Origin of the sequence: Rivularia sp. UHCC 0363, assembly GCF_034931125.1 — a bacterium.
Lineage (GTDB): Bacteria > Cyanobacteriota > Cyanobacteriia > Cyanobacteriales > Nostocaceae > Rivularia.
In genome coordinates this window covers 1-57,671 of the sequence record NZ_JAYGHM010000036.1, presented here as the reverse complement: position 1 = coordinate 57,671, position 57,671 = coordinate 1, and the positions used below count along the sequence as shown (strand labels likewise).

40 protein-coding genes and 2 pseudogenes (1 of these 42 running past the window's edge) are annotated in these 57,671 nt (G+C 39.5%); 25 read left to right on the top strand and 17 right to left on the bottom strand.

From position 1 onward, the window contains the following. From VB797_RS20185 to VB797_RS20170, 4 genes are all read left to right on the top strand, one after another. Positions 1-62, top strand: partial view of a TatD family hydrolase gene (locus VB797_RS20185; protein WP_323239526.1) — the 3' portion only. 724 nt of this gene lie to the left of the window's left edge; 62 of the gene's 786 nt are visible here — the last part of the coding sequence; its start codon lies off the left edge, out of view; it ends in the stop codon at positions 60-62. A 719-nt stretch (positions 63-781) separates the two neighbouring features. Continuing rightward, positions 782-4,081 carry a DNA-directed RNA polymerase subunit beta gene (rpoB, locus tag VB797_RS20180; RefSeq protein WP_323239525.1) on the top strand — a complete coding sequence of 1,100 codons (3,300 nt, stop codon included), beginning with the start codon at positions 782-784 and terminating at the stop codon, positions 4,079-4,081. A gap of 197 nt (positions 4,082-4,278) precedes the next feature. After that, positions 4,279-6,156: a DNA-directed RNA polymerase subunit gamma gene (locus VB797_RS20175; RefSeq protein WP_323239524.1), complete on the top strand. Its 1,878-nt coding sequence runs from the start codon at positions 4,279-4,281 to the stop codon at positions 6,154-6,156. 133 nt (positions 6,157-6,289) lie between these two features. Beyond that, positions 6,290-10,426, top strand: coding sequence for a DNA-directed RNA polymerase subunit beta'' (locus VB797_RS20170; protein WP_323239523.1), 4,137 nt, complete (start codon positions 6,290-6,292; stop codon positions 10,424-10,426). 233 nt (positions 10,427-10,659) lie between these two features. On the opposite strand, the pseudogene VB797_RS20165 reads toward VB797_RS20170, so the two are convergent. After that, positions 10,660-11,715, bottom strand: a pseudogene (locus VB797_RS20165) (glycoside hydrolase family 5 protein); the annotation flags it as partial. A gap of 662 nt (positions 11,716-12,377) precedes the next feature. Between VB797_RS20165 and VB797_RS20160 the strand changes: the two are divergent. Continuing rightward, positions 12,378-13,157 carry a hypothetical protein gene (locus VB797_RS20160; protein WP_323239522.1) on the top strand — a complete coding sequence of 260 codons (780 nt, stop codon included), beginning with the start codon at positions 12,378-12,380 and terminating at the stop codon, positions 13,155-13,157. 343 nt (positions 13,158-13,500) lie between these two features. Here the strand turns inward: VB797_RS20160 and VB797_RS20155 are convergent, their stop codons facing one another. Beyond that, positions 13,501-14,250 carry a hypothetical protein gene (locus VB797_RS20155; protein ID WP_323239521.1) on the bottom strand — a complete coding sequence of 250 codons (750 nt, stop codon included), beginning with the start codon at positions 14,248-14,250 and terminating at the stop codon, positions 13,501-13,503. Between the two features lie 214 nt (positions 14,251-14,464). Here VB797_RS20155 and VB797_RS20150 point away from each other — a divergent pair, with 214 nt between their 5' ends. The 5 genes from VB797_RS20150 to bcsA all read left to right on the top strand — a co-directional run bounded on the left by VB797_RS20150 (position 14,465) and on the right by bcsA (position 25,323). Then, entirely contained in the window at positions 14,465-16,300 is a 1,836-nt protein-coding gene (locus tag VB797_RS20150) for a carbohydrate porin (RefSeq protein ID WP_323239520.1), read from the top strand. Continuing rightward, positions 16,297-18,669, top strand: coding sequence for a tetratricopeptide repeat protein (locus VB797_RS20145; RefSeq protein WP_323239519.1), 2,373 nt, complete (start codon positions 16,297-16,299; stop codon positions 18,667-18,669). Before VB797_RS20150 ends, VB797_RS20145 begins: the two co-directional genes overlap by 4 nt. 175 nt (positions 18,670-18,844) lie before the next feature. Beyond that, on the top strand, positions 18,845-20,101 hold the full coding sequence (locus VB797_RS20140; protein ID WP_323239518.1) for a glycosyl hydrolase family 8: 1,257 nt from the start codon (positions 18,845-18,847) through the stop codon (positions 20,099-20,101). Between the two features lie 154 nt (positions 20,102-20,255). Then, positions 20,256-22,571 (top strand): cellulose biosynthesis cyclic di-GMP-binding regulatory protein BcsB, encoded by a 2,316-nt coding sequence (locus VB797_RS20135; RefSeq protein WP_323239517.1) that lies wholly within the window; start codon positions 20,256-20,258, stop codon positions 22,569-22,571. Positions 22,572-22,704: 133 nt separating this feature from the next. Continuing rightward, on the top strand, positions 22,705-25,323 hold the full coding sequence (gene bcsA, locus VB797_RS20130) for a UDP-forming cellulose synthase catalytic subunit (RefSeq protein ID WP_323239516.1): 2,619 nt from the start codon (positions 22,705-22,707) through the stop codon (positions 25,321-25,323). 539 nt (positions 25,324-25,862) lie between these two features. Here bcsA and VB797_RS20125 read toward each other — a convergent pair. From VB797_RS20125 to VB797_RS20105, 5 genes are all read right to left on the bottom strand, one after another. Further along, positions 25,863-26,450 carry a CPBP family intramembrane glutamic endopeptidase gene (locus tag VB797_RS20125; protein WP_323239515.1) on the bottom strand — a complete coding sequence of 196 codons (588 nt, stop codon included), beginning with the start codon at positions 26,448-26,450 and terminating at the stop codon, positions 25,863-25,865. A 62-nt stretch (positions 26,451-26,512) separates the two neighbouring features. After that, on the bottom strand, positions 26,513-27,571 hold the full coding sequence (locus tag VB797_RS20120; RefSeq protein WP_323239514.1) for a DUF3326 domain-containing protein: 1,059 nt from the start codon (positions 27,569-27,571) through the stop codon (positions 26,513-26,515). A gap of 29 nt (positions 27,572-27,600) precedes the next feature. Continuing rightward, positions 27,601-28,194, bottom strand: a complete 594-nt coding sequence (locus VB797_RS20115) for a hypothetical protein (RefSeq protein WP_323239513.1) — start codon at positions 28,192-28,194, stop codon at positions 27,601-27,603. Positions 28,195-28,305: 111 nt separating this feature from the next. Then, complete coding sequence (locus VB797_RS20110; protein ID WP_323239512.1) at positions 28,306-28,476, bottom strand: hypothetical protein; 171 nt, start codon at positions 28,474-28,476, stop codon at positions 28,306-28,308. 108 nt (positions 28,477-28,584) lie between these two features. Further along, positions 28,585-28,905: a 2Fe-2S iron-sulfur cluster-binding protein gene (locus tag VB797_RS20105; RefSeq protein WP_323239511.1), complete on the bottom strand. Its 321-nt coding sequence runs from the start codon at positions 28,903-28,905 to the stop codon at positions 28,585-28,587. 484 nt (positions 28,906-29,389) lie between these two features. Here VB797_RS20105 and acnB point away from each other — a divergent pair, with 484 nt between their 5' ends. Continuing rightward, positions 29,390-32,053, top strand: a complete 2,664-nt coding sequence (acnB, locus tag VB797_RS20100; RefSeq protein ID WP_323239510.1) for a bifunctional aconitate hydratase 2/2-methylisocitrate dehydratase — start codon at positions 29,390-29,392, stop codon at positions 32,051-32,053. 59 nt (positions 32,054-32,112) lie between these two features. Here the strand turns inward: acnB and VB797_RS20095 are convergent, their stop codons facing one another. Beyond that, positions 32,113-32,577, bottom strand: coding sequence for a restriction endonuclease (locus VB797_RS20095; RefSeq protein WP_323239509.1), 465 nt, complete (start codon positions 32,575-32,577; stop codon positions 32,113-32,115). Between the two features lie 362 nt (positions 32,578-32,939). On the opposite strand from VB797_RS20095, the pseudogene VB797_RS20090 reads away from it, so the two are divergent. From VB797_RS20090 to VB797_RS20070, 5 genes and pseudogenes are all read left to right on the top strand, one after another. Next, a pseudogene (locus VB797_RS20090) lies at positions 32,940-33,128 on the top strand (hypothetical protein); the annotation flags it as partial. Between the two features lie 234 nt (positions 33,129-33,362). After that, positions 33,363-34,490 carry a phospholipase D-like domain-containing protein gene (locus VB797_RS20085; protein ID WP_323239507.1) on the top strand — a complete coding sequence of 376 codons (1,128 nt, stop codon included), beginning with the start codon at positions 33,363-33,365 and terminating at the stop codon, positions 34,488-34,490. A gap of 278 nt (positions 34,491-34,768) precedes the next feature. Next, positions 34,769-34,999: a type II toxin-antitoxin system HicB family antitoxin gene (locus VB797_RS20080; protein WP_323239506.1), complete on the top strand. Its 231-nt coding sequence runs from the start codon at positions 34,769-34,771 to the stop codon at positions 34,997-34,999. 29 nt (positions 35,000-35,028) lie between these two features. Continuing rightward, positions 35,029-35,232 carry a hypothetical protein gene (locus tag VB797_RS20075; RefSeq protein ID WP_323239505.1) on the top strand — a complete coding sequence of 68 codons (204 nt, stop codon included), beginning with the start codon at positions 35,029-35,031 and terminating at the stop codon, positions 35,230-35,232. Positions 35,233-35,373: 141 nt separating this feature from the next. Then, a complete protein-coding gene (locus VB797_RS20070; protein WP_323239504.1) occupies positions 35,374-35,514 on the top strand; it encodes a hypothetical protein in 141 nt (46 codons plus the stop codon). Positions 35,515-35,633: 119 nt separating this feature from the next. On the opposite strand, the gene VB797_RS20065 is transcribed toward VB797_RS20070, so the two are convergent. Together VB797_RS20065 and VB797_RS20060 are read right to left on the bottom strand one after the other, a co-directional pair. Further along, entirely contained in the window at positions 35,634-36,092 is a 459-nt protein-coding gene (locus tag VB797_RS20065; RefSeq protein WP_323239503.1) for a restriction endonuclease, read from the bottom strand. Between the two features lie 583 nt (positions 36,093-36,675). After that, positions 36,676-37,020, bottom strand: a complete 345-nt coding sequence (locus VB797_RS20060) for a hypothetical protein (protein WP_323239502.1) — start codon at positions 37,018-37,020, stop codon at positions 36,676-36,678. A 322-nt stretch (positions 37,021-37,342) separates the two neighbouring features. Here VB797_RS20060 and VB797_RS20055 point away from each other — a divergent pair, with 322 nt between their 5' ends. Beyond that, positions 37,343-38,245, top strand: a complete 903-nt coding sequence (locus tag VB797_RS20055; RefSeq protein ID WP_323239501.1) for a DMT family transporter — start codon at positions 37,343-37,345, stop codon at positions 38,243-38,245. Positions 38,246-38,277: 32 nt separating this feature from the next. On the opposite strand, the gene VB797_RS20050 is transcribed toward VB797_RS20055, so the two are convergent. The 4 genes from VB797_RS20050 to VB797_RS20035 form a co-directional block, all read right to left on the bottom strand. Further along, on the bottom strand, positions 38,278-39,177 hold the full coding sequence (locus VB797_RS20050) for a 2OG-Fe(II) oxygenase (RefSeq protein ID WP_323239500.1): 900 nt from the start codon (positions 39,175-39,177) through the stop codon (positions 38,278-38,280). A 450-nt stretch (positions 39,178-39,627) separates the two neighbouring features. After that, positions 39,628-40,842: an EAL domain-containing response regulator gene (locus VB797_RS20045; RefSeq protein WP_323239499.1), complete on the bottom strand. Its 1,215-nt coding sequence runs from the start codon at positions 40,840-40,842 to the stop codon at positions 39,628-39,630. 213 nt (positions 40,843-41,055) lie between these two features. Continuing rightward, complete coding sequence (locus tag VB797_RS20040; RefSeq protein WP_323239498.1) at positions 41,056-43,443, bottom strand: PAS domain S-box protein; 2,388 nt, start codon at positions 43,441-43,443, stop codon at positions 41,056-41,058. Between the two features lie 262 nt (positions 43,444-43,705). Continuing rightward, on the bottom strand, positions 43,706-44,806 hold the full coding sequence (locus tag VB797_RS20035; protein ID WP_323239497.1) for a peptidylprolyl isomerase: 1,101 nt from the start codon (positions 44,804-44,806) through the stop codon (positions 43,706-43,708). A gap of 293 nt (positions 44,807-45,099) precedes the next feature. Here VB797_RS20035 and smpB point away from each other — a divergent pair, with 293 nt between their 5' ends. Next, positions 45,100-45,573 (top strand): SsrA-binding protein SmpB, encoded by a 474-nt coding sequence (gene smpB / locus VB797_RS20030; protein WP_323239496.1) that lies wholly within the window; start codon positions 45,100-45,102, stop codon positions 45,571-45,573. Positions 45,574-45,732: 159 nt separating this feature from the next. Here smpB and VB797_RS20025 read toward each other — a convergent pair whose 3' ends face one another. Further along, positions 45,733-46,134, bottom strand: a complete 402-nt coding sequence (locus tag VB797_RS20025; protein WP_323239495.1) for a hypothetical protein — start codon at positions 46,132-46,134, stop codon at positions 45,733-45,735. 116 nt (positions 46,135-46,250) lie between these two features. Between VB797_RS20025 and thiL the strand changes: the two genes are divergently transcribed. Continuing rightward, entirely contained in the window at positions 46,251-47,249 is a 999-nt protein-coding gene (thiL, locus tag VB797_RS20020) for a thiamine-phosphate kinase (protein ID WP_323239494.1), read from the top strand. Positions 47,250-47,422: 173 nt separating this feature from the next. Here the strand turns inward: thiL and VB797_RS20015 are convergent, their stop codons facing one another. Continuing rightward, entirely contained in the window at positions 47,423-48,442 is a 1,020-nt protein-coding gene (locus VB797_RS20015; protein WP_323239493.1) for a type I glyceraldehyde-3-phosphate dehydrogenase, read from the bottom strand. A 1,059-nt stretch (positions 48,443-49,501) separates the two neighbouring features. On the opposite strand from VB797_RS20015, the gene murC reads away from it, so the two are divergent. From murC to VB797_RS19995, 4 genes are all read left to right on the top strand, one after another. After that, entirely contained in the window at positions 49,502-50,920 is a 1,419-nt protein-coding gene (gene murC / locus VB797_RS20010) for a UDP-N-acetylmuramate--L-alanine ligase (protein WP_323239544.1), read from the top strand. A 146-nt stretch (positions 50,921-51,066) separates the two neighbouring features. After that, on the top strand, positions 51,067-52,056 hold the full coding sequence (gene murB / locus VB797_RS20005) for a UDP-N-acetylmuramate dehydrogenase (RefSeq protein ID WP_323239492.1): 990 nt from the start codon (positions 51,067-51,069) through the stop codon (positions 52,054-52,056). Positions 52,057-52,223: 167 nt separating this feature from the next. Next, a complete protein-coding gene (locus VB797_RS20000) occupies positions 52,224-52,571 on the top strand; it encodes a YbaB/EbfC family nucleoid-associated protein (RefSeq protein WP_323239491.1) in 348 nt (115 codons plus the stop codon). Between the two features lie 130 nt (positions 52,572-52,701). After that, the gene (locus tag VB797_RS19995; RefSeq protein ID WP_323239490.1) at positions 52,702-53,178 is read left to right on the top strand and encodes a low molecular weight protein-tyrosine-phosphatase; all 477 of its coding nucleotides are present in this window, start codon (positions 52,702-52,704) and stop codon (positions 53,176-53,178) included. Positions 53,179-53,268: 90 nt separating this feature from the next. Here VB797_RS19995 and VB797_RS19990 read toward each other — a convergent pair whose 3' ends face one another. Further along, a complete protein-coding gene (locus tag VB797_RS19990; RefSeq protein WP_323239489.1) occupies positions 53,269-55,482 on the bottom strand; it encodes a dynamin family protein in 2,214 nt (737 codons plus the stop codon). Positions 55,483-55,975: 493 nt separating this feature from the next. On the opposite strand from VB797_RS19990, the gene VB797_RS19985 reads away from it, so the two are divergent. Both VB797_RS19985 and VB797_RS19980 read left to right on the top strand, forming a co-directional pair. After that, on the top strand, positions 55,976-56,689 hold the full coding sequence (locus VB797_RS19985; RefSeq protein ID WP_323239488.1) for a rhomboid family intramembrane serine protease: 714 nt from the start codon (positions 55,976-55,978) through the stop codon (positions 56,687-56,689). A 187-nt stretch (positions 56,690-56,876) separates the two neighbouring features. Continuing rightward, positions 56,877-57,569 carry a rhomboid family intramembrane serine protease gene (locus tag VB797_RS19980; RefSeq protein ID WP_323239487.1) on the top strand — a complete coding sequence of 231 codons (693 nt, stop codon included), beginning with the start codon at positions 56,877-56,879 and terminating at the stop codon, positions 57,567-57,569. Positions 57,570-57,671: the final 102 nt, after the last annotated feature.

Genomic DNA, 57,671 nt, shown 5'->3' with positions numbered 1-57,671 from the left:
TGTGTGAAATTGCTGCAATTACAACGAGAAATGCCTGCGATTTATTCGGTTTGAAGCTTTGAAGAAACCACTTGAAAAGTGAATCTCTGTATTACTCAAAAATCTGTCTTTAGGAAGAGGATAAATATGATAGAATTAATCCCTTCAACGACGCAGTATTGAGTCATAATGGTTGAGTCGCGTTTGCACAAATGCTCAAAGTAACGATTCACCACTTGGTGCATTTTTATTTATAGCGGATATTATCAATAGATAATGATCGCTTTGATAATTAGTTAGAGTTACACCTAGTTTAGCCATTGAGCCAAATTATTTCATTTATAGAAAATTGTTTAAGGTTCGGAGTTTGGGACTATAACCTGCCTGTTCGCGAAGCCGTTCGAGAAAACCAACGCAGCAATTAATTCCTTTAGTAATAGGATATCATCACATGACATTAGAAATACTGTTGGCATAACGGCGTTAAGCGAAGCTCACTAAAGGTATAGCAGATTGAAACACACTAACTTGTTTGAATTAAAGCCTAATCTTGGAGGGGAAATGAGAAAAGGAAAACAGTTTCTTGTGAAGCGAAAAGCTAGCTTACCCGAACAAGCTCAAACAAATAATTAAGTTTTGGCATATTTTACCTGCTTCTTTGAGAGGATTAATTTTTGAACGAGATGCCATGCATGGATTTAGTTACTTAATTTATCCACACTCAATTGACTACAACAGCAGTGCGATCGCAACTTTCTATACGTCCATACAAGTTTAACCCTCTATAGATTTGAATTTAGGCATGAATTACGACTCAATGACAGAACCGGGCTTCATGTTGCCCGACTTGATTGAAATTCAGCGTTCTAGTTTTCGCTGGTTTTTAGAAGAAGGGTTAGTAGAAGAGCTTAATTCCTTTAGTCCGATTACAGATTACACCGGCAAACTTGAACTGCACTTTTTAGGACAAAAGTACAAGCTTAAAGAGCCTAAGTATGGTGTAGATGAATCGAAGCGACGCGATAGCACCTATGCGGTGCAAATGTACGTACCTACGCGCTTAATAAATAAAGAAACAGGGGAGATAAAAGAGCAAGAAGTATTTATTGGTGATTTGCCTTTGATGACCGAACGCGGCACATTTATCATTAACGGTGCAGAGCGGGTAATTGTCAACCAGATAGTTAGATCCCCAGGGGTTTATTACAAATCCGAAATCGATAAAAATGGTCGTCGTACTTATTCTGCTAGTTTAATTCCCAACCGGGGAGCATGGCTAAAATTTGAAACAGACCGTAACGATTTAGTTTGGGTCAGAATTGATAAAACTCGCAAGCTGTCGGCTCAAGTGCTACTGAAAGCCTTGGGACTCACCGATAACGAAATTTTCGATGCCTTGCGGCACCCGGAATACTTCCAAAAAACCATTGAAAAAGAAGGGCAGTTTTCTGAAGAAGAAGCCCTGATGGAATTGTATCGTAAATTGCGTCCCGGCGAACCACCCACAGTATTGGGCGGACAACAGCTGTTAGATTCACGATTTTTTGATGCCAAACGCTACGATTTAGGTCGCGTTGGTCGCTATAAGCTGAATAAAAAGCTACGCCTGCAAGTTCCGGATACAGTTAGAGTTTTGACCGCTCCAGATATCTTGGCAGCAGTAGATTACCTAATCAACTTAGAATTTGACATCGGTAATATCGATGACATTGACCATCTGGGAAATCGCCGAGTCAGAAGTGTCGGCGAACTACTGCAAAACCAAGTGAGAGTTGGTCTAAACCGTTTGGAGCGGATTATCCGCGAACGTATGACCGTATCCGATGCTGAGTCACTAACTCCGGCTTCTTTGGTTAACCCCAAACCTCTGGTAGCAGCAATCAAAGAATTCTTTGGTTCGTCCCAGCTATCTCAGTTCATGGATCAAACCAATCCTTTAGCAGAACTGACCCACAAACGTAGATTGTCGGCACTTGGACCTGGTGGTTTAACTCGCGAACGAGCCGGTTTTGCGGTGCGAGATATCCATCCAAGTCACTACGGACGGATATGTCCGATTGAAACGCCAGAAGGTCCGAACGCGGGATTAATTGGTTCCTTAGCGACTCACGCGAAGGTAAATTCCTATGGCTTTTTGGAAACACCTTTTCGTCCGGTAGAAAACGGCAAAGTGATGTTTGAGAAGCAAGCACTCTACATGACTGCCGATGAAGAAGACGACCTGCGAGTTGCTCCAGGTGATACGCCCCTTGATGAAAATGGCTACATTGTTGGTACTCAAGTACCAGTACGTTACCGCCAAGACTGGGCTACCACGACTCCCGAACAAGTGGATTATGTGGCGGTTTCTCCAGTACAAATAGTCTCGGTTGCAACAAGTTTGATTCCATTTTTGGAACATGACGACGCGAACCGGGCATTAATGGGGTCGAATATGCAACGGCAAGCGGTACCATTGCTCAAACCAGAACGTCCTTTAGTAGGAACTGGTTTAGAAGCCCAAGCCGCGAGAGACTCCGGGATGGTGATCGTATCCCGCACCGACGGTGACGTTACTTATGTAGATGCCACAGAAATTCGTGTTCGTCCCGCACCCGATGAACCGGAAGAAAAATACAAAATTTCCAAGTATCAACGTTCCAACCAAGACACCTGCTTGAACCAAAAACCTTTGGTAAGGATAGGAGAAAAGGTGATTGCCGGACAGGTACTTGCAGATGGTTCTTCCACTGAAGGTGGGGAATTAGCATTGGGACAAAACATTGTAGTTGCGTATATGCCTTGGGAAGGTTACAACTACGAGGATGCAATTCTCATTAGCGAACGTTTGGTGCAAGACGATGTTTATACTTCAATTCACATTGAAAAATATGAAATTGAAGCAAGACAAACCAAACTAGGACCCGAAGAAATTACCAGAGAAATTCCTAACGTTGGTGAAGACGCGCTGCGAAACTTAGACGAACAAGGAATTATCCGGATTGGTGCTTGGGTAGAAGCTGGAGACATCTTAGTAGGAAAGGTAACACCCAAGGGTGAATCCGACCAGCCACCAGAAGAGAAATTGCTCCGGGCGATTTTCGGTGAAAAAGCTAGAGATGTAAGAGACAACTCCTTGCGAGTACCGAACGGAGAGAAAGGTAGAGTCGTAGATGTACGTATATTCACCCGCGAGCAAGGTGATGAACTACCACCAGGAGCCAACATGGTGGTGCGAGTTTATGTAGCCCAAAAGCGGAAAATTCAAGTTGGCGACAAAATGGCTGGACGGCACGGCAATAAAGGGATTATTTCCAAGATATTACCTTTAGAAGATATGCCTTACTTGCCAGACGGTTCTTGTGTAGATATTGTACTCAATCCTTTGGGCGTACCCAGCCGGATGAACGTAGGACAAGTATTTGAATGCTTGTTAGGTTGGGCTGGTCATACTTTGGGAGTCAGGTTTAAGATTACGCCTTTTGATGAAATGTATGGCGAAGAATCATCGCGGCAAATCGTTCACGGCAAGCTGCAAGAAGCAAGAGACGAAACTGGCAAAGACTGGGTATTTAATCCTGATAACTGCGGGAAAATACAAGTTTACGACGGTCGTACCGGCGAACCTTTTGACCGAGCGGTGACTATAGGCGTAGCTTATATGCTCAAATTAGTCCACTTGGTAGATGATAAAATCCACGCTCGTTCCACCGGACCTTACTCTCTGGTAACACAACAGCCGTTGGGTGGTAAAGCACAGCAGGGCGGACAGCGTTTCGGAGAAATGGAAGTATGGGCATTGGAAGCATTCGGTGCTGCCTATACGTTGCAAGAGTTACTTACTGTCAAATCCGACGATATGCAAGGACGTAACGAAGCTCTTAACGCCATTGTTAAAGGTAAAGCAATCCCTCGTCCGGGAACACCAGAATCATTCAAAGTATTGATGCGAGAACTTCAATCTTTGGGACTAGATATCGCAGTCCATAAAGTAGAAACTCAAAATGATGGTAGTTCGTTGGATGTGGAAGTTGACCTGATGACAGATCAAAACTCTCGTCGTACACCACCTCGTCCCACTTACGAATCTCTCACCCGCGAGACAATACAAGAAGAGCAGTAAAGGTCAAAGGTTAAAGGTTAAAGGTTAAAGGTAATTAGGTAGGAAGTAAGAGGTAATAACGAACGATAAAATTGTGTTTCTGAAATTAATACCTTTAATCACTCCTCAACCTTTGACCTTTAACCTGCTAATTCTTACCTTTGACCTGTTTCTACCTTTGACCTTTGACCTTGAACCTTTGACCTTTAACCTTTTTTATGAGAAATTCTCAAAATAATCAGTTTGATTACGTAAAAATTGGCTTGGCTTCACCCGAACGTATTCGTCAATGGGGAGAAAGGACTTTGCCTAATTCCCAAGTGGTTGGTGAAGTAACCAAACCGGAGACGATTAACTATCGTACTTTGAAGCCAGAAATGGACGGGCTTTTTTGCGAGCGCATTTTTGGTCCTGCGAAAGACTGGGAATGCCATTGTGGGAAATATAAGAGAGTCCGTCATAGAGGTATCGTTTGCGAACGTTGCGGTGTGGAAGTTACCGAATCAAGAGTACGTCGCCACCGCATGGGCTACATCAAACTAGCCGCCCCAGTAGCTCACGTTTGGTATCTCAAAGGTATTCCCAGCTATATTTCCATCCTGTTAGATATGCCTCTGCGGGATGTGGAACAAATAGTTTATTTCAACTCTTATGTAGTTTTGAGTCCTGGTAATGCTGAGTCATTAACATATAAGCAACTGCTCACAGAAGACCAGTGGCTGGAAATTGAAGACCAAATTTACAGCGAAGATTCCCAGTTGGAAGGGGTAGAAGTTGGGATTGGTGCGGAAGCTTTGCTGCGGTTACTCGCGGATATCAATCTAGAACCAGAAGCGGAAACCTTGCGAGAAGATATTCTGGTTGCAAAAGGTCAAAAGCGAGCCAAGTTAATCAAGCGGTTAAGGGTGATAGATAACTTTATCGCTACTGGTTCCAAGCCTGAATGGATGGTAATGACGGTAATCCCCGTGATTCCTCCAGATTTGCGCCCGATGGTACAGCTTGATGGCGGTCGCTTTGCTACGAGCGATTTGAATGACCTTTATCGCCGCGTAATTAACCGTAACAATCGTTTGGCGAGATTGCAAGAAATTCTGGCTCCGGAAATTATCGTCCGTAACGAGAAACGGATGCTGCAAGAAGCAGTAGACGCTTTGATTGATAACGGTCGTCGCGGACGTACTGTAGTTGGTGCTAACAACCGTCCGTTGAAATCTTTGTCGGACATTATTGAAGGTAAACAAGGACGTTTCCGGCAAAACTTGTTGGGTAAACGGGTTGACTATTCCGGAAGAAGCGTAATTGTAGTCGGTCCTAAGCTGCAAATTCACCAGTGCGGTTTGCCTAGGGAAATGGCGATCGAACTATTCCAGCCTTTTGTAATCAACAGATTAATTAGAGGCGGCATGGTGAATAATATCAAAGCCGCCAAGAAATTAATAGCTCGGGCAGACCCTCAAGTTTGGGATGTTTTAGAAGAAGTCATCGAAGGACACCCGGTGATGCTCAACCGTGCGCCGACTTTGCACCGTTTGGGTATTCAAGCTTTTGAACCAATTTTGGTAGAAGGAAGAGCAATTCAACTGCATCCTTTGGTATGTCCGGCATTTAACGCTGACTTTGACGGCGACCAAATGGCGGTTCACGTACCTTTATCCTTGGAATCGCAATCGGAAGCAAGATTGTTGATGTTGGCTTCTAATAACATACTTTCACCTGCTACAGGTAAGCCGATTATTACCCCCAGCCAAGACATGGTATTGGGAGCATATTATTTAACCGCAGAAAATCCTGGAGCCACCAAAGGGCGTGGGGGTTATTATGCTTCTTTAAATGACGTAGTAATGGCTTACGAACAACAGCAAGTAGACCTACACGCTTACGTTTACGTCCGCTATGACGGCGAAATGGAGCAGGATGTAGATGATAGTAAGCCAGTGGAAATCCAAGAAAACGAAGACGGCACCCGTACCTTGCTCTACAAATTCCGTCGCGTTAGAGAAGATGCAGACGGAGAAATGATGTCTCAGTATATATACACAACGCCAGGTCGCGTCATTTACAACATGGCGATTCAGGAAGCTTTAGCGAGCTAAGTTGATTTTGGATTTTGGATTTTAGATTTTTTATCTAAAATCTAGAATCTAGAATTTAAAATCTAAGTCTAAAACTGTCTGAGTCTCTTTAAAAGAATAATCCAAAATCTAAAATCTAAAATCTAAAATCGTAATGAACGAAAAAATGATTTTCCGCAACCGCGTAGTTGATAAAAAGCAACTGAGAAAGCTGATTTCCTGGGGTTTTACTAATTACGGTACAGCTCGGACTGCGGTAATGGCGGATAAGTTAAAGGAGTTGGGTTTCCGTTACGCGACTCGTGCGGGAGTTTCTATTAGTGTTGATGATTTAATGGTGCCTCCTTCTAAGCGATCGCTCTTGGAAGCTGCCGAAGAGGAAATTCGCGCTACCGAGAAACGCTATCAACGCGGTGAAATTACTGAGGTTGAACGTTTCCAAAAGGTAATTGATACTTGGAACGGGACTTCGGAAGCTCTTAAAGACGAGGTGGTGAGTCACTTTAAAAGTACCGACCCCCTCAACTCGGTTTATATGATGGCGTTTAGTGGTGCGAGGGGTAATATTTCCCAGGTACGTCAGCTGGTGGGAATGCGGGGATTGATGGCAGATCCTCAAGGGGAAATCATTGACTTACCAATTAAAACTAACTTCCGCGAAGGTTTGACGGTAACTGAATACATTATTTCGTCCTATGGTGCGCGTAAAGGATTGGTGGATACAGCGCTGCGGACGGCTGATAGTGGTTATTTAACCAGACGTTTGGTGGACGTATCCCAGGACGTGATTATCCGCGAAACCGACTGCGGTACGTCGCGGGGAATTCCTGTCAGTCCGATGAAGGAGGGAGATAAAATATTGATTCCTCTGGGTAATCGGCTTTTGGGAAGGTCGGTTAATGTCGATGTGGTGCATCCCAAAACTGGTGAAATCCTGGCAACTCGCAATACACCGATTACTGAGGAACTCGCCGATGCGATCCAAGAGGCTGGAGTTGAATACGTAGAAGTTCGTTCTCCCCTAACTTGCGAAGCCGCCCGCAGCGTATGCCAGCACTGCTACGGCTGGAGTTTGGCTCATGCCAAAATGGTAGACCTTGGGGAAGCTGTAGGTATTATTGCCGCCCAAAGTATTGGCGAACCTGGAACCCAGCTAACCATGCGTACATTCCACACCGGGGGTGTATTTACCGGGGAAGTCGCGCAACAGGTACGAGCTAAAGCCGACGGGACTGTAAAGTACAAAGGTAAATTCCGCACTAGACCTTACCGCACCCGTCACGGTGAAGAAGCTCTGTTTGTTGAGACCAGCGGGTTGATGACTTTGGAACCCCAAGGCTCTCAAAAAGCAGCGGCGATGGAAATTAGCATCACCAAAGGTTCTACTTTATACGTAGCCAACGGCGCGAAAATCAAGCAGGGTCAACTGCTGGCAGAAGTTGCTTTGGGAGCGAGAACCACCAGGATTAATACTGAGAAAGCGGTCAAAGATGTAGCATCCGATATCGCCGGAGAAGTTAGGTTTGCCGACGTGGTAGCGGAGCAAAAAACCGACCGTCAGGGCAACACTACGACTACGGCAGTCAGGGGTGGTTTGATTTGGATTTTCTCCGGAGAGGTATATAATTTACCACCCGGAGCAGAATTGATAGTTGATAATGGCGATCGCGTTGAAACTAATGGTGTAATTGCCGAGAGCAAGCTAACTTCCCAACATGGTGGTGGAGTGCGGCTACCAGAAGCAACTCCGGGTAAAAGTACCCGTGAGATTGAGATTATTACTGCTTCGATCGTTTTGGATCGAGCTTCTGTGACGGTGCAAAGCTCTCAAGGTCGCAACAACTATTTAATTAGCACCGCAAACAACCAAGTATTTAACTTGAGAGCAACTCCTGGTACTAAGGTACAAAACTCGCAGGTAGTTGCAGAATTAATCGACGATCGCTATCGCACCAATACGGGAGGATTGTTGAAATTCTCTGGGGTAGAGGTACAGAAAAAAGGTAAAGCCAAACTTGGTTATGAAGTGGTGCAGGGAGGTACCTTATTATGGATACCCGAAGAAACCCACGAAGTTAATAAAGATATTTCGTTGCTGATTGTCGAAGATGGTCAATTTGTCAACGCTGGGGATGAAGTCGTTAAAGATATCTTCTGCCAAAACAGCGGCGTTGTGGAAGTGACTCAGAAAAACGATATTTTGCGCGAAGTGGTAGTTAAACCTGGGGAACTACTGATGGTAGATGACCCAGAAACAGTAATGAGTAAAGACGGCAGCTTCGTGCAGGCAGGGGAAGAGTTTTTGGGTACGACCTTTACCGAACTCCGCTACATCGAGTATGTAGAAACCCCAGAGGGTCCGGCAGTGTTGAGCCGTCCGGTAGTTGAGTTTCCCGTACCGACTAATCCCGACGTACCGAGTACCACTTCGGCAAATGAAGAAAGCGGACGTTCGATTCAGCTAAAAGCAGTACAAAGAATATCTTACAAAGACTCCGAACGCATCAAGTCAGTAGAAGGTGTAGAACTGCTGCGGACTCAACTGGTATTGGAGATTGGGGAAGAAGGAGACGAACACGGTACTTCTACTTCTCCTTTAGCGGCGGACATCGAATTAGTAACCGATGAAAACGACCCAGAAATTCAGCGCTTGCAGTTGGTAATTTTGGAATCCTTGGTAATTCGTCGTGATATTGCGGCGGATGCGACCCAAGGTAGTACCCAGACCAATTTGGAAGTGGAAGATGGACTAACCATAGAACCCGGTGCAGTAGTAGCGCGTACCCAAATCCTGTGTAAAGAAGGAGGTACGATCCAAGGTATAAAAGTAGGTACTGATGCACCTCGCCGCTGTTTAATATTGCGGAGCGCTGATATGTTTATCATCAACCTCTCGGAAGCTCCCACCTGTAAAGTCGGTGACTTGCTAGTAGAAGGTGCGGAAATTTCGCCGGGAGTATTCGCCGAACAATCTGGAGAAGTAGTTGAGGTAGGCACTGGGCAAAGCTCGTACGCTCCGCGTGAAGGGGAAGCAAGTATAGTACCAACGGGCGAATCTACACATTACGTTACTTTGCGGATGGGTCGTCCCTACCGGGTTAGTCCTGGAGCGGTGCTGCAAGTTGACGATACCGATTTGGTACAGCGCGGTGATAATTTGGTGTTGTTGGTATTTGAACGCGCCAAAACTGGAGATATTATTCAAGGTTTACCCCGAATTGAAGAACTACTAGAAGCTCGTAAACCCAAAGAAGGCTGTATATTAGCTCGGAGAGCCGGGGAAGTTAAACCAGTCTACGGTGATGGTGATGAGGCGATCGCGCTGAAGATTCTAGAAGCGGGAGGGGTAGTTACCGATTATCCCCTTGGACCGGGACAAAATATGGTGGTTTCTGAAGGACAGATGGTAGCTACCGGACAGCCACTGACAGATGGACCTTCCAATCCTCATGAAATCTTGGAAGTATTTTTCAACCAAGGTTCCGATGAAGGGGTTTATGCTTGTGCGAGCCATGCTTTGCAAAAAGTACAGACTTTCTTAGTGAACGAAGTGCAGTCGGTGTATCAATCCCAGGGTATTGAGATTTCTGACAAACACATTGAAGTAATCGTGCGTCAGATGACCTCGAAAGTGCGGTTAGATGATGGCGGAGATACTACAATGCTGCCTGGGGAGTTGATTGAACTGCGTCAAGTGGAGCAGGTAAACGAAGCGATGTCGATTACGGGTGGTGCAAAGGCACAATATACTCCAGTGTTATTGGGGATTACCAAAGCATCATTGAATACAGATAGCTTTATCTCTGCCGCATCCTTCCAAGAAACAACTCGTGTGTTGACCGAAGCTGCGATCGAAGGGAAGTCCGACTGGCTGAGGGGTTTGAAAGAAAACGTAATCATCGGACGATTGATTCCAGCGGGTACGGGATTCAATGCTTATGAAGAGATGGGTATAGTTGATGACTATGCTGCCGATATGAGCAGCGGCGTACTTGATGAAGTAGATGACCCCTTGGATATGGTGTTAGACGACCGTACAGCCCGTACTTACAATCTGGATTCCCCAACTATGGCGACCGAAGGGTTTGGGATGAGAAGTACTTCGCAATCGATATTAGATGATGATAACGATTTGATTGCCGATAACGAAGATATTAAAGGCTTAACGCCGGTGCAAGTTGATAATGATGATGACGATTTAGATGACGATGGCGACGATAGTATTTTAGGAGAATTTGACGATGATGATGACGATGAGGATGATGATGACGATGATTTGATGGACGACTAAAGGGACACCCCTCATAACTTATGTGGTGGAGTACTACTACTCGACCACATTAATTTTGCGGGGTAAGAAATTCGTATTGGGAGCGTCTCGCTCCCTGATGGTAACGAGCGTTCACGAAGTGTGCGTAAGCGCACACTTCGTGAGTCTGCGCTTACGCACACGCACTACGCTAAGCCCTCAGAACTTATGTGGTGAAGTACTACTACTTCACCACATTAATTTTGATGGGTAAATTTAACCGGAAGTAGTTGAGAAATTAATTTTTGTTTTGCTACATCTACAGTCTTCCAATCATCTAAAAGAATACCTCCCGTATCGTCGCTATTTGGATTCCAACTCCAGAAAGCAAAACTTAAGTTTTTCTTGTCGATGTATTTGACAAATTTATTTAACCAAATAGTTTCTTTTTCGTTATCATTCAAACGTCCGCCAAATTCTCCCACCAAAATTGGAGCGCGTTTCTGACTAGAAATATAGTTAAAACCGATTTGCCAGCGATGGACGAGATTTTGAGGAAACTTCTTGTCCGAAAAATAAGGCATATCATACACCCCAGGTCCATATTCATGGGGAGAATAAACTAATTTGTGGCGAACTGATAAACGTACCGGGTATTTCAGCACACCTTCTAAATTACCTCCTTGCCAATGGTGAGCTAAATATTGTCCGGGAACATTTTTTTCTACTCCTTCAACAACAATTAACCAATTAGGGTTTATCTTGCCAATAGCATTACCAGCACGTTCTGCTGCTAATCGCCAATCAGTAGCTAAATCATCAGTACCCCAGCTAGCTTTACCGTGGGGTTCGTTTTTTAAATCTGCACCAATCACGTTGGCTTGATTCTTATATCTTTGAGCTAACTGCAACCAAGTATTAATCCAATCAGCTTCAGTATACCCATCTCCATACCACAGTTCGGGGATTTGTTTGTCGTTAAGACGATGAGAGTCTAGTAAAATCAACAAATCTTGACGTTGAGCTTCCTCAACGATCGCGTCCATTATTTCTATAGGAGTTTTGCCTTCAAGCTGTTTATTACTACCAATACTGAAATCAATACCGCTGACTTGGGATGAACGGAGTGCTTCTACGGAGTATGGTAAGCGAATCAAGTTGTACCCTAATTGCTTGATTTGCCCCAACATCTCTTGATAATCCCGCTTCCACAAACCGTGAGGAGCATGGGTTTCTGTTTCTATTCCAAACCAGTTGACACCCCTAAGTAATACAGGATTTCCTTGGTTGTCAACAATTTTCGCTCCACGAGTTGAAAGTGGTAGCTGCATAACTGTTGTTGCTTGAGCAAAAGGTTGTTTGTATAGCGTGTTTGAAAAATTACTATTCAAGCACAACATTAAGGTAACGGTAAATATCAGTATTTTCTTATATAAGTTGATTTTTCGTAATTTGTTTTTGCCTGGGTATTCAAAGAGAGCGCGTTTGCAATATCTCCGAAATGACTTTGAAAAAAGATCAATTAAAGATAAAAAAATTAATAGAATACGCATAGTTCCTAAGTCCTTTCATTTAATTACTGTTTCGTCTTGATAGCTAGTAATTTGATTTGCAGCATCAAAAAATAATTATTTAATAAAATTGATAATAAATAAACAAATTAACACTTTAGATAGATTCTTGCCACACTTAATCTACTACCTAAGTATGAGAAACTTTTAAAATAAATTGTTCCAAACAGCATCAAATGTGAGTTTAGTAAGACTTAATCTATCTTGGTACAGCTAGCCAAAAAAAATAGTTTATATAAAATTTATTTACTTTATTTATTTCTTTATCTTAAAAGACTTGTCACTTAGGTATTTAACGAATAGATTGGAAACAAATAGAGCAAACAAATTCTATAACTACTCGATGTGCCGTAAAACGCATTATGTAAAAGTAGTTAAATCAGCATCTGTCGTTTTTTGTTTAAATAACCAAACTTTTAAATATGTCTCTATCTGCATTAACGAAATTTATTCTACCTCCAGTTTTAGCTTCAGCGGCTGTTTTTGCTGCAATGACGGTACCGCTTGCTGCGATTGGTGACAAACAAATTAATATTAAGTTTCAAGAAGAAACACTTTTCTTTGGTAAGCTCAGAGATGTTGCTTTACCTTACGTAGTAGTCTCTACCGGACTTAGTTTGGGGGCTGGAATTGCTGCTGTAGCAGTTTGTGGATGGCGGAATTCTTCTCGTAAATCAGCAGAAATCGAAGAGCAATTATCGCAATTAGAACAGCAATTACAGCAAAAAGAAGAATTACTCAAGGAATTTAAACTTTCAGAATCTCGACTGCAAGTTTCTGGACTCAATAATTTTTTGGATGAGCAATGTTATCCGACTTTGAATCCTCCAAGCATATCTCAGCCAGTTGTAGCGCAAATCCCACCACAAGTAGAAGCACCCGTACTTGAAGAGAAAAGACGAGATACGACTCCAGCTAGTGCTGCATCTGCGTTTGCTTCCGCTCAAAACTTCCTCGGCTATGCTCAATCAAGTAATATCAAAAAAGAACTGGTTAATATATCCCAAGTAAATCAAACTAGCATAACACCAGCAGAGTTTGAGCAACTACAAAGACAGCTTAGAGATATGATGTTGCAAATGCAAGCGATGCAAAACAATTTTCCATCAATATCTCAATCTACAGGTAATGTTAAAACACAAACATCAGATATTAGTATCTACTACGATACTCACGAGCCTCGACAAGTGAAATTTATTTAACAGAAATGACCGCAATTGTCACAAAAGCCAGGTTGGTGGGTGACACTAAAACCTTATTGTTGCGTTAAAAATCAAGCATAGTGTCACAGCACCCTACGAGCAGAAGATGCCTTTTTGCTAAGTCCTGTTTAAGTATGAATGACTCTCGGAATAGATAAGTAATTCCCAATCAAAAAATCTCTTTTTCCTAGCAGTAATTAACCAATTACTGCTATTTTTTTATTATTTAGGACTTATGCAAAGCCCCCCTAATTTATCGGGGGGTTGGGGGGATCTAAAAGTCTAGGATGCTTAATAAATCCTTGCGATTGCGTAAGTCCTATTATTATCTATCAAATTTTAATCAACGTATAAACTCCGAAGTTACCAGAGGAAAACTAGTCTGCTGGGATTTAGTGAGTGGAGGTAAAATAGCTCCGGATTCGGGTTGAGATTGAAGTTGAGATCGATTTCCCCAGCCATCATTAAAATCTTCTGGTTCTAAACGAGGTGGGGTTGTTTTACCTACGGGTAAGGGTATGGAACGGTACTGACTCGCTTGTACGTATTTTTCCCCTTCATTGGTAAATCGTAAAGACTTACCTTCAAGATTTTGATATTGCGGAGTGGATTGTTGAGGATTTTGTGTATCTGAAGATGGTAATTGACCTTCAGGATTGAAAGTCGCAATAAAGCTTACTTCAGTTTCAGGAGCTAATTTTTTGTAATGTCGATCTAATTGCCATACTTCCTGAAAATTTCCGTTAGGTGCAACTTGCCAAAGATTTAAGTCTACTGACCATTTTCCTTGTTTGACTTCTACTATTTGGCGAGCCAGAATTGAACGATTTATATTTCTATCATCGTCGATTATTTCTTCTGTATCTGCTGTAGTTGGTCGCAAATAGCGAACTGCTGTAACGGCAATACGGCTAGATTGGGGTAAATTCGTAGTACCGAGAACCCTGTATAAACCGTTGCTATCTTCTCTTTGTATGCCCTGTATTTCTAACTGTACTTCATTTTGCGATTTGCTCGAACAGCCAGAACTTAGTAATAAAAGCAGACTAGAAGCAATAACGGTGTTGTTTAAACGAAAATGTTGCTGTTTCATAAAATAGATGTTAATAAAAGCAGATTAAATCTGTAATTTCCACATTTTTATTTATTTTGCCCAGATTTAATCGTAAAATTACCACCTTTACAAACTCTTATTGTAAATTTATGAGCTTTGCAAACTACGTATTTTCCCCTCGATGATATGAATTTTTTTTGTTAAGGTGGCGACATTATGCAATGAAATATTTACTTATACATTAACTGGAGTAATGAAGCTTAAAACACTAGAGCGTGAAAAATTTATTTTGATCGAAGAATTTCATAAACACAAATCTTATGCGCTATTTTGCGCTGCTTCAATCTCGGTGTTATGGACTTTGGGTTTTAGCGATCGCGCTCTTGCCCAAATGATATCTTCTCAACAGGCTAATCAACCGACCTATTCAGGTGATTTGCTGCGAGTACCGCAGTCATCGATACCCAGTGGCAAAACAAAACTTCAATTAAAAGAAGTACCACCACCACCGAATGCTGCTAATACTGGTGCTGCACCGACCCGAAAACCAGCTACTTATTTACCGTTCGATAATATCAAGCAATTAGAAAACACTTTTATCCAAGAACAGATAAGTGGTAAAACTAAACGTTTAATCGAGCAATCCGTAGCCATAGGAGCAAAATCTATTGGTGGTCTTCAAACCGGGATTTATGAAGCGAGACAAATCAACGCTCAAGTTCCGTTACCGGCACCTCCGGGTAATAACACTCAGGAATTTGCGACCATTGCTCCTTTACCACCACTTCCAGGCACAAATGTACCGCAATCGAATCGTGCTGATGTACCAACATTCAATCAACTGCTAAATACCAGAACCTCGAACCCCCAAGAATACCTCAATACCACTTCTAAGACGGTACCAACATTTGCACAAATGCTTGATGCTTACCGCAGTTCGCAACCGTCAGTTTCCGTAACTTACGCACCCGTACCAACTTTTAATACACTACTTAATTCCCAAGGGGGAATACGTCCATCAGTTCCATTAACTACAAGTCAGCAGTTAGGAACGACACCGGTACCGCTAACACAAAACAACGAATTAAACCCTTTAAGAACTAGTGCAGCTTTAAAAGAATCTTCTTTAAGGGTCGAAGGTGTGTATGTAACTCAAGGAGGTGATACTTCCGCAAGAGCAAGACTGACTGGAGTATATCCGTTGACACCTCAAGTGTTGTTTGGTGCAACTTTGGATTTGACAAGCGAGGGTAGCTCTTTTGATGATTCCCGACGAGAAGGTTTGAATATCAACGAACTTTATCTCGCAACGTCTATATCGGGATTACCCAATCTGAGATTTGCAGTTGGTCAGTTAGATTTGACATCTTATTTTGACCGTAACAGTTTTGCCAAAGATGGAGCGAGTCAGTTTTTTAATCCAGTATTTCAAACTAACTCAGCTTTAGCAGCTACAGGTATAGCTTCCCATCCGGGATTGCTGGTTAATTGGAGCGTGACGGATAATATTGATGCTAAAGCTGCTGTTTTTTCATCCTCTGATAGCTTGAGCGAATTTGCTTTGGATGGATTTGCTGGAGAAGTTGGGGTTCGTTACGGTAATGCGATTATTCGCGGTACTTATAGCACTGCTAGAGATGCTGGAAACCGCGATACATTTCCAGAAAGCTTTCAAATTGCTCGCGGAAATGGTCAGTTTGGGGTTTTGAAAGACGATCGCGAAGAAGCATACGGTTTAAACGCTGAAGTTTTCATTCCCACTATGAAACTAGGTCTTTTTGGACGCTACGGTCGTTACGAAAATAGAGATTTGGGAGAAGGTGCAGATACATACGTTATCGGAGCGAGTCTCTTAGATTTATTTACTCCCGATGACCGACTGGGATTAGCCTACGGACGCGGTTTATCTAACTCGGAGAAGCGTCAAGGAAAGCAACTAGATGTACTGGAGCTTTATTACGATTTTCAGTTTTTACCCAATCTCAGATTAGGCTTTTCCGTCCAGGGAAGAGACGATTTTAACGAAACAGTTCTTGGTGTAAGAGTTAAATCGAATTTTGATGTCACTCCAAGAGGGATTGGTCGATGAGTCACAGACTAAACTTGCTTTATAAAGCTAATTTATGGCGACTCCAAGTAAAAACACAGAGTAAAACAATTCTCGGTATTACTTTGTTACCTTTTCACTTATTCGTTTTTACTTGTCCGATCGCATTGGCAACTTTGCAAAATATTCCGGTACAGGCTCAGTCATCGGGGGCAACCCAACGGGGTTATAATCTGCTCAAAAAGGGATGGGTGGATGATGCCATTACTGCTTTTGAGCAAGCTTTAAAAAGCAACCCGCAATCTTTACAAGCCAAACTCGGTTTAGCTATTGCTTACAATCGTGCAGGACGTATCGAAGCCGCATTTCAAGCTTATCAACAAGTATTGGCTCAAGACCCCACAAATCAAGCGGCTTTAAAAATTGTGGGGATGATGGGTGCTTATCGTCCGGAGTGGAACAAACCCGGCATAAAAGCTCTCAACACTTTACTTGAGTTAAACCCCGATGACCTGCAAGCTCGTTATCACCGGGCTTTACTGTATTCCTATCAGGGACAGTTTAGTGAGTCGATCGCTGATTTTCAAATTGTGTTAGCGAATAATCCTTCACCAGAAGCAATCATCGGTGCCGCTCAAACTTATAGCTACAGTGGTGATTATCAAAAAGCCAAGGAATTATTCAACCGCTATCAAACGACTGGAAAACCTATAACCGATTACGCTGCGGTTGCTTACGCTCTGACCTTACGTAAAACTGGCAATCCTCAAGGAGCCATCGAAATTTTACTTAGCCAGTTACGTCGTTCTCAAACCCTCGACCAGTTAGGCATACTTACTCGTGCGGAATTGGCTCAAGCTTATGTTGCTAATAAACAAGAAGCCGAAGCTTTAGCCGTATTAGATCCTTTACAGGATAAAGAAGAAGCGATTTTACCCTTAGCGCGATCGCTAAATGAAATTCGTAAGATTACAAACAACGCTACCCTTACGGAAAGAATCACTAATTTATACCGTCAGTCCCTTGCTAATAACCCAAATCCTTCCCCCACCCTGCTGCGGGAAATTGCTGATGTATTCAGTGGTTTACCCCAAGGTGAGGAAACGGCATTACAGCTTTACAAACGTTTAGCTGCTACCTTACCTAACGATAAAAGTTTGGTGTTGCGGCAACTGGCTTTGGAATATAAATTGGCAATGATTACCAAAAGCGATGTGAAACAACGCTTAGCCGCTACACTACAAAATTTACCTACAGACTCAGTAGAACTACAGCAGCTAGCAGTAGCCTTAGCCGATTTAGATGCTCCCGACCCCCAACTTTTACCCCTGTATCAAAATCTTTTGCAAACAGGGGTTAACGTGCCGTTTTTAAATTTTCGGGTAGCTCAGATGTATCTGCAACTCGACAACACAGTTCAAGCGAGGCAAGCTTTAGCCGAATATACGGCAACATCCCAAGGTGCGTCAGACATGACGACACAGTTGCTCGCAGCAGAAATCGAACGACGGGAAGGCAATTTAGAAGCCAGCGCTCAACGGTACTTTGCCATACTTACAAGCAATCCCAAAGCAGATATTGTTGATGGTGCTTTACGTGGTTTAGTAGGTGTGAAGGTGCAGCAAAAGCGTTTTGAAGAAGCTTTAGTCGTATACGAGCAAGTATTAGAACGCAACCCCGAAGATATAACTGCTCAATTGGGACGTACTAGTGTTGCGTATCAAGCCAAACGCATTTCTAAACCAGAAGCAGAAGCGGTTTTAAATAATTGGTTGGCAACTCAAAAAGCAACCAATACTCCACCAGAACTATATAGTTTGGTCGTACAGCTACCGACTGACCCGTCTCGTGAGTCGCTGTATAATTACTTGGTTGAGGTTGATTCTAGTAACATTAGATTACAGCAGCGGTTACTGGAAGTTATCGCCCAACGAGACCCGAACGAAGCCCGCTTGCGAATGAAACAGTTGATTGCTAATGCTCCAACTAACGTTAATTCAGAACGCATAGCCCTGTTAGCTCGGGCTATTGGTGATTTAAACATGGCTGGTAAAGCTTATGAAAATATTCTTAAAGAGCAGCCAGATGATGTAGATGCTTTAGCTGCTTTGGGGGGAATTCGCTTCGAGCAAAGACGGTTTGAATCGGCAGAACAAATTTATTCCACAGTCTTGGAACAAAAGCCGCAAGACGAACAAGCACGTCGCGCTCTTGCTGGGCTGAATGCGATTTTTGACAAACCTTTAGCAGCAATGAAAGCTCTTGAACAATTGCAAATCGAACAAATTGCCAGTGGTGAAAGAGACCCAGAAATTTCTAACCAAATGCAGCAAATACAAGAAGATTTTCTGCAAAGACGGGGTTTTCAACCACCTTGGGAGAGCTACGAACGTCGCGGTAAAAATCGGTAAAAAATTCACCTTCATGCAAATTTTTGATGAAGAATAAATTTTTTAGTAATTATACGTACTAACGAGGGAATAGTAATACCAGGAGACTAGATTTACTTTCCCTGTCAAACCCAATTCTCGTTGCAATAATTTTCCTTTGAATAAATCGTCAAAATTAATGCAAACGGTTATGAAGATGAACCAGATTCCAAACATAGTAGCTATATTCAGCTTGATTGCTTTACAAGGTTGTCAAGGAGGTTATTCAGTCACAAATTTAGAAAAACCGATCAGTAACTTGGAATCAGCACCTGCGTCTGCGATCGACAACGATCGCACTCAATTTTTAGCAGCCCTTCCAGCTTCGACTCCCAACCGAGAACTGTTAGTGGAAAGCTGGGACAGCTATCGTCGTCGATTTATCCAGAGAGATGGACGAGTGATTGATTACGAAGCTAGCGATCGTTCGACTAGTGAAGGTCAAGCCTACGGGATGTTACGAGCGGTACTGATCGATGACCCGACCACCTTTGCCTTAACTTTGAACTGGGGAGAAAACAACTTACAAAGGTTAGAAAACGGCAAACAATTAGATAGTTTATGGGCTTGGAAGTGGGGACGTAAAGCTGATGGTAGCTGGGGTTCTATAGATAATAATTTTGCCAGCGATGGGGATATAGATGCTATTACCGCCTTAATCTTGGCTTCCCGACGCTGGAATCGTCCAGAATACCTCAAAATAGCCAAAACTAAACTGCAAGATTTATGGAAATATTCAACTGTAGTCGGATTTGAGGGTAAACGCTATTTGTTACCTGGTCCCCAAGCTGCATTTGTGAAAGATTCCTCCATATTTCTCAACCCTTCCTACTTTGCTCCCTATGCTTTCCGCTTGTTTGCTCAAGTTGACCCGGAACGAGATTGGTTAAGCTTGGTAGATTCTAGCTATCAGGTGTTGGAAGATTCTCGAAAAATCAGTGCTGTAAATTTACCGAGTGACTGGGTTGTGATGGATGCAAAAACTGGTAAATATAAACCAGTACCTAATGACAGCAAATTAAGCAGCGTATACAGCTTTGATGCATTTCGAGTTTGGTGGCGAATAGCACTAGATGCCAGTTGGTTTGATTCATCTCAAGCAAGAAGCTATCTTGAAACATCTACTGGGTATTTGAGAAAGCTGTGGCGCGAACAATCGAGCATCCCGGCGCAAATCGACCTTGAAGGTAAAGCTTTGGTAAATTACGAAGCGACATCTCAATATGCTATGCTCTATGCTGCAAGTAAGCTGATAGAACCAGAATTGGCTGAAGAACTGCTAAACAAAAAACTGCTACCTCAATACCAGCAAGAACTTTGGGACGATAATCGAGCTTATTATACTCAGAATCTAGTTTGGTTGGGACTGTTATCAACAGACGCAACTTCCCAGAAACTTTTGCAAAATAATTAAGAAGTTATGGCATCTTTCTCTGAAAAGCGAATAAAATGTTGGCAGCCATACTTAAGTAATCAAGAAATACTTGAACAAAGTATTTTTACTAGCAAAATAGACATTTTTAAACCATTTTCATTCTCTATTTACCTAATAATTAAAAAACTGTGTTATGAAGCATCTATTTAATTTTAAAGCGGTTAATAAAGCATTTATTATATCTTTTTGTTTACTATCGGCTTTGCCAAATGCCCAAGCTGCGAGTAAATATGAAGGAGATGGAGATATCTTATTAGCGCAAGCAGTTGGGAGTGGAACCAATAGCACCGCAAAATCAACATCCCCAACAAAATACGACGATGAATATATTTTAGAATTTAATCGCAGCCCCGTGGTTGGCAACCGGATGCGTCTGCGGGGGGTCTATTCTGAAGGTCGTCTGGGTTTTACTCGTCCTCGTGGTTGGAATGTCGGTGCGGTAAAAGCCTTGGTGCGGTTTCAACATTCGCCTGCGCTGTATGCTAATCGATCTAACTTAACAGTATTAGTTAATGATACGGCTGTAGGTAGCATTCCTTTAAACCGCAAACAATCGGCTGTAGGTCAAGTACTGTTAAATATTCCTCCAAAACTACTGCAAGAATATAACGAACTTAAAATTGTCGCGCAGCAAAATAATAGCTCCGGATGTAGCGACCCAAGCGACCCAACTTTATGGACCGAGATTCTCCCAGACTCAGAATTAATTTTTAAATTCGAGCGTAAAGCAATTCCACTCAACTTTAGTAACTATCCTTATCCATTTTTTGACAACCTGAATTTAGAAACCAATCGCATCACTTATTTAAAGCCCCAAAAGACGAGCAAATCCTGGCTAGAGGGAGCAGCACGCTTGCAAGCTTCATTAGGGAGACAGGCAGATTTTCGTCCCATAGAGACAAACTTAGTTTCCAGCCTTGCAGATGTATCAGCCAATGAGAGATTAGTCATTATTGGTACTCCTAGCGAACAACCAGCTTTAGCGGATTTGAATTTACCTCGTAAAATTGTTAGCTCTCAAATTTTGGACTCTAATCAGAACCCAATATCAGAGGATACAGGAGTATTAATTCTAACTACTACCAAAAACACTAAAGTTCCCGTTCTGATTGCAACTGGAAATGGTGCAGTAGGAGTTGCGAAAGCTACACAGTTTTTAGCACAGCCCGATCTCAGGAAAATGAGTACGGGGCAAGTAGTTTTAGTTAATAAAGTTGAAGATTCTCCCACTCCAGGAGATAGAGAGTGGTCTCGGTTTTTACCAGAAGCTAATAATTTTCAATTGAGCGATATTAAAACTGAATTCAACGGTGATGCCTTTAAAGATTTCAGCGTGCGTGGTTCTGCGGCCCCACCAATTGAAATCGACTTCCGTGCATTACCGGATGACAGATTTGTACGCGGTAGTTCAATGAACCTGGTCTATAGCTACGGTCCGCAGATGAACCCCAGAACCTCCGCTGTAGAAGTCTTATTAGATGGAGTTTTTATTGGTGGAGCGCGTCTTGATTCAGACCAAGGAGAAACACGTAAAAATCTGAAAGTAGATTTACCAGCTAAATTAGTTCAGCCTGATTCTAAGATCCAGGTATTTTTCCGGATGAATCCGAAGGAACCATTTGATAAAGCCAACTGTATCAGTCCTCCAGACCAGCAACTTACAGGTACAGTTCATGCCGATACAAGTTTTGACTTAAAACGGGAAAACTCCGTACAGCTACCAGACCTGAAATTAATGCAATATGGATTCCCCTTCGCTGCACCTCAAGATTTATCCAAAACAGCAATTGTCCTGCCGCAAGAACCCAACGCTACAGATGTGCTGACAATGCTGGCTTTTAGCGAACGTTTGGGAAGATTAAGTAGTGCCGATTCCGTCAAACTAGATGTCTATACTTCAGACACATTACCCGAAGAAGTCCGTAAAAGCGAGAATTTAGTAGGAATTGGGATGCGAGAGAGATTCCCGTTCCCCGAAGTCTTCAAATCCCCAGGGTTTAACTTAAATCAATCATTCTTACGCGGTTCAGCTAGAGCAAGCGTTCAAGCTCCCCAAGATAAGCAAGGGATGATTAAGCAAATTCTCTCTCCTTGGAATGGCGATCGCGTTGTGTTGGCTTTGACTGCTCAGACGGAAACGGGGTTAGAAAGAGTAGGAGAAGTATTAAGTAAAGACCCTTGGTTCTTCCAACTCAAGAAGGATACGGTATTAATTAGTAGCGACAAGAAAAACCCGGTTGCTTACGACCCCGATGGTTATCAACTAGCGTTTTTTGACAATGCTCCCTCTACTCGTCGCATCGAAAATACTAATATTCTCAGTAAAATGTCGCGAATGCTACAAGAAAACTGGTTATTAGTACCTGCGGGGATGGTTGGTTTATCTCTGATACTCTACGGTATTTTCCAACTTTATCTGAAGCGGGTTTCGACTGCTGACAGGAAGTAAGAATAATTGGTAATGGGTAATAGGTATTTGAATAAGATGATCAAGAAAAACTGTTCCCTACTCCCTATTCCCTATTCCCTATTCCCTACTCCCTACTCCCCATTCCCTTAATAAAAAAATTTATCAAACTGCTATGTCCTCTTCAGCCCGTAATTCCAAAAAAAGCCAGCGCTTCAACTTGAGCAGATGGCTGATTGACCTCACCCCCAGCTTTTTTGATCGCACCCTAGAAAAAGTAGGAATCAAACACTTTAAGTGGTTAATTTTACTACTATTAGTATTTTCAATTCCGTTAATTGTTACACCGTTAGAAATTTGGCAGCAAGCAGCTATAGCAGTTTTTCTCGTATTGCTAGGTCAGATAGTATTGGGAGCGGAAGAACAAGAATCTTCTACAGAAGTTAGTCAATATTATCACCTGTTTATGGTGTGGCTAAGTCTGGTAACAACAATGCGATATTTATATTACCGTCTCAGCTACACGCTCAATTTTGACGGATGGATAAATAGTATTGCTTGTTTAACTTTATTGGGGGCAGAATTGTATGCAATTTTTAGCTTGGTATTAGCATACTTTCAAACTTTAAAAATCAAAGAACGTCAACCCATTGATATTTCTGTCATTCCCCAAGAAGAATGGTTTAATGTTGATATTTACATTCCTACCTATAACGAAGACGTTGAGATTGTTCGCAAAACAGCACTAGCAGCTTTGGCTTGCGATTATGCTCTTGGGAAAAAGAAGGTTTACGTTCTCGATGATGGTCGTCCGGAAAAGTACAAACAAGATGACCCACGTTACGAGACTTTCCGCGCTAGACGAGAAAAGTTACAGCAAATGTGCGAAGAACTCGGCTGCGTTCATATGGGACGAGATAACAACGACCATGCTAAAGCTGGTAACATCAACACTGCTTTTTATAAAACCGACGGCGATCTAGTCTTAATTTTAGACTGTGACCACGTTCCATCCCGGCAATTTCTTCAGCATACGGTAGGTTTCTTCTACGACCCCAAAGTATCCTTCGTTCAAACTCCCCACTGGTTTTATAACCCCGACCCCTTCGAGCGCAACTTACTTACTGACGGAAAAATCCCTGTAGGTAACGAACTATTCTATAAAGTCCTGCAAAAAGGTAACGATTTTTGGAACGCAGCATTTTTCTGCGGTTCTGCTGCGGTGATTCGTAAAACTCACGCTTTGGAAGTTGGAGGAATTGCGGTTGAAACCGTAACGGAAGATTGTCATACAGCATTACGCTTGCATTCCAAAGGCTATAAATCCGTTTACTACGACAAAATTATGGTAGCGGGATTAGCACCAGATACCTTTTCAGCTTATGTCGGTCAACAAGTACGCTGGGCTAGGGGAATGGCTCAGATTCTCAGAATTGAAAACCCATTATTTAATTCCAAACTGAATCTAAATTTTGCTCAACGTATCTGTTATTTAAGCGCTACTTCCCACTTCTTATACGGCTATCCCCGATTGGTATATGCGATCATTCCCACATTATTCCTCTTGTTTGGCATCAATCCAATCCAAGGTTTGGGTTTAGAAACTCTCGCATATGCTTTACCTCATATCCTCCTTTCCCTCGCTACCAACCACATTATTTACAAACACGTCCGATTTTCCTTCTGGAACGAAATTTTTGAATTTGTCATGTCTTTCCAAGCGGGTTGGGTAACTTTGTTAGCGCTGTTTAATCCTAAAATGGGTACATTTAACGTTACCGATAAAGGGATAAATGTTACCAAGCGTACCTTCGACTGGACATCAATGCGCGGTTTGGTGATAGTAACAGTCTTAGTAATTAGTTCCTTACTAGCGGTTCCTTATTGGTTGTTATTACGTCCAGAAGATTCCGAAGCGGTGTTAGTTAACACGTTATGGTCTGGCTTTAACTTGATTTTGCTATCAGCAGCTTTACTCGTAGGATTTGAACAACCACAAATTCGTACCGCTCACCGTTTGCAAAGACGGCTTCCGGTGGTAATTTCTAGCGACGACCAAACCATCATGGGAGAAACGATAAACATCTCAGAAACTGGTGCTTTAATATCCTTGGAATCTTGGTCAAATTTACCAGATGAAGTTCAAATTGAGGTGATGGGAGATTTTACCGCTCGTGCTGTAGTAACTGCGAGGGTTGTACGAGTTACTCCGGTAAATGAAACAGAAACTCATTTGGGAGTCGATTTTATTAACGTCACCCGCACTCAGACGGATGATTTAGCCTTAGTGATGTATTCCGATGTGAAAGAATGGTATTCGCAAAAGCGAGAAAACGCCGATAAACCAATTGCTTCTTTGGGTTTCTTAGCCAGCAGTATAACTCGTTCTCTACGCGAACTAAAGCCAACTACAACCAAGAAAATCCGCAAACAGGTAAATACCACCGCTCAACTTTATTGGGATGGTAATTTCTTTAGTGGAATAGCGACCGAACTAGGAATAACTGGTTTACGGTTGGAATTAGATAGTAAAAAAGCCATATCAAATGATGATAGATTGCTGGGTAAACAAGATTTAGAAAAGATGCAGAATATGAAACCATTAGTTGGTTTGCTGTTGAGTCTAAAAGGTGAAAATACCCCACCGACGAGATTTGTTGCGGAAATAAATCTAGTAGAAGAAGAACGCGGAAAAGTTGCGATCGAGCTTATTTTCCCAGAAAAGTTCAGCAATCGACAATCACCCAAAATCAAACAACTTTTACGAGATCATTCAACCGATATTGCTGCTTGAGTATTTTATTCGGAGTTCAAATAAAAGTATTAATTCCGTTTATCAGTAGATAGGCGGAATTAAGTTTGAGGTAGCGGTTTTAGATGATTTTAACGTGAGTTAGACGCGAAAAAACGACCTCTCAAATACCCTATGAATTACAAATTACGTTCACCGGAGGTGTTCCCGTTCACCGCAAGGTGTCCCGTAGGGAAGGGTATAATTCCACCCCGCTTTAAAAAGACGGGGCTATCTTTTTCCCGCGCTATTTTAGGTATTCTCGTTCCCAGCCTCCGGCTGGGAACAAGGAACAACCAAGGCTGTCATGGAAGCTGTATGACAAAATAATGCTTAATTTCCCTTAAAATCAACACCCTACTCACATACCCTACAAAGCGGTGATGTACCTTTTAATTTTTTTAATCTGTCTTTAAGTAAGAAAAAGAAAACTTTTAATAAAGAAATTTTGATTGTTTTCGTCACTAAAGTCGGAGTAGCGATTTAATCCAAAATCTATTGACGCGCAAGCGTCTTCTCGTAGAGTAATCTAAAATCCAAAATTATGAATTAGACTGCTGTATTTTCCAAAAGTAGCTAGAAACCAAATTAGTGACAACATGAGCAACTATCGGAACTAATAAATTACCAGTTAAAAGAGCGCTGTAACCCAAAATTACTCCCACAATAGTCGCCCAAATCACATAAGCCCATTGCCCTGAACCGCTCAGATGTAAAACACCAAAGCAAATACTTGATACAATTACGGCGAAGTGATCGAAGCCTAAAGCCGGTAACATCACTCCCCGGAACAATAATTCTTCACTCAATCCAGGTAACAGACCCAGCCAAATCAAATCGGGTAATGCTAAAGGTTTGAGTACGATTTGTAAATAATAGTTGGCGCTTTGACGGTAAATAGGAAAAAAGCGATAAGCTAGACTACTTAAGCCGGTAATAGTTAAACCTAATACAGTTCCTATTAACAATTCATTTCGATGCCAACGCCAAGGCATTAAGGAAAAATTGCCAAATTGCAGGCATAGTTTGGCAATAATCCATAAAATAATCGCTGTCACTCCCATTGCCATCAGCACTTGGGTACGTGTCAGGTATGGAATTTCTGGCTCGTTCTTTTGCTGGTGAGTCATTCAATTTTGGATTTTAGATTTTGGATTGGTCCTATGTCTAAGCACTGTTTCACAATTAACATCTAAACTAACGGCTGTAAAGGTAATATTGTAGAACTTAAAGCAGATGGATTAATACCTGCTTTGTGAGCTGCTAATATTCCGATCGCTTCTAAATAAGAACTTGCCGATATTGTTTTGATTCCCAAGGATTGAGGAGGAACTCGCATCTGAGTTTGGTTTTCCTCCACGGTAATTATCTGACATTTGCTTTGACTTAAACTTAGTAAAGCGCTGCTACCACAAGCATTTGCCGGTACAATTACTGCATCAAGTTGATCGACCCATATATCGCTATTGTTAGGAAATTGGTTAGATTCCCTGTTCACAAACTGGGGTGCGCGACTCAAACCCACAAGTACACTTGGTAGAAAAGTATAACCCAATTCTTCCGCCGCAGAACGCGGTGATAAATTTGCATCTAAGGGTGGTGGGGAAAATGTTGGAGAATGAGCGCAAGGAATCTGAAATTCTCGCACTATCAAATGGCTGATTACCGCTTCCGCACCAGCTATTGGGTCTACTCCTTTACCTTGACGGTAGTTTTGCTCTGCTTCTTCATCAATGTCATCGGGAAAACGTGCCACAACTGCGATCGCGCTCGCACCTGCTTTATTTATCAATACTTCCGCAGCCCTTAATAAGCTATCTGGATTTCCTATGGTACCCCAACTTGCACCAGATGCCGCAGAGCGTAATTCAACATTTAGCGGGGCATCGGTAATTACATAATCTGTTAAATTTAATCCCAGCGTTGCTCTAGCTGCGTCTGCTGCTTGAAGGTTTCTTAAACGTAAATCTGGCTCAATTCCTCGGTCAAAAATCAAACCAATTTTATTTTGATGTACCGGCTGTAAACCCCAATTCCCTTCAGCAAATTTATCAATTCCGTAACCTTCAACATACAAAGCGTTGGGTAGATTCCAGTACAAAATTGCACCATTGAGGACGTTAGGATGAGTTATCAAAACATCACAAACTTCAGCCATAGATTTTGCGACGGGTAATGCATCACCTGCATAACCTCCGATGCTTGCTCCAACACCAGTTGGAATAATTAAAATAGCGGTATATGGACGCATTTATTCAGTGAGCAGTGAGCAGTGAGCAGTTAAACGCCCTGATATAATATTCCTAATATATTCGCAAGTTCTTTAATATAATAATTGTTTAAATCAATAAACAAATTGTTTCCTTGCAATTTCATAAACTTCCAAATATCTCCTGTGGTAACTGCTCCATAAACGGTTTTAATTTCAGACTTTTCTTGTTGATTAAATATTTGTGCTGCTAACATTGCTCCCGCGCATTGCCCCAATCCATTTTTAATATTTTCGTTTTTAGCTTCAATAATAATTATTACAGGTGCGTTAATAAGTAGCTGCTCCTTAGAACGACTAATAATAAAATCGCAATAACCATTTAAACCCTTTTCTATATCTACATCAAAATTTGTACCAGAAAATAAACTTATTTGATAATTACTTCTACGTCGAATTTCTAATAAAATAGGTAGAATAATCATTTCTGAGCGTGCCTTTTCAGTATTAATTGCTAAAGCGAGTTCAGTAGTTTCTTTTAAATCACTTTTTAGTTTATCGCTGGCTTCTAAAGGTTCAACTTCAGCAAATAAATCGGCTTTTTCCTCTATATGAATATCAAAATTGTTTTTAAATTTAGTTAATGTCAAGTCACTATAAGCCATTTCTCGCTCCCAAACTATATAGAAGATGTAATAATAAATTTTTATACGCAATATCAAATATACTTATTCAGAATTAAAAATAAATATTTTATATCTTTGACTTAATTTTTTTTATTTAGTCACTACTGCTTCTAGAATAACTTTTCCTTTCTCAGAATCCACAGCAGTAATAGCCCAACGTAAAGGTTTACCATATTTATGTAATTCAGCTTCTACAGACTTCTGCAACTGTGCGGTATTTTCTGCTAAATTAATTTCTGTACTAATGAAATGAGTAATCATTGACTTATTGTAAATTTAATTGCCAGTTATAATTTCTCTATCTCCTATTTTACAGCTAACGATCAACTATTATTAAATAGTAGTTGATCGTTAAGCCAAAATTATCTACTATTCCTTACCAAACTGATTTTGATAAACAATATCTTCCTGCTCGGTTTCAATTTTCAAATCTGAACGAGGATAAGCAACGCAAAGTAATACGAAACCTTGATTTTGTAGTTCCGGACTAACTCCCATACCCTCGCTTTGGTCTACGCTACCACCATTAACGATTTTACCGGCACAGGTGGTACAAACACCAGCATTACATGAAGAAGGTAACTCTAAACCTGCCTCCTCAGCAACAGATAGAATTGTTCTGTCTTCGGGTACCTGTAAAGTATGCGTTTTACCTTGATGGATGAATTCAACGGTATAAGTTGTAGTCATTTACAATATATAGTAGTGTGGCAGTATAATAATCAATATTTTATTTTATATTAATAAGCCGAAACTTCAACTGAAAAGCAATATATAAGAATTATTTTCAATTAGATAAATTACCCAACCTTGGCTTATTGTGATAATAATAAGAATTACAAAATGCTTTTAGAACTCAGCTTGGAATGGTAATTGTCAAAATTATTTAAATTAATCTTATTTTTTAAAAACTGAAGTAACTATTTACACATTAGTATTATTGAGATTTATGAAGCGAACAATGCTTGTAATTAATAATTTCAACTACCGTTCAAAAACTATTTTCTATTTTTTTAAACTGGATATTTTGTATAGTGTAAAACAGAAAAAGCGTAACAATTGCTAGTAATTCTATCTGTAGGAGAATCGAAGAGACTTTAAGAAAAGTTAATCTAAAAAAGTAGAGAATAAATATCAAACTATAAATTTGCAGTTGTATCTATAGGAGATTAAAATGCTTGAATCATATCGCGATCGCGCTCAAGAAAGAACTGCATTAGGGATTCCTCCCTTACCATTAGATGCAAAACAAACATCCGAACTGTGTGAATTACTGAAAAATCCACCGCAAGGTGAAGCAGAATTTTTACTGCATTTATTACGAGATCGAGTTTCCCCTGGAGTCGATCCGGCAGCTTATGTAAAGGCTGGATTCCTGACTGCGGTTGCTAAAAAAGAAATTGATTGTCCTTTAATTTCACCTATCGAAGCAGTACAGTTACTGGGTACGATGATCGGCGGTTACAACGTTCAGTCTTTGATTGAATTGTTACAAACTGCGACTACATCGTTATCGAATTCTTCCGAAACACCTTTGGTGATGGGTGGTGAAGGTAAGGAACCCATTGCAGCATCTGCTGCTGCTGCTCTAAGTAAAACGCTGTTGGTTTACGATGCCTTCCACGATGTTTTAGAATTGGCTGAAACTAATCCTTATGCTAAAAGGGTAGTTGATTCCTGGGCAGAAGCGGAATGGTTTACAATTCGTTCGGAAGTACCTGAATCAATCACCGTTACGGTTTTTAAAGTTCCCGGTGAAACCAACACAGACGACTTATCTCCTGCAACCCATGCTACTACGCGCCCGGATATTCCCCTTCACGCTTTGGCAATGTTGGAAAGTTCCATGCCTCAAGGGTTGGCAACTATTGCAAAATTAAAAGAAAAAGGGCATCCCGTGGCATATGTTGGGGATGTGGTAGGAACTGGCTCTTCTCGTAAATCGGCGATTAATTCAGTATTGTGGCATTTGGGAACAGATATTCCTTACGTACCCAACAAGCGTGCGGGAGGATATATTTTAGGCAGCAGTATCGCGCCGATATTCTTCAACACTGCCGAAGATGCAGGTGCTTTACCCATCGAGTGCGATGTCAGCAAGATGGAAACGGGTATGGTAATTACGATTCATCCCTATAAAGGTGAAATTACCAACGAAAACGGCGAAGTTATTTCCACTTTCACACTCAAACCCGAAACAATTTTTGATGAAGTCCGCGCTGGTGGCAGAATTCCGTTACTTATCGGACGTGCGCTTACCGATAAAATCCGCGCAGCATTAAATTTAGAACCTAGTACATTATTTATTCGTCCCCAAGCCCCCGAAGATAGCGGAAAAGGCTTTACATTAGCGCAGAAAATGGTCGGGAAAGCCTGCGGATTACCTGGAGTACTCCCCGGTATGTCTTGCGAGCCGCTCATGACTACCGTTGGTTCTCAGGATACCACCGGGCCGATGACTCGCGACGAATTAAAAGAACTTGCTTGTCTGGGTTTCTCCGCTGACTTGGTAATGCAAAGCTTCTGTCATACCGCAGCTTATCCCAAACCCGTTGACGTAGAAACTCACAAAGAACTACCCGACTTTTTCGCACAGCGCGGCGGTGTGGCTTTACGTCCCGGTGATGGTATTATTCACTCGTGGTTAAACCGGATGCTGTTACCGGATACCGTAGGAACTGGTGGTGATTCCCATACTCGTTTCCCCTTGGGAATATCCTTCCCCGCAGGTTCTGGGTTAGTTGCATTTGCGGCAGCTTTGGGTGTAATGCCTTTAGATATGCCGGAATCGGTGTTAGTAAGATTTAAAGGTGAATTGCAACCCGGTGTTACCTTACGAGACGTTGTTAACGCTATACCTTACGTCGCAATTCAAAAAGGTTTGTTAACGGTAGAAAAGCAGAACAAGAAAAACGTCTTCGCTGGAAGAATCATGGAAATAGAAGGCTTGCCAGATTTGAAAGTCGAGCAAGCGTTTGAATTAACAGATGCTAGCGCCGAACGTTCTTGTGCTGGCTGTACCATTAAATTAAGCGAAGCAACAGTTGCGGAATATCTGCGTTCTAACGTCGCTTTATTAAAGAACATGGCAGCGCGTGGTTACAAAGATGCTCGTACCATCATGCGTCGCGTCGCTAAAATGGAAGAATGGCTGGCAAATCCGGTATTAATGTCAGGTGATGAAAATGCCGAATATGCAGAAGTCATCGAAATTGACTTAAACGAAATCAAAGAACCAATAGTAGCCGCACCGAATGACCCCGATAACGTAAAATTACTATCGGAAGTAGTCGGTAACAAAGTTGATGAAGTGTTCATCGGTTCCTGCATGACCAATATTGGACACTATAGAGCAGCTTCTAAAGTGTTAGAAAATGCTGGAAAAGTTACTACTCAATTGTGGATTTGTCCGCCTACCCGGATGGATGAAAAGCAATTGAAAGAAGAAGGCATTTACAAAGTATTTGAAGAAGCAAATGCACGAACAGAAATGCCAGGTTGTAGCTTATGTATGGGCAACCAAGCAAGAGTAGAAGATGGCGCAACTGTGTTTTCTACATCTACGAGAAACTTTAATAATCGTATGGGTAAAGGCGCACAAGTTTACCTTGGCTCCGCTGAATTAGCAGCAGTTTGTGGATTGTTAGGAAAGCTGCCTTCTGTACAGGAATATATGGATATTGTGGCGAAGAAGATTCATCCTTTTGCTGATGATTTGTATAAGTATTTGAATTTTGACCAAATTCAAGGTTTTGAGGATGAAGGTAGGGTGATTGCGTTGGAAGATATGCCGAGGATTGAGGATATTTTGGGGATGCCGAGTGGGGCTGGGAAGTAGTTAGTTTGGGGTGGGCAATGCCCACCTTTTAAAGATTCTATATTAGCGTTATAAATTATCTAACTTTTTGCATGAAGCATAAATTCAATGAGTTTCTTTCTATCCCACAATTCTACTGAATTAGAACGTGCAAGATTACAAGCATTTTCAGTAAACCTATTATTAGTTATAACCATTGCTTTGTCAGCTTTATAGTATTTGAGTGAAGATGATACTTCTTGAACAGCTTTTACGCTAACAGGATTTTTATACCTTTTTGCTTGTACTACTGTTTTCACTCCATCTTTGTACAAAATTAAATCAGCACCATAATCTTGACTTCCTGAAGTTAAGCTTATTTGATAACCTAAATTTTTAAAAAGAAGTAATAAAAGTTTTTCAAATTCTTTTCCAGTCATTTTATCAACTTCACTAATTCCACTAGAAAGTATCCGTTTTGCTTCTTCCTCTTTTTTCTCATATTCGCTTACTCCAATCATTACACCACCAATTGCAATAGCCGCACCAACAAGTAATGGAATCATAAATTAATCCTGTTTTTATAACTTAATAATTGTTTTTAACTCTGATTAAGACCGATAATGCATAGCCTTAGTATTTATAGTTCCCATTTTTATCTGTAAAGTATTGTTTTGAATTTGAAATAACTTAAACTTCTGATAAAGTTGATAAAATAAAGTAGCCGAAAAAATACTTATTCTTAGAAGCTGAAAATATGGAAAGCAATGGAGTAGGTTGGGTAGAGCGAAGCGTTCACCGTTAGGTGTGCCTTTTGCACAACGCAACATCAAATAGTTGGATTAATAACAATATCTAATGTTGGGTTACGACGCATGATTAATTATTCGTTTCATATTAAGTCTTCTCGTGCGTCTAACCCAACCTACAACTGTCTTCGGTACAAGAATGTATGGATATTGTGGCGAAGAAAATTCATCCTTTTACTGATGATTTGTATAAGTATTTAAACTTTGACCAAATTCAAGGTTTTGAGGATGAAGGTAGAGTGATTCCGTTGGAGGAAATGCCGAGAATTGAGGATATTTTAGGGATGCCTATGGGGGCTGGGAAGTAGTTGATTTGAGACGGATACCCGCAGATTGAAGCCTGGGATTGTGTAAGGGAAGCCCGGTGGTGCGGGCTTTTTTTGTATTTATATATTATTCAAGTAAGTATTTCAGCTTGTATAGCTAAAAGTAAATATACGGTAAGCCACCCTAAATATACGGAATACTACCCTTAGATTATTGAAATCATATTTGCTACAAAAGTCATATTAATAAAAAAAGATAATACCAAAAACAAAATAATGAAAAATAAACCTTCAGATTATTATTTGAAAAATATTAGCCGTCGATGGAAGATAGAGGTCAACAAAGCAACAGATAAAGTTATCATTGTGTCACCTTATCTAACATCTAAAACCGCAGAATTAATTATAGATAATTCAGTTGATAGACAGTATGAAATTTACACTGTTTTTTCTGTACAAAACTTTGCATCTGGCGCATCTTCCTTAAAAACTTTGAAAAGATTATCAGATAGAGGTTGTAAGCTTTATCATTTACCGAGGCTTCATGCCAAAATGATTTTAATTCCAGGTAGTTTTGCTAGTATAGGAAGTCAGAATTTAACAAGAAACGGCACTAGGAATAAGGAAGCAAGTATAGCAATTTTCAATCCAAAAGAAGTTGCCAAAATTGAACGGAGGCTTGAAAAATGGCTAGAGCAACGTCAATGTATAACGAAAAGAATGATTTATAACTTGGAAGATAGATTGCTTGCTCTTAAGAAGAAATATAACTCGTTACGAAAAGAAGCAAATCAATTAGAGAATGAAATTTGGGCAGAAGAAACCAAACATATTGAAGAAGCAAGAATAGCGCGAGAACAAGAAAAAGCAAGGATAGAAAAAGAAATCATTCAACGAAAAGAAGAGTTTAAGTGGAAAGAAAAAGTAAATAGTATAAGAACTAAGGTTAAACAACTATCTGAGCATAAAGAAATAGAGCGTTCTCTAGCTGAAGAATTTATCCGAAAGTCAGCTTATTGGAATCATCCGAAAGCTGGTCGTTTTGTTTTATCACCTGGACACGCGAGTCGCATAATTGGTAATAAAAAAAATTGGAGAATTGAATTCGGATCTAATTCATTTTTAGTTGGTCATGCAATTTGCCGTTGTCAGCAAACTTTGTTAGAATTTCTAAGAAATTTTGAATATACAAAAATAAAACCGTCAGATAACCAAAAAATAGAGTTACGACAAAAACTAGAATTGAATGTCCTTGGAGCCGTTGCTAATTCTAAAGGTTATGAGTATTATTATCCATCTGATGACAATTATATGGTGTTCGGAACACAGGCAATCAATTTCAAAGAGTTTGTCAATTTTTTTCTTAAAAAAGTAGAGTTAGACAACTTTCTTTATAGCGATTAAAGCTTATATGGAAGTAGTAAGTAGATTGGGTAGAGCGATCGCAAAACCCAACACAACATAATTGGATTATTCACAATATTTGATGTTGGGTTACGGCGCGTGATTAATTATTCGTTACATATCAAGTATTTCCGTGCGCCTAACCCAACCTACAATTACTACTAATGTGTGATGCGAGAATTGCGATAAGCCGGAGGCTTGACGCTTCGCGTATCGCACTCCTAACTCCCCCACAATAATCGCGCTACATTATTAATAAAACCTGTAAAACTAACCCTATGAAGTCTCTACAAGATTACACAGTTGTTATACGTCCCGATGAGAATAACACCTTTGTTGCTTATATTCCTGCAATTCCCGCTTGTCATGCTTGGGGAAAAACATCAGACGAAGCAAGTGCCGAACTCGTCAATGTTTTTCAGATGATACAAGAAGACTATGCTGAAGAAGGACGTTTTTTATCTGATAATTTTGAACTGGGAATTTCAAATGCCAACACGCTAAATTAAAATTACACCTCCAAAATCTCTAAAACCCTATGCAAGCTGATAAATATCCATTTGCAAAAGAACTGATTACCGATACTGAAGGTAATATCCGTAAAGTAGTAATAGATTTTAGCGACTACCAACGTATCGTAGAAGCCATTGAAGATAAAGCATTAATCTTGGCGATGAAGGAAGTTGAAGGAGAAACGCCACTTAGTTTAGATGAAGCATTAGCAGAATTAGAAAAAGAGTGAATACTGATTATCTGCACAATATTTAATGTTGGGTTACGACGCATGATTAATTATTCGTTTCATCTCAAGTCTTTTAGTGCGTCTAACCCAACCTACAATTATTTGGCTTTACTTAAATCACACCCCAGCAAATAAATAACAATGGACTTTTACACGGCAATACTAAGACAAAGCGCTGCCTATTGGGTAGCTTTATGCTTAGAAAATGGCATTGTAGGACAAGGAGATAATCAAGAGAATGCGATTGCTAAATTAAAAGAAGCAATAGAATCTTTTGAATAAGTTTATAATGCTGAAGACAATATTTATCAAGCATCTATTCTTATCGTAGAACTACATGAGTTTTTAACAGTAGGAGAAAAAAATCAGATGTTTAGGAATCAAGAAAATTTTAATGTAAACTAAGATGCTTTCATTTTTGAACGACGTATTAATTTAATTAACTTTCTTCTATCCCACAATATTACTGATTTAGAACGTGCAAGACGATCGGCATTCATAGTAAATATACTATTAGTTATAACTATTGCTTTCTTTGCCTTATGATATTTCATCGATCCTAAGACTTCTTCAACCGCTTTTACGCCAACAGGCTTTTTATACCTTTTTGCTTGTACTGCGAATATCAAACCATCTTTGTATAGAATTAAGTCAGCACCATAGCCTTGACTTCTTGGAGTTAATTCTACTTTATAACCATTCTGCTCAAACAGAATTAATAAATACTCTTCAAATTGTTTACCCCTCATTTGATCGACTTCATAAATTTCTTCATTAATTTCATTTTGTCTTTCAAACTCGTTTATGAGATATGTTAAAATAATTAATGAAATTATAAAACTTAAAAGAAATTCAATCATAAACTATTGGTCTGCGGTTTATTAATATTTTTTAAATTAAAGTCAAAACTAATCATTGATAGTCTTAATATTTATACCCATAAAATATTGTTTAAAACTCGAAATAACTTAAACTTTCAATAAATCTAAAATAAAATAACTCAGGACTTACGCGATTGTCACAAGACTCGGATGGTGCGTGACACTAAAAACCTGATTATTGCGTTAAAAATCAATCAAAGTGTCACAGCACCCCACAAAAAAAATATGCCTTTTTGCTAAGTCCTATAACTAAATAAATACTAATTGGTTAAGTAAGTCGGTACAAATAAAACCAACTATGTAACGGCTGGGTAAATTGGTCTCAAAGCCTTGTTCCTACTTCCTTGTCCCAATTACGATTTGGCTACGCCGACCTATTTACAAGATAAGTGTATTTACGATAATATTCGATGTTAAGTTATGGTGCAAGATTGATTATTCGTTATATATTAAATTTTCTTATACCATCTAACACAACTTACAATTAAACATTTTAAAACCCTGGGAAAGCAGGGTTTATATATCAATTAATTTTCCCTACCACCGCACAAATACTTAAATATCAACCTTCTCCTAACAAAGAATTAAATTCCGATTTCAACGCTTTCATATCCGCTACCCTCGCAACTAGCACATTATCGTTACCCGCATCAGTTAAACGGGATTTCCAATAACCAATACTCTCGGAATTATTCATCCAAAACTTAACTACTGTATCTACTACTTCATCCATATTCCAACCCCACTTTGAGGGTACTGGTTCAACTGTTTCCAGAAATGCATCTAAAGTACATTTATGGGTTCCCAGATATTCTACACCTTGACTCGTTCTATTTTCTTCGCTCAACTGATGATTAAAAAAGTGCAATATTGGAGATACACCGACAATATCGAAAGTATATTTCATTGCATTACTCCGGGTTGTGAAAAAACTTTGATTTTTAAAGATCTGTTTTAGCGGTTGTTTGTGGACAAGTTACTAAATGCAATCTAAACTATGGTGTTTATTCTTCAAATAAAAGCTAGCAATATACACAATGCAGTGATATAATTACTCTCGTACAAAGTTAGCAGTTGATAATTGAGAATGCTAACATTGGTCTTATAAAAAATTAGCAGACAGCTTCATAGAGTGCTAATATTTATAACGCTATTTATATTAAAATATTAAAGTTTTTCACTAATTGAAAAGGGTAAGTTACTCTTTTTAATATTTCTTAATATTTGTAATGACAGATTTTATCGGGGAAATCGCGGCATTATCTGCTGCTTGTTTATGGGCTGTAGCATCTATAGTTTATGCTAAATTGGGTGCGCGGATTCCACCTTTGCAGTTAAATCTGATCAAAGGAATAATTGCGATCGCGCTTTTTGTCTTTACTATTGTAGTTAGGGGCGAAATATTTCCTGCGATCGCGACTTTACCAATGTCTCTGATACTGTTGAGCGGTGTCATTGGTATTAGTTTGGGCGATACGGCATTTTTTATTACTATAAACTGTTTGGGGGCGCGTCGAGCATTGCTAATGCAAACTCTGACTTCCCCTATGTCAGCAATTTTTGGACTGATTTTTCTGCAAGAAAAGTTAAATATTTTGGCTGGATGCGGTATTTTATTAACAATTTTAGGTGTAGCTTGGGTTGTTAGCGAGCGTACTACTGATGTCAAACAGATTTCAACGACAGAATTCCGACGTGGTATAACTTTTGGCTTGTTAACGGCTGTTGCTGGGGCAATTGGTGCCGTACTTTCACGGAGTGCATTTAGTATAAACACTAATGCCAGCATTAATCCTTTATGGGCAGCTTTATTAAGATTAAGTGCTGGAATTTTAATTTTGATGATATGGACATTATTCAAACAGCATAGCTTTCGTCTGAGCAACTTACGAGATTCACGAACGATCACGGCAACTATTTTTGCGGCTTTCTGCGGAACTTACTTAGGTATATGGCTGCAACAAACGGCAATTAAGTTTACATCTGTAGGAATTGCTTCCACTCTTTTGCAAACTAGCCCAATTTTCGTCATACCGTTTGCGATTTGGATGGGAGAAAAGGTTAGTATTCGAGCGATTTTAGGTGTTTTTATTTCTATCGCTGGAATAGCATTACTGTTTTATCTCAAATAGCGAATATTCTACCATCACTTATAAAATATGGATTACCAAAAATTGTCTTTCCAAAAAACACATTCTCTTTGTTGAGGGGAAAGATTTTTACTTAACAATTGCAAATCTTCGTTACTCAGGAAAGACGCACGATAATGATTATGTACTATCGGTTTCCTAGAAGTATAATCAAAAAATACTGCGTACCTATCTGAAGATACAGGTATTTTACCTCGATGAAATATTCCACCAGTATCAGCTAAAATCACCGTTCCAGCAATTCCCGTACAAGTTTTAAACTTTGATGGAGATATTACCTTCTCCATTGTTTGATCTTGAACATAACCATGTTTGTATTTTAAGGAAGAAACTAATTCAGAGGTAAAAGACTTGGGGATATATTCAAAAGGACCGCTATTATCATCTACATCATGTAGATAAATTACGATTTTTAAAACTGTTCTATCTTCAGGGTCTATATGCCATAATCGTGATTTTACTTGAACTGTGTTGGCAATATCTCTACGGAAATAGGCTCCATGATAAGCAACTGGTAAGCCAATATAATTTTCAACTATATTAACTAAACGTTCTTCTAAACCCCAAAGAAAAATTTCTTGATGTTCTAGAATTTGTTGCGGTGTAGCATGAACTACAAATTCATTCTTATTCTCTGAAATACTTCGCGGTATTTTAGGAATTAAGGTTTTGGCTGCTTGAAGCATTATTTCGTTATAAGAAATGGACAACGCTTCTAATGAAGTCATCGCAACTCCTTCAGTTCTCAAGTTAGCAATTAAATTTTTCTCATAATCCGAAATAACAGGTAAATATGAGTAATGTTTTTTCAGTGCTGCTAGATAATTAAGTTCAGCTTGAGTACACCAAAACGGAAGTTTTTGGGAATTTAGGGATAGTTCGTTCCGAATTTTGTAGACAATCCTTTTATACATGATTTTATTAGAGTTAAGGCGCAGTGATCGGTGCAAATGTAAACAATTCTGTAAAACTAGGTGTATAAAAGATGATTGAAGAAGCCAAATAAACAATTACATATTTTTCCGTATATAAACCAAACAAAACTGAAAATTTGCCTAAATTTTACTTTTACAAGAGATTACTTAACACTTGCTTTACATTTATTGGTTAATAAGACTTTTTCGCCTTCAATCATCGGTAGTTAACATGGGGTAGGCATTATAGTATTACATCTAATAGAGCTTTTTATACTAGCAGAAAAAAGCCTCAGAATTTTAATGCGTTCTGAGACTTTATGTAACTTATATGATGAAAATCTTGTCAATTCTACTGACAAAGAATTTAATATTTATTAATTTTTATTGTAAATTTGTGTTATGCATGGTATGCGTACTATCCCTCATGAAGAAAGTAATCCATAAACTCTAAACGGTTAAGCGTTTATTAGTCAGTAATAATTCTTCAAACTCTGTAACAGGTAAAGGATGGCTTAAAAGATAACCTTGGGTGCGATCGCAATTATGCAAGCGAACAATATTTAATTCCGCTTTAGTTTCGACACCTTCAGCAACTACTCGCAAATTGAGATTATGAGCCATTTCAATAATCCCTTTGGTTATTGCTGATTTTTGTTTGTCTTTGTCGATATTGTGGATAAAGTAATGGTCAATTTTTAAAGTACTGATCGGTAGCTGTTTTAAATAAATCAAAGAAGAACGACCCGTACCAAAATCATCAATAGCAAATTTTAAACCATGCGATCGCAATTCTTCCATTCTATTAATCACTGTATTCACGTCTTGCTCAATTGTCCCTTCCGTGATTTCCAGTTCTAAAGAAGACGAGTGTAAATTATTGTCTGCTAATGATTTAAGTATCTTCGGGACAAAATCTGGCTGAATTAATTGATGAATTGAAATATTAATTGTGGAGTAGAAATTTTTGTACCCAGCATCTTGCCATATTTTTGTTTGATTGCAGACATTTTTTATTAACCATTCTCCAATTGGAATGATTAAACCAGTCGATTCAGCTAAAGGAATTAATTCTGCTGGAGAAATCAAACCTAATTCTGAACTTTGCCAACGGATTAAACTTTCAGCAGCAACAATTAAACCCGAATTAGTGTCAATAATTGGCTGATAATGAACTTGAAATTCTTTTAGGTTTCTTTTTGCTAAAGTTCTTAGTAAGCAAGTTTTTACAATCTGAAACTCTGGTAAAAATCTTGCAGTATTTTTGTTAGTTTTAGAAATATATTTTAAAGTAGTTACTTGTTTGTCTAAGCGACTGGTTATTGTATTTAACAGTTCCGAACGAGTAAATGGCTTGGTAAGATAATCATCAGCACCCAGATCCATCCCTTTACGTAAATCGGCTTTTGCAGTTCTAGCTGTAAGAAAAATAAATGGAATGGTTGCTGTAGCTGCTTGTGAATGTAATTTTTGTAAAACTTCATAGCCATTAATATTTGGCATCATTAAGTCACACAAAATTAAGTCTGGAACTTCAGAAACGGCTAAATCTACTCCTATTTTTCCATCAGCAGCAGCTAAAATTTCAAAGCTTTCAGCTTCTAATAAATCCACAATATTCTCGCGTACTGATTCTTCGTCTTCAATTACTAATATTTTAGTCATATATGTAAGTTTTTAATTATTTTTTTTGATTATGATAGCTGATAAATATTTAATTATGACCCAATTATGATGCACTATTTTGTGGTCAAAAAACGATAAAATTGTCATTGAATCATTTATATTCTAAATTGTTTATTTTCTGCCATAGTATTTATACCGAAAATTATCAATATATTGCTTATTTATTAATAAAATATCTCGATTACAACAATTTTATAGCGGAATTGTCACTGTAAACTTTGTACCTACTCCAACTTCGCTTGTGACACTAATTTCACCTTGGATCATATCTAAGCACTTTTTGACAATCGATAATCCTAATCCCGTTCCATGAATATTACCTACATTTTGACATCTATGAAAAGAATCGAATAAACAAGGTAAATCCTCCGAGGGAATTCCGATACCTTGATCTTCAATTTCAAATATTGCCTCTTGCTTTTGAGCGTAAATGGTGAAGTTAACATTAGTTCCAGGTTGAGAATATTTAATTGCATTGGAAAGCAAGTTATTTAAGATATGTCCTAAAGCTTTTTCATCAATATTTGCAATTAGTTTACTCTGATTATTCATAAGACTAATACTAAAATTAATATTTACATTTGGTTGACCAATTTCATTTTTCTTCTGATTTATTTGTACATCTTCTACTAACTTCTGACTGTATTCAACTAAATCAATCTCGACTGGATTACAGTCAATTGTTTCTGCTTCAGCTTTACCGAAAAACAACACATCATTCAACAAATTAATCATATGCTTGATTGCTGTTTTTATGCGATTAAAATGCTTCATCTGCTTTTCTTCGTCCCACTGATTGCGGTAGTTCTCTAATAACTCTGACGAAGAAAGAATAGTGCTTAAAGGAGTACGAAATTCGTGAGAAGTCATAGAAATAAAATTGTTTTTAAGTTGGTTAAGTTCTTTTTCTTTGTCCAATGCTTTTTTTAAATCTTCTTCAAGTAATTTTCGTTCTGTAATATCAATTCGATAACCAACAAGTTCTAAAGGATTATTATCATAGTCTTTAACTAATTTTGATTGTTCATATATCCAAATATATTTACCGTTCTTGTGGAGAAAACGATACTCAATAATTACTTTGTTTTGAGTAAAAATTTTGGGTATTTGTGCCAGAAATAATGGTAAATCATCTGGATGAATATGACTTAGCCAAAAATTGGTATCGCATACAATTTGATCTGCTTGATAGCCGACCACTTCTAAGATATTATCGCTGATAAAATTTATATTATAGTCGTCACAAAAATTCGAGGTGTAAATTACTCCCGTGCTTGACAAAAGCAGGTGCTGTAATTTTTCTTGTGTTAGCAATAGCGACATTTCTGCAAGCTTATGCTCGGTAATATCAGTTTGAATACATGAATAGTGAGTTAATTTTTTGTTGCGGTCAAAAATTGGAGAAAGGTTAAGCTGATACCAATATTCTTCACCATCTTTGCAGTAGTTACGTATGATTGGTGTAAATTTTTTTGAACAAGTGTAATCTAATCTAAATAATTTATTTATTGCATGATTTATATCTATAATAAAACTGTTTTTTATCCCCAGTGTTTCCGATACACTATCACCAATCAAACGTTCAAATTCAGGGTTGCCGTAAACAATTGGTTTTGAAGGTAATCTGACATCAAAAATTGCTATCCCATTATTGCTAGCAGCTATTGCTTTATTTTTTAACTTTAAAGTTTTCTGTGCTTTTACTTCTTCGGTAATATTGGTATGAATGCTTATCATGCCAATAATATTTCCTGTAATATCTTGTACCGCATCAATCTGGAGATTAATGTATAAAATATCGCCGTTAGACAACTTTATTTTTAATTCACTGTGCCACGATTTTCCTTCTTTTATGGTTGCTAATAATTCTTGATATTTTGCTCTATCGTTCCATAATAAAGAGAATCCTCCTAATGCATTTAATTCTTCACGAGTATACTTAAAGATTTTAGTAAAGCTGGAATTGAGATAAGTTGCTTGACCAGTTAAATCTGTAATTAGAATAGCTTCACTACTACTTCCCAAAGCTTGCTGAAAATAAATTGAAGTTTCTAAATTTTCACTTTTTAGCTTTTCCTCAGAGCATAAAGGTTCTGATAGAATATCTTGATTGATATTTTTAAAATTTTCTGCTGCTATTATTTTTGACTGATAATCTTTAAGTAAAAAATCCGTAACACTTGCAGGTGAAATATAACCTACTAATTGTTTTGTTTCATCTTCAATTAGGATAGGTACACCTTTAGACTCAGTTAGAGTGTTTAATATTAATTTTGTGTCTTGGAGTTGAGAATATTTAAGCTTAACTACCGAAGTATTCATCACTTCAGTAATTTTACTGTTTTTTAAATTAATTTCCGATTCCACAAGCTGGAAAACGTTTTCCCACGAAAATAATCCCACAGCTTGCCAATTTTCCACGATCAACACATATGGTGCTGGTGGTTGATATTTATTCATCAATGCGATAGTATCCCAAACTGTTGTTTTTGGTACTACAGTCAGTGGAGTGTAATCAATTAATTGTTCAAATAATTTTTCAAAAAGTGGTGTTGAAGAAACAGGAAAAGCTACTTGCATAAATCTAGGGGAACATCTCTTTTCATATTCTTGTCTCTGGGAGGTAAGAATAACTGGGGTATAAATACTGAAATATTGGTTTGATTAATTGATATAAAGACATTTACCTTTATCTGCTAACAGATCTTACTCGGAACTTAATCTGATGCGATCGCAAAAAAAACGCAACCATTGCTCAGAAGAGTAAGCATAATGGTTGCAATCAAAGTGTTGTGTTACAAAAACCGTAACAAAGCCTACTTCATTAGTTATCTATGCGTTGCTAAGCTTGCGGTTCAACCAAGTTCTCGATTCCTTGGATAACTTTGGCTGATTCGATTTTGTCTCCTTGCTTAATTTTCTCTAAAATTTCTTTACCTTTAGTCACATAACCAAAGACAGAATAGCGTCCATCTAGTAAGTTGCGTCCAGCAGGAGTCAGTTCGGCTTCAAATAGAAAGAAGAAAAACTGGGAAGAAGCCCCGTTAACTTCGGTTTCAGGACGAGCCATTGCTACAGCACCGTAAGACGAAAAAGGTAAAACTGGCATTTCGGTATATAGACCAGCTTGTTCAAGAGTAATGCCGTAAGTGGGTACTTTATCCCCTTCTACAAGAACTTCCAACGGAATAGCCCGATATTCACCTGTTTTTGGGTCAATAAAACCTGCATCTTTACCCGGTGGGTCTCCAGCTTGCAGTACATAAAAATCCTCAGCACGTAAGAACTCTAAGCCATCGTAAAAACCCCGTTTGACTAAATCCACGAAGTTTCCAGCAGTAACTGGAGCGCTGTAACCATCTACAACAACTTCCAGGTCTCCTTGAGTAGTTTTTACTGCTACCGTAGCGCGTCCTTTTAATTGGGGTAAGTTACTATATTCTGCGGGTACTTCATAGGGAAAACCCGTGACCATCGATTCTTCGAGATTTCCTACCAAATCTAAAAGTTTGGCTCGTTCGATCCAAGTTTCTTCTTTGTCTTTAACTTCCGCTACTTCTTGCAGCTTTTCTACACCAGTTTGCAGTTCGTTAATCCAAATCTTTGCTTGCTCTTGATTTTCCTGTGGAACGCTTGCGAGTACAGTTTCGGGCTTACTAAGAACCCGCGAAGCAGTTTTCAAATCATTCTTAATAGCTCCCCAACGTCGATTCGCTCGTAACTGAGTAGCAATATCTTCCAAGCTTTTTTGCAATTTCCGTACCGGCTCATTATCTATAGGAAGTGCATACCGTAATAAAGCTTTACCATCAGTAATCGCATTTCCTGCGGGTAAAGCAGCAATACTCGAAGAAGTCCATCCAGTTACACTTATTCCCAAAAAGACCGCTACCAGCAGTAGTGTAATTAGACTATTCAAACAAGATTTCAATAAGTTGAACATAGAATTTTATAATGCAACATCAAATTATTTTGGATTTTGTCGTAACATATCAATAATCTTCCCACAGTAAAGGGAGCTTGTTTACGCAGAGTCAGCAGAAGAAAAAACATTAAGTTATTGGCTCCGCAGCATATTAGCAACTAATAATACATAAATACTCTTAAGCCATCAAAATTTCTCAAGCAGCAGCAATTCTACGTTCACAAGAGCTAAATTGATAAAATGTAAGCATATACAGATTTCATTTTTATTTAAAACTTATTCCCACAGATTGGAGTCCTAAAAAATCATCAATGAGCCAAGACAAAAAAACTCAAGGTTTCAAAATTATTGCTGACAACCGTCAAGCCCGTTATTTATACGAAATTCTGGAAACCTACGAAGCTGGAATTCAGCTAACAGGAACCGAGGTCAAGTCTATCCGGGCTGGCAAAACTAATCTTCAAGATGGATATGCGTTAATTCGCGACAATGAAGCGTGGCTGCTCAACGTCCATATTTCACCTTATAACTTTAGCGGACAATACTTCAACCACGAACCGCGTCGCAGCCGTAAACTGCTACTTCATCGCGACGAAATTCGCAAATTGATCGGCAAGACAGAGCAGCAAGGTTTGACTTTAATACCTTTAAAAATGTATTTCAAAGGTGGTTGGGTAAAAATTAGTATCGCTCTTGGTAAAGGTAAGAAGCTCCACGACAAGCGAGAAACCATCAAAAAACGTCAAGATCAACGTGATATGCAGCGTGCAATGAAAAGTTATTGAATAGGAAGTAGGGAATGGGGGATGGGGAATAGGTAATGGGGAATAGGTAATGGGGGGAATAGGTAATGGGGAATAGGTAATGGGGGAATAGGTAATAGAAGAAATACTTGTAGATTTTCAATCTAAAATCCAAAATCTAAAATCCAAAATCCCTTAGACCTATTCCACAACATAGCTATGCCAAATTGATGTATCTTCATTACTTCGGGGAGGAAGCAACAATCTCCAGGTTTTGCCTTCTTTTTGGATCTGTAGATAAACGTCAAAGGGCTTTTTTAGTTGCTCTAAACTCCGTTTTGGTAACTTTAAATTTAAATCATAAGTTCCCTGGATTCGGAAAGCTGGTAAATGTTCAACCGTCATCAGCTTCCGTTGCTTGATTGATAAATGGTTGATTTCCAATTCCTGAAAATCCAAATTTAATTGACCAAGCTGCTGTTGCGTTTCCTGCATTGAAATAGCGATCGCTTTTTTAATTAACTGTTTATTTGGTGATGGTGTCCCAAAACTGCAAGCCGTCAAAAATACCAGCAAAATCACCGTTAAAACCAGTCTCACCATATATCTTCCCCCGCGTTTACGAATTAACCGTCGATAGTATATCTCAGCTACCCGCTCAGATGATGTATTGCACTCCGTAGCTGATAATTGATCATTGATAATCGATCATTGATTTTATGCAAATCAAAGAAATTGGCGAACAAGGACTTTTAAAAATATTGCAGCGCTTTTGTCCTCCAGATATTATCGGCGATGATGGAGCGGTATTAACAACTGCTGCCGAAAAATCTTTGGTGGTAACTACAGATGTATTAATTGATAAAGTTCATTTCAGCGATATTACTACTTCCCCAGAAGATGTCGGTTGGCGAGCGGCGGCGGCAAATCTTTCTGACTTAGCAGCAATGGGAGCTTCACCGTTAGGAATTACGGTCGGGTTAGGGCTTCCTGGAGAGACTCCCGTAGATTGGGTTGAAAAACTATACCAGGGAATGACCCAATGCTTGCAACAGTACGATACTCCGATTGTGGGTGGTGACATAGTGCGATCGCCAATTATCAGTGTGGCAATTACAGCTTTGGGACAAGTTGAACCACGGCTTACCATTCGTCGCAACAAAGCTAAAGTTGGAGATGCAATTGTTGTAACGGGTTGTCATGGGTCTTCCCGTGCGGGTTTGGAGTTATTGTTAAATCCCGATTTAATCACAAACCTGAGTAAAAATGAAAAAGCAGCTTTAATCAAAGCCCATCAACGACCGAAACCACGTTTGGATGTCCTACCAATTCTGTGGGAGATTGTAAATTCTCATTTGCTTACAGATATTTGTGGAATGGATAGCAGCGACGGTTTAGCGGATGCAGTCTTACAAATTTGTAATTCGAGTCAAGTTGGTGCAGTTATTGAAGCCACTCAAATTCCTTTACATCAAGCTATGGGTTGGCTAACACAACAACAAGCCTTAGAATATGCCCTTTATGGTGGCGAAGATTTTGAGCTAATGCTTTGCTTACCAAAACCAGCAGCCAGTGAACTAGTACAAAAACTCGGTAATGGTGCAGCGGTAATCGGAACAATTACTAATGGCGATCGCGTGTTATTACACGATAGTAACCAGGAAACTCCCGACCAAGTTTTAAACTTAAGCCGGGGATTTCAACATTTTACAAATTAAGAACCCACTCGATTTTAGATTTACGATTTTAGATTTTGGATTAATTCTATGATTGAAAATCCAAAGTTGGTATTGGAAAATTTGAGAGAAAGAACATCTCCCTCAACTTTCCGTGAAATCCAAAATCCATTGACGCGGAAGCGTCTTCCCGCAGGGTAATCCAAAATCCAAAATTAATTAGTCCATTTCTGAGCAATCAATTCAGCTAAATCAACAACCCGCTGACTGTAACCCCATTCGTTGTCATACCAAGCCATAACCTTAACCATGTCTCCACCCAAAACCATTGTGAGACTGGCATCTACAACCGAAGAGGTATCGCAACCTTTATAATCGGATGACACTAAAGGTAGATCGCAGTAACCCAAAAAGCCTTTGAGTTCGTTTTCAGCAGCGTTTTTAAAAGCTTGGTTAATTTCTTCAGTAATGGTAGGCTTCTCAATCTGGACTACGAAATCGACCATCGAAACGTTGGGAGTAGGCACCCGTAATGCTACACCATTGAGCTTTCCTTTGAGATTTGGCAACACTAATGCAACTGCCTTTGCCGCACCTGTAGAGGTGGGTACAATATTCATTGCTGCCGCTCTAGCGCGTCGCACATCTCGGTGAGAAGCGTCCAGCAAACGTTGGTCGCCGGTATAGCTGTGAGTGGTAGTCATGGTACCTTTGACGATGCCAAACTTCTCATCCAAAACTTTAGCTATAGGAGCCAAGCAATTAGTGGTACAGCTGGCATTACTAACTATGTCATACTTATTTGGATCGTAATCTTGATGATTTACTCCCATTACAAAAGTACCAATGTTACCGCCTTTTCCTGGAGCAGTAATTAAGACCTTTTTAGCACCAGCTTTAATATGCTTTCTCGCCCCTTCTTCAGTGACAAACACCCCAGTTGATTCAATAATCAAGTCAACTTCCCAGTCTTTCCAGGGCAAGTTTTCTGGGTTACGGTCGGACACACATTTTATCGTTTTACCTTTAATCGTAATGGAGTTATCATCGGCAGAAATGTCAGCATTTTTTAAATTACCGAGCATGGTGTCATACGTCAGTAAATGAGCATTCGTTCTGGGGTCTGAGGTATCGTTAATAGCAACAACTTCCAGGTTACTATTCTCTCTCGTCATCCAACAGCGCATAAAGTTACGTCCGATGCGACCGAAACCATTAATTGCAACTCTAACCACAGGTCTTGCCCTCTGTATTTATCTCTAAACAGTGCTTATTTATGACCCCGATCATATCGCAAAGGGGGGGTATTAATAACTATAGAGTGCTAGATTCCTTAAAAAACTTGATAATTTATCCCGATTACTCACAGCAAAGACCGAGATTAGCGATATACATTCTAAAAAATGCTGTTCCCAAGTTACGAATCGGACTTGACGAAACTCTTTCTAAAGGAGTATGTATTAGTTGCCAGTAAATGGTATGCGATTGATTGCCCTGTTGTTGCTCTAATTGCTTGCAGATCGACTCGGATTAAGTTATATTCACACCACCTGAGAGTCGAGGTGCACTCAACTAATTATACAATTGTGTCAAATCCTGTGTTAAATATCACAAAGGCACGGTTAGAAACATATACAAACTGACAGCTAAATGCGAATAGTATTCGCTTACAACTTAGACTTGTCAATCGAGGTGTTGATAGCAGCAAAATGTTAGATTGATGAATTGCTATCAGTTGGGGATAGAATACTCGCCAGTATGATTTTTAAGTGTTTAATTTCAAAATCTACAGTCGAATGTTTGCTGAGTTATAGCTGATTTATGAGTTAATGGGAAAAAGGTAGTTAAATTACCTTTCTAGATGTAGGGTAAAACAAAGTTGTTTCGACTATGAATAAGTAGCTTTTACTAATGATTCCGGAGAAACCGCTCTCAAATGACTAATTTTCTTAAACTCTTAGATATGAATCTGTATACTCAAATCTTCTCTGGCAACCAATGTAATATTGTAAACAATTGCTTTTCTTGATTGACAAAGATGTATTGTGAATTACAATTGTTTACTTCCAGATTGTGCTTCTATTCTCAGAAGAAACGTAATAATAGTTTGGAAAGAGAAAAAATCCCATCCAGGGTTAAAATTTTTCCGAATAACTAACATGACTCGCAACAAATTCCGTTTTTTAATATGGAATAAAATATACAGGGTTTGTGTCAGTAGAAGTAAAATTCGTAGTTATGATGCGCGTGTTAAAAGTGTTAATGGTGTGGTGTGGTGTCAGAGGAAAAAACCAATGGTAAATGCAGTAGATTTTAGCGGTAGACCGTTTCATTTTATTGGTGTTGGCGGTATTGGGATGTCGGCTTTGGCATACATCCTTGCTCTCAGAGGATTTGAGGTTAGTGGTTCTGATGTTCGTCCAAATAACATTACTCATAAATTAGAATCAATTGGAGTTAATGTTTTTGCTAAACAAGAAGCAGCTAATCTTGATTTTTTCAAAGGTAATTCTGGGGACATTACTAAAACACCCCAAGTAGTTTGTTCTACAGCGATTAATGCCTCAAATTTAGAATACAAAGCAGCATTAGAAAACGGCTGTCCAATTTTCCATCGTTCTGATGTGTTAGCAGCATTAATATCCCAGTACAAAAGTATTGCTGTTGCAGGGACTCATGGCAAGACAACTACCAGTAGCATGATTGGCTATATGCTATTAGAGTCTGGCGTTGACCCTACAATTATTGTTGGTGGTGAAGTTAAAGCTTGGGAAGGTAATGCTCGTTTGGGACAAAGCCCTTATTTAGTGGCAGAAGCGGATGAATCGGATGGTTCCTTAGTTAAACATTCTCCCTTATTTGGCATTATTACCAACATAGAGTTAGACCACCCAGACCACTACGATACGTTGGAGCAAGTAGTAGATACATTCAAAACATTTGCTAGTCACTGCAAAACTGTAGTAGCTTGTATTGATTGCGAAACGGTACGCACGCGCTTTCAGCCCGATATCAGCTATAGCTTAGACCCAGATAGCGGTGCGGATTATTATGCGACAAATATTGACTATCGCGCTGATGGTACTACAGCTTTAGTCTGGGAAAAAGGTATTGCGATGGGAGTGCTGAACTTAAGTATATTAGGTCATCACAACCTAAGTAATGCTTTGGCAGCAGTAGCTATCGGTAGAGCCTTGGGTTTAGAGTTTGGCGAAATTGCTAGAAGTTTAGCTACTTTTGAAGGTGCAAGACGACGCTTCGAGTTTCGAGGTAAAGTTGACGGAATTACTTTTATCGATGATTACGCGCATCACCCCAGCGAGTTGAGCGCAACTTTAGCTGCTGCTAGGTTGCAAGCAAGACCCGGACAAAGAGTTGTTGCCATTTTCCAACCTCATCGTTACACCCGTACCTCGACATTTTTAGCGGAATTTGCAACATCCTTCAGCCATGCGGATTTAGTTGTCCTTACCGATATCTATAGCGCGGGAGAGCCAGATACTGGTTTGATTAGTGGCGAAAAATTGGCTGCGGAAATAGCAAAACATCATTCTTCAGTAGAGTATCAACATACCTTAGTTGAAGTGCGCGACTTCTTAATGAAAAGTTTGCGTCCTGGAGATATTGCGCTATTCCTGGGTGCTGGGAACTTGAACCAAACAATTCCCGAAGTTATAGACTTTCTTCGGCAACCAGCACAAGCTACATCCTAATTAACGCCGACTTGATGGGGTGAACCAGCATAAGCCTAGTGGTATCCCCCTTAAATATTATTTGTGTCGGACAAGCGCTTTATTTCTCAAAAAAAATCCGTATGATTACGGTTAGTTAACGTCAAAATATATTCAATCTGGTAAATATGACGATTTCCCAGTCGCAGAAGAATGTTTGCAAATTTCGTGTAAAAACTGACGAAGCAGAAATAGAAGTGGGCGGCAAAAACGAAGGAATCCGTTTAAACGATACTGACTGTATTCTCAAACCTCAAGTAGCTTTATCTGCCTACACTTCCTACAGAGTTGGCGGTTTAGCAGAATGGTTTGTTGCTCCCCGTTCCAATAAATCTTTGCAAGCCAGCGTGGAATATGCTAAAGAAAACGGGTTATCGATCACAGTACTTGGTGCTGGTTCCAACTTATTAATTAGCGATCGCGGTTTACCAGGTTTAGTTATTGCGACTCGCCATATGCGCCATACGAATTTTGATTCTGAAACTGGTACGATGACATTTGCCGCTGGGGAATCAATTCCTGCTTTAGCATGGGCTGCCGCCGAACGTGGCTGTGAAGGATTTGAATGGGCAGTTGGCATTCCAGGAACAATCGGTGGTGCTGTAGTCATGAACGCTGGAGCGCACAATAGCTGTATTGCAGATATGTTGGTTAGCGTTGAAGTACTTGCTCCCGACGGTACTTTAAAAACTTTAACTAACGAACAGTTGAACTATAGCTATCGTACTTCTGTACTGCAAGGAAGCAACTTAATAGTCACTCAAGCAACTTTACAGCTTCAGCCCGGTGCAGATCCAGCAGTAGTTATGGCAAGAACCAAGCAACACAAACAGCATCGACTGGCTACCCAGCCTTATCATTTACCAAGTTGCGGCAGCGTATTCCGCAATCCAACACCTCATTCCGCAGGTAGGTTAATCGAAGAAACTGGTCTGAAAGGCTTTCAAATTGGGCAAGCGCAAGTAGCGCACCGCCATGCTAATTTTATTGTTAATTGTGGTGGAGCCACCGCTAGCGATATTTTTAATCTTATTCGTCACGTCCAGCATCAAGTGCAAGAACGTTGGTCAATTGGGTTACACCCAGAAGTTAAAATGTTGGGATTTCCAGCAGCTTAATTATCGGTGCAAGCGGAAATTAACGTAAATATGAGTCAAAAATCTTTAATATTCGGTTTTTGAGATTGAATTGGGTGCATTACCTTAAGATAAAAAACTATCAAATTACACGACGCATCTATAATTGAATTTGATTTGTTATTGAAAGCACACGCTGACTATTTATTATGACGGGAAAAGGACAAGGATTTGGCTTTGGTTTAGGAAAAATGAAGGAACTGGCTGAAGCCTTCAAAAAAGCCCAACAAGTTCAAGAAGGAGCCAAGCAACTCCAAGAAGAATTGGAGCAAATGGAAATTCAAGGAGAATCTGGTGGGGGAATGATAAAAGTGATTCTCAGTGGAAACCAAGAACCCAAACGAGTAGAAATTTCACCTGATGCGATGAATGAAGGAGCAGAAGTGCTTTCCGATTTGGTCACAGCAGCAATGAAGGATGCTTACAATAAATCTACTGCCACTATGCGCGATCGCATGGAAGATTTGACTAGCGGATTGGAATTACCTGGATTTTAATAGTAAACAGTTATTAGCGAGCAGTTATCATTTTTACGCCATTAATCTTGCTCAGGGCTTAGACCGCAGCACAGAAGGATGTAGCGGACTGATAATTGATAACTGATAATTGATAATTGAGAACTGGATTATGGCTTATAAGCTGCTGTTTGTCTGCTTGGGTAACATTTGTCGATCGCCAACCGCAGAAAATGTGATGAATCATTTGGTAGAAAAAGCTGGTTTAAGCAATATCCACTGTGATTCGGCTGGAACATCAAGTTATCACATTGGTAGTTCCCCAGATTCTCGGATGAGTGCAGCTGCGGATGCTATTTTAGGAATTAAGCTTCGCGGTCAAGCACGAGCCTTTGAATCGTCAGATTTTGAAAACTTCGATTTGATTTTGGCGATGGATAAGGAGAATTATCGCAATATTCTTTCCATGTCGGGCGCTAATCAAGACAAAGTACGCTTGATGTGTGACTATTGCCGCACCCATTCTCTTAAAGAAGTCCCAGACCCCTATTATGGTGGCAAGGAAGGTTTTAATCAAGTTGTAGATTTGCTGGTTGATGCTTGTGGAGGTCTTTTAGAGGATATTTGTTCTTCGGACACGCTTCGCTAACGCAAAACGCAAGTAAATTTGTAAGGATTGAACATTAGTTCTCAATTCTAAGTTAAGAGTTATCATTTATAACTCTTAACTTTTTAGTTTTTATCTAACTAATAAACCATTAACTTCCTTGGCACGTTCAACCAATGTTCTCCAAATCAATTGCTGTTGAACCCGCTGTTCTATCTGCCGAAATTCCGACCACACTTGATAACATTCTTTGCGAAGAAAAATTCGCCATTCTAACTGTACATCTTTAGCACGAAGCACTCTATCGACAAATTCTTCTAACATAAAATAAGCATCAGCAGAAGGTTCGCAGAGTATTCGATGCAAAGCTGTTTCAGATTTATCTGCTGCTTCTTGATGTAGTTTTTGTAATGTACATAAAATTTGTTCTTCAATGTTTAATTCCGAAGTCACTTCTTCTGGAAATTGTTTTGCAGGTGACAACAAAAATGAGTTAGTATCCGGTTTTAGTTTATCAATATTGACTCGAAGCAAACGAATTACTCTTCCTGCATGGGAAACATCGAATTCATAAAGCTTCTGAAAACCCATTTTTAGATTATTCGCGTTATCGGGAAGCAGGTTATAAATTATTTGCAGAAAATCGATTTCTTGAGCATTCCCAAGTTCTCCTAAATAAGATTTAAGGATTTTGATAACTAAATCTTTGCGGTTTTCCAGCGAAATTTGCATAGCTTTATCTAAGGATAGAAAATGTCCTAGAAAATTAGTGCGGATTTCATGTAAAAATTCGTTGTAAGCACTATTGTAAGAGCCAAAAAGATGACGACGTTCGGCAATTTCTTCTTTTGTTGCGGGAATTCCTGTATCCGTTCGACATTGTTGAATTGCATTTTCGACCTGTTGTGCAAAATCGCTGTCTAAGCTATCCCTATTTTCTTTTAACTCTGCTAACAAATTTTCCAAATCATTTGTCAATCTGCGCCAAAACCGATCAAAAAGTTGTTCAAATAATAAATCTCCATCACCATACTTAGCTAATGCACCACTAGCTTTGTCTAGCTCAGTACTAATATTGTGGTAAAGCGCATCCAATTGTTTTTGACATGAACGTCCATATTCGCTTTCAATCGACTCCACATTTTCAGCTAAATAATCAAGAATCGGCTCTAGAACTTCAGCAAAAGCCTCTTGAGAATTAGAACAATCAGCAATAATACACTGTGCCACTCGAATTGGTGTTTCTTTAAGTTCTGCTTGCAATTTTTGGCAGCGATAGCCGTTATCCCCACCTTCTGCACCATGTTTGCTGCGGTTGAGAATCATAAAAGAACATTTAGAAAGGGGAAAATCCGATAAAGCATCGCGAGCAATTTGATATAACTTTAAATATGCTTCTCCCCAAACAGCATTAGCTTCCGGTCTGCGAACAAATAAAATTAGATCCGCTTCCTCAGATAAAATCTTAATCAACCGTTCAGCTTCGATTAAATTTGTATCTCCCAACCCCGGTAAATCTAATAAAGAAATCTGACCAATATCTTCATGAGGAAAAGAACAAGATATTACACAGTCTTTAACTGCTAAATAATTAACAATTTTATTACCGCTTTGATCGAGAGAATCTTGAGTAACGTATTGTGGAATATTTTCCTCGGCAATCTCTATTGGGGGAGATCCGAGTAAATGGCGATATTTAGCAATATTAGAATAATAATCCCTACGTAAATGCCCGTATCTAGCTTTGTCAAATTCGCTATTTTTCTTATCTAAGGGTAAACCGGGCGGAGGAGTAAGAGCAAATTCTTCTACAGTTATGGATTTTGTAGCCAAACCTAAAGTTTCATAATAAGGAGCTAATACTTGAAGGCTAAATTCATTTGACGAATAGAAATGCACCTTGGCTACAGCGCTTTTTAATCCGGGTTGGTGAACAATTTTACTTAACGTACCCGTACAGTATCCTTCACTACCATCAGGAATAACTTTGTTATTAAGCCCGGTTAAACTTTGCAGCAAGAGACTTTTACCTTGTCGAGCATAACCAACGACTGCGATGTTTATTGTGCTGCGAGTACAGCGGTAGCGCAGTTTTTCCAATAGACCTAAAACACCATCAATTTGATTAATGACCTCAAAATTAATTTCTCCCAAACGTTGAGCAGAAGTAGCATCAACACCACGAGCAAGAAACTCAGATTGGTGCTGACTTAAATTAAGTAACGCTAACTTACAAGCTGACAGATTCGCTTTATCGCGTTCGATTCGACTACTAAACCTTTGCCGTTGTTGAATAATCGCATTAATACGTGCAGTTCTATAGGTATCAATCTGGATAGTTTTCATACAATCCAATTTTTAAAAGGGAACAGGGGAATAGGGAGTAGGGAGTAGGGAATAGGAAGTAGTGGAATATGATTACCCAGTAAATGCTGGGTAGATTACTAGATAAAAGGAAACATTTTTTTGCTACCAATTGCCTATTCCCCGTTCCCTTCTGAAGAGTTATAGCTAAAAAAAACAAAAATCCTCAATGTATTTGTGACGCTCAAGCTTTTGTAATGTTAGTCGATTTTTTTGCAGCCATCTGATGGTCATGTACAACCTCTTGACAAAATTGCTTGCGGTTTTGTAAATAAAAAGCAATGCATAACAATTCAAAAATAAAATCTACAATCATCAACTTGATCACAATAGCTAGGTAATCGAACAAAAGCGGTAAAACACTTGACCGAAAAGCGTGAGAATTATCTAGAAATATGTCAATCGCAAGTTAGAAGCGGCGATCGCAAAAATCCGGTAATCTAATGCTGATACTTCACAACCGGGAAAAAATACCGTGGTTCCAATTAGAGACAATAATCCTATTTCCATCACACCTTATGTTACCTATGGACTGATTGCCGTTAATATCTTGGCTTTTCTTTACGAATCGAGTTTACCACCCCAGTCTTTAGACGGTTTTCTTCACCTTTTTGCTGTAGTACCCCGTGAATTAAGCAGCAGTTTCGGCGGAATTGCCGTAAATCAACCCGTTCCTGAATGGTTGACTTTGATTACTTCCCAGTTTTTACACGGCGGTTTGCTGCATTTGGGCGGTAATATGTTGTTTCTATGGATTTTTGGTAACAACATTGAAGAAAAATTAGGCTATGTCAAATACTTGATTTTTTACCTTGGTTGTGGTGTATTAGCATCCTTGACTCAATGGTATTTTTCCCAAGGTTCCGCAATTCCTTCTTTAGGTGCTAGTGGCGCGATCGCGGGTGTGATGGGAGCATATATTATCCGTTTTCCTAAAGCTGAAGTTCTCGGTGTTGTACCTTTGGGTATATTTTTCCCTACCTTTCGAGTTCCGGCATACTTCTTTTTAGGATTTTGGTTTGTTCAACAAGCTTTCTACGGTTTTTCCAGTTTAGGAATGCCCACCAATATCGGCATGGAAAGTGGTGGAATTGCCTATTGGGCTCACGCTGGTGGTTTTGCATTTGGAGCAATCTTAGGTCCTTTATTAGGTCTATTTAGCGATAAAACCCCAGATAAAGCTTGGTAGTTGGGCATTGGGAATTGGTAATTGGGACAATTTTGAACCATTACCCATTACCCATTCCCCATTCCCCATTCCCCATTCCCAAATTCTTATATTTAATTAAATTATTTGTAAGGTGAAATGCTCTATACTTAGCAACTGCAAGCCTTACAGGTTATAGTGCAGTTATTAATCACAGTAAAAAACACCAGTGTTTCCCCTTTACGACGAAAACCCGACGCGAATCACACCTTATATTACCTACGGTTTGATTGGCATGAATGTTCTAGTGTTTCTGCATGAATTTACTTTGCCGGATGCACAATTACAACAATTTTTTCAACTATACGCAGTCATACCGCAACAATTAACTGCTAGCTTTGGTGGAGCAATTAATCAACCAGTTCCGGAATGGGCAACCTTATTTACATCACAATTTTTACACGGTGGTTGGTGGCACCTAATTTCAAATATGGTGTTTCTCTGGGTTTTTGGTAACAATATTGAAGACCGTTTGGGTCATTTTAAATATATAGTTTTCTACTTGGCTTGCGGCGCTTTAGCTGCCCTATGTCAATGGTTTATTGGTATGGATTCAACTATCCCCTCATTAGGAGCTTCTGGTGCAATTGCCGGAGTTTTAGGTGCCTACCTGATCCGCTTCCCTCACACTTTAGTTAGAACCCTCATTTTCTTAGGTTTTTTTATCACTACCCTTCGAGTTCCAGCATGGGTACTAATAGGATTATTTATTCTTCAAAATGTTATATCGGGTGTTGCTGACCTGCAAAAAGCCGTTAATATGACTATGGAAACAGGTGGAGTCGCTTATTGGGCGCATATCGGTGGTTTTGTATTCGGATTAGTTTTAGGCCCCTTACTTGGCTTATTTAACGATGATTAATGAGAGTTAGGAATTAGGAGTGAGGAATTAGGAATTAGGAGTTAGGAGTTAGGAGTTAGGAGTTAGGAGTTAGGAGTTAGGAGTTAGGAGTTAGGAGTTAGG

What these genes read in the sequence shown, in the direction of transcription:
- rpoB (WP_323239525.1), top strand. Translation starts at nt 782, where the DNA reads ATGAATTACGACTCAATGACAGAACCGGGCTTCATGTTGCCCGACTTG.
- VB797_RS20175 (WP_323239524.1), top strand. Translation starts at nt 4,279, where the DNA reads ATGAGAAATTCTCAAAATAATCAGTTTGATTACGTAAAAATTGGCTTG.
- VB797_RS20170 (WP_323239523.1), top strand. Translation starts at nt 6,290, where the DNA reads ATGAACGAAAAAATGATTTTCCGCAACCGCGTAGTTGATAAAAAGCAA.
- VB797_RS20160 (WP_323239522.1), top strand. Translation starts at nt 12,378, where the DNA reads ATGTCTCTATCTGCATTAACGAAATTTATTCTACCTCCAGTTTTAGCT.
- VB797_RS20155 (WP_323239521.1), bottom strand. Translation starts at nt 14,250, where the DNA reads ATGAAACAGCAACATTTTCGTTTAAACAACACCGTTATTGCTTCTAGT.
- VB797_RS20150 (WP_323239520.1), top strand. Translation starts at nt 14,465, where the DNA reads ATGAAGCTTAAAACACTAGAGCGTGAAAAATTTATTTTGATCGAAGAA.
- VB797_RS20145 (WP_323239519.1), top strand. Translation starts at nt 16,297, where the DNA reads ATGAGTCACAGACTAAACTTGCTTTATAAAGCTAATTTATGGCGACTC.
- VB797_RS20140 (WP_323239518.1), top strand. Translation starts at nt 18,845, where the DNA reads ATGAACCAGATTCCAAACATAGTAGCTATATTCAGCTTGATTGCTTTA.
- VB797_RS20135 (WP_323239517.1), top strand. Translation starts at nt 20,256, where the DNA reads ATGAAGCATCTATTTAATTTTAAAGCGGTTAATAAAGCATTTATTATA.
- bcsA (WP_323239516.1), top strand. Translation starts at nt 22,705, where the DNA reads ATGTCCTCTTCAGCCCGTAATTCCAAAAAAAGCCAGCGCTTCAACTTG.
- VB797_RS20125 (WP_323239515.1), bottom strand. Translation starts at nt 26,450, where the DNA reads ATGACTCACCAGCAAAAGAACGAGCCAGAAATTCCATACCTGACACGT.
- VB797_RS20120 (WP_323239514.1), bottom strand. Translation starts at nt 27,571, where the DNA reads ATGCGTCCATATACCGCTATTTTAATTATTCCAACTGGTGTTGGAGCA.
- VB797_RS20115 (WP_323239513.1), bottom strand. Translation starts at nt 28,194, where the DNA reads ATGGCTTATAGTGACTTGACATTAACTAAATTTAAAAACAATTTTGAT.
- VB797_RS20110 (WP_323239512.1), bottom strand. Translation starts at nt 28,476, where the DNA reads ATGATTACTCATTTCATTAGTACAGAAATTAATTTAGCAGAAAATACC.
- VB797_RS20105 (WP_323239511.1), bottom strand. Translation starts at nt 28,905, where the DNA reads ATGACTACAACTTATACCGTTGAATTCATCCATCAAGGTAAAACGCAT.
- acnB (WP_323239510.1), top strand. Translation starts at nt 29,390, where the DNA reads ATGCTTGAATCATATCGCGATCGCGCTCAAGAAAGAACTGCATTAGGG.
- VB797_RS20095 (WP_323239509.1), bottom strand. Translation starts at nt 32,577, where the DNA reads ATGATTCCATTACTTGTTGGTGCGGCTATTGCAATTGGTGGTGTAATG.
- VB797_RS20085 (WP_323239507.1), top strand. Translation starts at nt 33,363, where the DNA reads ATGAAAAATAAACCTTCAGATTATTATTTGAAAAATATTAGCCGTCGA.
- VB797_RS20080 (WP_323239506.1), top strand. Translation starts at nt 34,769, where the DNA reads ATGAAGTCTCTACAAGATTACACAGTTGTTATACGTCCCGATGAGAAT.
- VB797_RS20075 (WP_323239505.1), top strand. Translation starts at nt 35,029, where the DNA reads ATGCAAGCTGATAAATATCCATTTGCAAAAGAACTGATTACCGATACT.
- VB797_RS20070 (WP_323239504.1), top strand. Translation starts at nt 35,374, where the DNA reads ATGGACTTTTACACGGCAATACTAAGACAAAGCGCTGCCTATTGGGTA.
- VB797_RS20065 (WP_323239503.1), bottom strand. Translation starts at nt 36,092, where the DNA reads ATGATTGAATTTCTTTTAAGTTTTATAATTTCATTAATTATTTTAACA.
- VB797_RS20060 (WP_323239502.1), bottom strand. Translation starts at nt 37,020, where the DNA reads ATGAAATATACTTTCGATATTGTCGGTGTATCTCCAATATTGCACTTT.
- VB797_RS20055 (WP_323239501.1), top strand. Translation starts at nt 37,343, where the DNA reads ATGACAGATTTTATCGGGGAAATCGCGGCATTATCTGCTGCTTGTTTA.
- VB797_RS20050 (WP_323239500.1), bottom strand. Translation starts at nt 39,177, where the DNA reads ATGTATAAAAGGATTGTCTACAAAATTCGGAACGAACTATCCCTAAAT.
- VB797_RS20045 (WP_323239499.1), bottom strand. Translation starts at nt 40,842, where the DNA reads ATGACTAAAATATTAGTAATTGAAGACGAAGAATCAGTACGCGAGAAT.
- VB797_RS20040 (WP_323239498.1), bottom strand. Translation starts at nt 43,443, where the DNA reads ATGCAAGTAGCTTTTCCTGTTTCTTCAACACCACTTTTTGAAAAATTA.
- VB797_RS20035 (WP_323239497.1), bottom strand. Translation starts at nt 44,806, where the DNA reads ATGTTCAACTTATTGAAATCTTGTTTGAATAGTCTAATTACACTACTG.
- smpB (WP_323239496.1), top strand. Translation starts at nt 45,100, where the DNA reads ATGAGCCAAGACAAAAAAACTCAAGGTTTCAAAATTATTGCTGACAAC.
- VB797_RS20025 (WP_323239495.1), bottom strand. Translation starts at nt 46,134, where the DNA reads ATGGTGAGACTGGTTTTAACGGTGATTTTGCTGGTATTTTTGACGGCT.
- thiL (WP_323239494.1), top strand. Translation starts at nt 46,251, where the DNA reads ATGCAAATCAAAGAAATTGGCGAACAAGGACTTTTAAAAATATTGCAG.
- murC (WP_323239544.1), top strand. Translation starts at nt 49,502, where the DNA reads ATGGTAAATGCAGTAGATTTTAGCGGTAGACCGTTTCATTTTATTGGT.
- murB (WP_323239492.1), top strand. Translation starts at nt 51,067, where the DNA reads ATGACGATTTCCCAGTCGCAGAAGAATGTTTGCAAATTTCGTGTAAAA.
- VB797_RS20000 (WP_323239491.1), top strand. Translation starts at nt 52,224, where the DNA reads ATGACGGGAAAAGGACAAGGATTTGGCTTTGGTTTAGGAAAAATGAAG.
- VB797_RS19995 (WP_323239490.1), top strand. Translation starts at nt 52,702, where the DNA reads ATGGCTTATAAGCTGCTGTTTGTCTGCTTGGGTAACATTTGTCGATCG.
- VB797_RS19990 (WP_323239489.1), bottom strand. Translation starts at nt 55,482, where the DNA reads ATGAAAACTATCCAGATTGATACCTATAGAACTGCACGTATTAATGCG.